General features: G+C 70.6%; 58 protein-coding genes (2 of these 58 running past the window's edge). 31 read left to right on the forward strand and 27 right to left on the reverse strand.

Annotated elements, in window-relative coordinates:
* The 4 genes from H504_RS0103325 to H504_RS38345 form a co-directional block, all read right to left on the reverse strand.
* On the reverse strand, window positions 1–376 hold the beginning of the coding sequence (locus H504_RS0103325) for a M20/M25/M40 family metallo-hydrolase (RefSeq protein WP_026421612.1). Its footprint begins 3,125 nt before the window's first position; only the first 376 of its 3,501 coding nucleotides appear in the window; the start codon lies at window positions 374–376; its stop codon lies beyond the left edge, outside the window.
* Between the two features lie 328 nt (window positions 377–704).
* Entirely contained in the window at window positions 705–2,054 is a 1,350-nt protein-coding gene (locus tag H504_RS33080; protein WP_051385439.1) for a helix-turn-helix domain-containing protein, read from the reverse strand.
* A 267-nt stretch (window positions 2,055–2,321) separates the two neighbouring features.
* The gene (locus tag H504_RS0103335) at window positions 2,322–3,011 is read right to left on the reverse strand and encodes a response regulator transcription factor (protein ID WP_026421613.1); all 690 of its coding nucleotides are present in this window, start codon (window positions 3,009–3,011) and stop codon (window positions 2,322–2,324) included.
* A complete protein-coding gene (locus H504_RS38345) occupies window positions 3,008–4,828 on the reverse strand; it encodes a sensor histidine kinase (RefSeq protein WP_051385440.1) in 1,821 nt (606 codons plus the stop codon). Before H504_RS38345 ends, H504_RS0103335 begins: the two co-directional genes overlap by 4 nt.
* 199 nt (window positions 4,829–5,027) lie before the next feature.
* Between H504_RS38345 and H504_RS0103345 the strand changes: the two genes are divergently transcribed.
* Window positions 5,028–6,776 carry a sensor histidine kinase gene (locus tag H504_RS0103345; RefSeq protein ID WP_026421614.1) on the forward strand — a complete coding sequence of 583 codons (1,749 nt, stop codon included), beginning with the start codon at window positions 5,028–5,030 and terminating at the stop codon, window positions 6,774–6,776.
* Window positions 6,777–6,851: 75 nt separating this feature from the next.
* A complete protein-coding gene (locus H504_RS0103350) occupies window positions 6,852–7,493 on the forward strand; it encodes a PP2C family protein-serine/threonine phosphatase (RefSeq protein WP_026421615.1) in 642 nt (213 codons plus the stop codon).
* On the opposite strand, the gene H504_RS0103355 is transcribed toward H504_RS0103350, so the two are convergent.
* From H504_RS0103355 to flgN, 8 genes are all read right to left on the reverse strand, one after another.
* On the reverse strand, window positions 7,490–8,065 hold the full coding sequence (locus H504_RS0103355; protein ID WP_026421616.1) for an NADPH-dependent FMN reductase: 576 nt from the start codon (window positions 8,063–8,065) through the stop codon (window positions 7,490–7,492). The genes H504_RS0103350 and H504_RS0103355 overlap by 4 nt on opposite strands.
* 1,470 nt (window positions 8,066–9,535) lie before the next feature.
* Entirely contained in the window at window positions 9,536–11,467 is a 1,932-nt protein-coding gene (locus H504_RS33090) for a methyl-accepting chemotaxis protein (RefSeq protein ID WP_051385441.1), read from the reverse strand.
* Between the two features lie 102 nt (window positions 11,468–11,569).
* Window positions 11,570–13,534, reverse strand: a complete 1,965-nt coding sequence (locus H504_RS0103365) for an APC family permease (protein WP_026421617.1) — start codon at window positions 13,532–13,534, stop codon at window positions 11,570–11,572.
* 936 nt (window positions 13,535–14,470) lie between these two features.
* Window positions 14,471–14,758 (reverse strand): carbon storage regulator CsrA, encoded by a 288-nt coding sequence (gene csrA, locus H504_RS43960; RefSeq protein ID WP_051385442.1) that lies wholly within the window; start codon window positions 14,756–14,758, stop codon window positions 14,471–14,473.
* Between the two features lie 27 nt (window positions 14,759–14,785).
* Window positions 14,786–15,238 (reverse strand): flagellar assembly protein FliW, encoded by a 453-nt coding sequence (gene fliW, locus H504_RS0103375; RefSeq protein WP_026421618.1) that lies wholly within the window; start codon window positions 15,236–15,238, stop codon window positions 14,786–14,788.
* Window positions 15,235–16,128, reverse strand: coding sequence for a flagellin N-terminal helical domain-containing protein (locus H504_RS0103380; protein ID WP_026421619.1), 894 nt, complete (start codon window positions 16,126–16,128; stop codon window positions 15,235–15,237). Before H504_RS0103380 ends, fliW begins: the two co-directional genes overlap by 4 nt.
* Before the next feature lie 3 nt (window positions 16,129–16,131).
* Window positions 16,132–17,517 (reverse strand): flagellar hook-associated protein FlgK, encoded by a 1,386-nt coding sequence (flgK, locus tag H504_RS0103385; protein WP_026421620.1) that lies wholly within the window; start codon window positions 17,515–17,517, stop codon window positions 16,132–16,134.
* The gene (gene flgN / locus H504_RS0103390; RefSeq protein ID WP_026421621.1) at window positions 17,518–18,006 is read right to left on the reverse strand and encodes a flagellar export chaperone FlgN; all 489 of its coding nucleotides are present in this window, start codon (window positions 18,004–18,006) and stop codon (window positions 17,518–17,520) included. It lies immediately after the preceding gene.
* A gap of 221 nt (window positions 18,007–18,227) precedes the next feature.
* Between flgN and H504_RS0103395 the strand changes: the two genes are divergently transcribed.
* From H504_RS0103395 to H504_RS0103530, 28 genes are all read left to right on the forward strand, one after another.
* The gene (locus tag H504_RS0103395; protein ID WP_026421622.1) at window positions 18,228–19,094 is read left to right on the forward strand and encodes a sigma-70 family RNA polymerase sigma factor; all 867 of its coding nucleotides are present in this window, start codon (window positions 18,228–18,230) and stop codon (window positions 19,092–19,094) included.
* A gap of 113 nt (window positions 19,095–19,207) precedes the next feature.
* The gene (locus H504_RS0103400; protein WP_026421623.1) at window positions 19,208–20,380 is read left to right on the forward strand and encodes a flagellin N-terminal helical domain-containing protein; all 1,173 of its coding nucleotides are present in this window, start codon (window positions 19,208–19,210) and stop codon (window positions 20,378–20,380) included.
* 132 nt (window positions 20,381–20,512) lie between these two features.
* Window positions 20,513–21,814 carry a flagellar filament capping protein FliD gene (fliD, locus tag H504_RS0103405; protein ID WP_026421624.1) on the forward strand — a complete coding sequence of 434 codons (1,302 nt, stop codon included), beginning with the start codon at window positions 20,513–20,515 and terminating at the stop codon, window positions 21,812–21,814.
* Between the two features lie 11 nt (window positions 21,815–21,825).
* Window positions 21,826–22,218 carry a flagellar export chaperone FliS gene (fliS, locus tag H504_RS0103410; protein WP_026421625.1) on the forward strand — a complete coding sequence of 131 codons (393 nt, stop codon included), beginning with the start codon at window positions 21,826–21,828 and terminating at the stop codon, window positions 22,216–22,218.
* Complete coding sequence (locus H504_RS33100) at window positions 22,215–22,586, forward strand: hypothetical protein (RefSeq protein WP_051385443.1); 372 nt, start codon at window positions 22,215–22,217, stop codon at window positions 22,584–22,586. Before fliS ends, H504_RS33100 begins: the two co-directional genes overlap by 4 nt.
* 767 nt (window positions 22,587–23,353) lie before the next feature.
* The gene (locus H504_RS0103420) at window positions 23,354–23,704 is read left to right on the forward strand and encodes a flagellar basal body rod protein FlgB (protein WP_026421626.1); all 351 of its coding nucleotides are present in this window, start codon (window positions 23,354–23,356) and stop codon (window positions 23,702–23,704) included.
* Between the two features lie 2 nt (window positions 23,705–23,706).
* Complete coding sequence (locus H504_RS0103425) at window positions 23,707–24,099, forward strand: flagellar basal body rod protein FlgC (RefSeq protein ID WP_035303185.1); 393 nt, start codon at window positions 23,707–23,709, stop codon at window positions 24,097–24,099.
* Window positions 24,096–24,416 carry a flagellar hook-basal body complex protein FliE gene (fliE, locus tag H504_RS0103430; protein WP_026421628.1) on the forward strand — a complete coding sequence of 107 codons (321 nt, stop codon included), beginning with the start codon at window positions 24,096–24,098 and terminating at the stop codon, window positions 24,414–24,416. Before H504_RS0103425 ends, fliE begins: the two co-directional genes overlap by 4 nt.
* Window positions 24,413–26,080: a flagellar basal-body MS-ring/collar protein FliF gene (gene fliF / locus H504_RS0103435; RefSeq protein WP_026421629.1), complete on the forward strand. Its 1,668-nt coding sequence runs from the start codon at window positions 24,413–24,415 to the stop codon at window positions 26,078–26,080. Before fliE ends, fliF begins: the two co-directional genes overlap by 4 nt.
* A gap of 6 nt (window positions 26,081–26,086) precedes the next feature.
* Window positions 26,087–27,103 carry a flagellar motor switch protein FliG gene (fliG, locus tag H504_RS0103440; RefSeq protein ID WP_026421630.1) on the forward strand — a complete coding sequence of 339 codons (1,017 nt, stop codon included), beginning with the start codon at window positions 26,087–26,089 and terminating at the stop codon, window positions 27,101–27,103.
* Window positions 27,087–27,737 carry a FliH/SctL family protein gene (locus H504_RS0103445; RefSeq protein WP_026421631.1) on the forward strand — a complete coding sequence of 217 codons (651 nt, stop codon included), beginning with the start codon at window positions 27,087–27,089 and terminating at the stop codon, window positions 27,735–27,737. Before fliG ends, H504_RS0103445 begins: the two co-directional genes overlap by 17 nt.
* Window positions 27,738–27,742: 5 nt before the next feature.
* Window positions 27,743–29,110: a FliI/YscN family ATPase gene (locus H504_RS0103450; protein ID WP_245614064.1), complete on the forward strand. Its 1,368-nt coding sequence runs from the start codon at window positions 27,743–27,745 to the stop codon at window positions 29,108–29,110.
* Window positions 29,107–29,535: a flagellar FliJ family protein gene (locus tag H504_RS0103455; RefSeq protein WP_026421633.1), complete on the forward strand. Its 429-nt coding sequence runs from the start codon at window positions 29,107–29,109 to the stop codon at window positions 29,533–29,535. The genes H504_RS0103450 and H504_RS0103455 overlap by 4 nt, the downstream gene beginning before the upstream one ends.
* The gene (locus H504_RS43530) at window positions 29,532–30,530 is read left to right on the forward strand and encodes a transglycosylase SLT domain-containing protein (RefSeq protein ID WP_026421634.1); all 999 of its coding nucleotides are present in this window, start codon (window positions 29,532–29,534) and stop codon (window positions 30,528–30,530) included. The genes H504_RS0103455 and H504_RS43530 overlap by 4 nt, the downstream gene beginning before the upstream one ends.
* Window positions 30,527–32,374 carry a flagellar hook-length control protein FliK gene (locus H504_RS0103465; protein WP_026421635.1) on the forward strand — a complete coding sequence of 616 codons (1,848 nt, stop codon included), beginning with the start codon at window positions 30,527–30,529 and terminating at the stop codon, window positions 32,372–32,374. The genes H504_RS43530 and H504_RS0103465 overlap by 4 nt, the downstream gene beginning before the upstream one ends.
* A gap of 20 nt (window positions 32,375–32,394) precedes the next feature.
* Window positions 32,395–32,817, forward strand: a complete 423-nt coding sequence (locus H504_RS0103470; RefSeq protein WP_026421636.1) for a flagellar hook assembly protein FlgD — start codon at window positions 32,395–32,397, stop codon at window positions 32,815–32,817.
* A gap of 89 nt (window positions 32,818–32,906) precedes the next feature.
* Window positions 32,907–33,737: a flagellar hook-basal body complex protein gene (locus tag H504_RS0103475; RefSeq protein ID WP_026421637.1), complete on the forward strand. Its 831-nt coding sequence runs from the start codon at window positions 32,907–32,909 to the stop codon at window positions 33,735–33,737.
* A gap of 110 nt (window positions 33,738–33,847) precedes the next feature.
* Entirely contained in the window at window positions 33,848–34,141 is a 294-nt protein-coding gene (locus tag H504_RS0103480) for a flagellar FlbD family protein (protein ID WP_026421638.1), read from the forward strand.
* The gene (locus H504_RS0103485) at window positions 34,141–34,908 is read left to right on the forward strand and encodes a flagellar motor protein (RefSeq protein WP_026421639.1); all 768 of its coding nucleotides are present in this window, start codon (window positions 34,141–34,143) and stop codon (window positions 34,906–34,908) included. The genes H504_RS0103480 and H504_RS0103485 overlap by 1 nt, the downstream gene beginning before the upstream one ends.
* Window positions 34,908–35,804 carry a flagellar motor protein MotB gene (locus H504_RS0103490; protein WP_026421640.1) on the forward strand — a complete coding sequence of 299 codons (897 nt, stop codon included), beginning with the start codon at window positions 34,908–34,910 and terminating at the stop codon, window positions 35,802–35,804. Before H504_RS0103485 ends, H504_RS0103490 begins: the two co-directional genes overlap by 1 nt.
* A 19-nt stretch (window positions 35,805–35,823) precedes the next feature.
* The gene (locus H504_RS0103495; RefSeq protein WP_026421641.1) at window positions 35,824–36,261 is read left to right on the forward strand and encodes a flagellar basal body-associated FliL family protein; all 438 of its coding nucleotides are present in this window, start codon (window positions 35,824–35,826) and stop codon (window positions 36,259–36,261) included.
* Window positions 36,262–36,326: 65 nt separating this feature from the next.
* Complete coding sequence (locus H504_RS0103500) at window positions 36,327–37,286, forward strand: flagellar motor switch protein FliM (RefSeq protein ID WP_026421642.1); 960 nt, start codon at window positions 36,327–36,329, stop codon at window positions 37,284–37,286.
* On the forward strand, window positions 37,283–38,014 hold the full coding sequence (gene fliN / locus H504_RS0103505) for a flagellar motor switch protein FliN (protein ID WP_026421643.1): 732 nt from the start codon (window positions 37,283–37,285) through the stop codon (window positions 38,012–38,014). Before H504_RS0103500 ends, fliN begins: the two co-directional genes overlap by 4 nt.
* Window positions 38,014–38,451, forward strand: coding sequence for a FliO/MopB family protein (locus tag H504_RS0103510; protein ID WP_035303189.1), 438 nt, complete (start codon window positions 38,014–38,016; stop codon window positions 38,449–38,451). The genes fliN and H504_RS0103510 overlap by 1 nt, the downstream gene beginning before the upstream one ends.
* A complete protein-coding gene (gene fliP / locus H504_RS0103515; RefSeq protein WP_084467342.1) occupies window positions 38,448–39,437 on the forward strand; it encodes a flagellar type III secretion system pore protein FliP in 990 nt (329 codons plus the stop codon). Before H504_RS0103510 ends, fliP begins: the two co-directional genes overlap by 4 nt.
* Window positions 39,438–39,447: 10 nt before the next feature.
* Window positions 39,448–39,717 (forward strand): flagellar biosynthesis protein FliQ, encoded by a 270-nt coding sequence (fliQ, locus tag H504_RS0103520; protein WP_026421645.1) that lies wholly within the window; start codon window positions 39,448–39,450, stop codon window positions 39,715–39,717.
* Between the two features lie 4 nt (window positions 39,718–39,721).
* The gene (locus tag H504_RS0103525; RefSeq protein ID WP_026421646.1) at window positions 39,722–40,489 is read left to right on the forward strand and encodes a flagellar biosynthetic protein FliR; all 768 of its coding nucleotides are present in this window, start codon (window positions 39,722–39,724) and stop codon (window positions 40,487–40,489) included.
* Window positions 40,486–41,586, forward strand: coding sequence for an EscU/YscU/HrcU family type III secretion system export apparatus switch protein (locus H504_RS0103530; protein ID WP_026421647.1), 1,101 nt, complete (start codon window positions 40,486–40,488; stop codon window positions 41,584–41,586). Before H504_RS0103525 ends, H504_RS0103530 begins: the two co-directional genes overlap by 4 nt.
* A 438-nt stretch (window positions 41,587–42,024) precedes the next feature.
* Here H504_RS0103530 and H504_RS33105 read toward each other — a convergent pair whose 3' ends face one another.
* Window positions 42,025–42,606, reverse strand: coding sequence for a transposase family protein (locus H504_RS33105; RefSeq protein ID WP_035303190.1), 582 nt, complete (start codon window positions 42,604–42,606; stop codon window positions 42,025–42,027).
* Between the two features lie 358 nt (window positions 42,607–42,964).
* Here H504_RS33105 and H504_RS43815 point away from each other — a divergent pair, with 358 nt between their 5' ends.
* A complete protein-coding gene (locus H504_RS43815; protein ID WP_342668751.1) occupies window positions 42,965–43,114 on the forward strand; it encodes a hypothetical protein in 150 nt (49 codons plus the stop codon).
* 509 nt (window positions 43,115–43,623) lie between these two features.
* Here H504_RS43815 and rdmE read toward each other — a convergent pair.
* The 14 genes from rdmE to H504_RS0103610 all read right to left on the reverse strand — a co-directional run.
* Window positions 43,624–45,159 carry an aklavinone 12-hydroxylase RdmE gene (rdmE, locus tag H504_RS43535; protein WP_026421648.1) on the reverse strand — a complete coding sequence of 512 codons (1,536 nt, stop codon included), beginning with the start codon at window positions 45,157–45,159 and terminating at the stop codon, window positions 43,624–43,626.
* Window positions 45,160–45,243: 84 nt separating this feature from the next.
* Window positions 45,244–45,498 (reverse strand): hypothetical protein, encoded by a 255-nt coding sequence (locus H504_RS33110; RefSeq protein WP_035303191.1) that lies wholly within the window; start codon window positions 45,496–45,498, stop codon window positions 45,244–45,246.
* Between the two features lie 12 nt (window positions 45,499–45,510).
* A complete protein-coding gene (locus H504_RS0103555) occupies window positions 45,511–47,166 on the reverse strand; it encodes a hypothetical protein (protein WP_157440176.1) in 1,656 nt (551 codons plus the stop codon).
* Window positions 47,144–49,297 carry a flagellar biosynthesis protein FlhA gene (locus tag H504_RS0103560; protein ID WP_245614058.1) on the reverse strand — a complete coding sequence of 718 codons (2,154 nt, stop codon included), beginning with the start codon at window positions 49,295–49,297 and terminating at the stop codon, window positions 47,144–47,146. Before H504_RS0103560 ends, H504_RS0103555 begins: the two co-directional genes overlap by 23 nt.
* A 224-nt stretch (window positions 49,298–49,521) precedes the next feature.
* A complete protein-coding gene (locus H504_RS0103565; RefSeq protein ID WP_026421651.1) occupies window positions 49,522–49,998 on the reverse strand; it encodes a hypothetical protein in 477 nt (158 codons plus the stop codon).
* A 4-nt stretch (window positions 49,999–50,002) separates the two neighbouring features.
* Window positions 50,003–50,365, reverse strand: coding sequence for a response regulator (locus H504_RS0103570; RefSeq protein WP_026421652.1), 363 nt, complete (start codon window positions 50,363–50,365; stop codon window positions 50,003–50,005).
* A gap of 2 nt (window positions 50,366–50,367) precedes the next feature.
* Window positions 50,368–50,850, reverse strand: coding sequence for a chemotaxis protein CheX (locus tag H504_RS0103575; protein WP_245614059.1), 483 nt, complete (start codon window positions 50,848–50,850; stop codon window positions 50,368–50,370).
* Window positions 50,851–51,234 (reverse strand): response regulator, encoded by a 384-nt coding sequence (locus H504_RS0103580; RefSeq protein WP_035303198.1) that lies wholly within the window; start codon window positions 51,232–51,234, stop codon window positions 50,851–50,853.
* Window positions 51,228–52,064 (reverse strand): CheR family methyltransferase, encoded by an 837-nt coding sequence (locus tag H504_RS0103585; protein ID WP_026421655.1) that lies wholly within the window; start codon window positions 52,062–52,064, stop codon window positions 51,228–51,230. The genes H504_RS0103580 and H504_RS0103585 overlap by 7 nt, the downstream gene beginning before the upstream one ends.
* Entirely contained in the window at window positions 52,061–53,143 is a 1,083-nt protein-coding gene (locus H504_RS0103590) for a protein-glutamate methylesterase/protein-glutamine glutaminase (RefSeq protein WP_026421656.1), read from the reverse strand. Before H504_RS0103590 ends, H504_RS0103585 begins: the two co-directional genes overlap by 4 nt.
* A gap of 289 nt (window positions 53,144–53,432) precedes the next feature.
* Window positions 53,433–54,302, reverse strand: a complete 870-nt coding sequence (locus tag H504_RS43540; protein ID WP_026421657.1) for a hypothetical protein — start codon at window positions 54,300–54,302, stop codon at window positions 53,433–53,435.
* Window positions 54,303–54,499: 197 nt separating this feature from the next.
* Entirely contained in the window at window positions 54,500–56,152 is a 1,653-nt protein-coding gene (locus H504_RS0103600; protein ID WP_035303236.1) for a methyl-accepting chemotaxis protein, read from the reverse strand.
* A gap of 164 nt (window positions 56,153–56,316) precedes the next feature.
* On the reverse strand, window positions 56,317–56,751 hold the full coding sequence (locus H504_RS0103605) for a chemotaxis protein CheW (RefSeq protein WP_026421659.1): 435 nt from the start codon (window positions 56,749–56,751) through the stop codon (window positions 56,317–56,319).
* A protein-coding gene (locus H504_RS0103610) for a chemotaxis protein CheW (protein ID WP_245614060.1) crosses the window boundary here: on the reverse strand, window positions 56,748–56,946 show its 3' end. It continues 2,243 nt past the right edge of the window; 199 of the gene's 2,442 nt are visible here — the last part of the coding sequence; the start codon falls outside the window, past its right edge; the stop codon is at window positions 56,748–56,750. Before H504_RS0103610 ends, H504_RS0103605 begins: the two co-directional genes overlap by 4 nt.

Here is a 56,946-nt window from a genome sequence, read left to right on the forward strand (position 1 = left end):
CGGTGGTGGACGGGACGGCCACCTTCGCCCTGGTGCCCGCGACCGTGCCGCGCACGGTGCCCTGGCCGTCGGCCAGCACGGTGGCGTCGCCGCCGACGACCGGCAGGCCGCGCCAACTGCGCTGGTAGCTCACCGAGTAGAGGTCGTTGACGAACGGGGTGACCTGGTCCCGGGTGTAGGTCTCGTCCGGACCCTTGACCAGCGCGTCGAGACCGCTGGTGGCGGCCCGGTCGGCGGCGGAGACGGCGAGCGCCTGCCGGTCCTGGACCTGGTTCGGTTGGCTCTGACCGGCGAACACCGGTGGCGCGGCCACCGCGACCGCCGCACCGGCCAGCACGGCAAGGGCGACCCCGGCCGTCAGCGTTCTGCGTTTCATGTGGATGCTCCTCGTGGGCAGGGTTTTCGCCCGGTGCCCGCGGGAGTGGGCGGATGTCACCGAGCGCAACGAAGCATTCACATATGGCCATGTGACAGTCAATGGTGTCCATGCCGGCAACGCCCGTTTGTCAACATCAGGCAAACCCCTCCCCATGAATTCGCCCACCCATTCACGCGGAGCCCGAGGCGAATATCTCGACGGCGCGCTGGAATTCCACCCGCCGGAATTGTGTTATGCCACGGTGCTATGTCGACGCGTTATGCCGAAGTGCTATGCGGACAACGCCACACGGCGACGCCGAACGGACGAGGACGGCCGACCGGCGCTATTCGGCGAAGGCGCGGACCTCGGGCACGGCGGCCCAGCGGCGGCCCAGCCGCGAGCGCAGCCCGGCCAACTCCGCCGCGATGGTCACCCGGCCCGCCGCCTCGGCCTCGGCCCGCACCGGCTCCGCAACGGCGACCGCAGCGTCCGGCTCCCCGGCGCAGGCGTGCGCGTCGGCCAGCCGCAGCGTCAGCAGCAGCCCGGCCGGGCGCATCCAGTCCGGCACCAGCGCGCACGCCCCGGCGGTCACCACGACGGCCTGACGGGCGGCGGCGGCGTCACCGGTCAACGCGGCCAGGTCGCGCAGGGCGGCGCCTGCGGCGGCGTCCACCCGGAGCCTGCCCGGGTCGCCGACCAGCCACGGGACCTCCAGCAGGTCGCGCTCGCCGAGGCGGCTCAGGCCGGTCTCGGCGGCGGCCAGGGCGCGCAGGCACTCGGCGTCGTCCCCGGCGAGGGCGTGCCCCCTGGCCAGGGCGACCTGGGCGAGCACCCTGGTCCACGCCCGGTCCCCGTCGGCGACGGCCATGGCCCGACCGCAGGCCAGGGCCGTGTCGGCGTCGCCGTCGAGCCGGGCCAGCGTGCTGACCTCGGCGAGCAGCAGCACCCGGGCGGGCACGTCGCCGACCACGTCGGCGCGGGCCAGGCCGTGGCCGAACCAGGCCATGCTCAGCGCCGTCTGGCCGCGCAGCATCCGCAGCCTGCCCGCGATCGCGGCGTAGTGCGCGACCAGCCGCTGGTGCGCCGCGTTGGGTTCGGCGTCGCCGTCACCGAGCCGGATCAGGGCGTGCAGCAGCCACTCGACGGCGGGCAACACGTCGTCCGGGCGGCTCGCCAGGCTGGTGTGCGCGTACTCGACCAGCAGGGCGGTCAGCACGTGCGTCAGGTCCGGCTCCACCCCGTGCGGCGCGGACCGCCGCGGGCCGATCAGCGCCAGCAGGTCACGCGCGGTCGCCAGGTCCGGCACCGGGCACCCCAGCGGGCCGTGCAGCGGGCAGCCGATCCCGTCGACCGGCAGCGCGGCAGGCCAGGACCGCACGGTGACCGGGGCGGTCGCCGGGCGGGCGCCGGGCAACAGGGACAGCAGCGTCCGCTGCGGCGGCTCGGGCTCGCGCACCGGTTCCCGGCACAGCGCGGCCAGTTCGCCGTCGGTGCCCAGCAGCCGGTCCAGGGCGTCGACCAGGTCGGCGGGCGGCACCCGGACGCCGCTCTCCAGCTTCGAGATGAGGCTGTGGTGGTAGCCGACCCGACCACCGAGCTGGGCCTGGGTGAGCCCGGCCCGGCGCCGCCACTCGCGCAGGCGGCGGCCGAACTCCGACCACTGGCGGGACTCCCCGGTCGCGTGGACAGCCATGCCGCCTCCCGCCTCGCGCGTCGTCGCGCGGCCCGGCACGCGCCGGTCGCGAAAGCGCGGACTGTAGCACCGCTCCCGGCGATTCGGTGTGGCCTGCCGCACAACCGGCGACTGGGAAATAAACAGTGCGACGGAACCGAACCGGTTCAGTACATCCGCCGCCCCCACTCGACGCGGCGGACCAATGACGGGCGCGCTATTCCAGAAAGGCGGCCCGTCGATTGGCCGTAATTGTTCGAAATGTCGGTCTTCACCGACGGTGACAATTCACGCCTTGGGCGCGTCGTACCGGTACCCCATGCCGCGGGCCGCCTTGATCGGCGAGTCGTCGGCGGACCAGCCGAGTTTGCGGCGCAACCGCAGCACGGCGAACTTGACCCGGTCCGCGCCGATCCCGGTCGGGTCGTTCCACACGAGGTTCAACAACTGCCGCGGCGAGAGGACCGCGCCCTTGTGCTGCACGAAAGTCGAGAGCAACCGGTACTCGGTCGCGTTGACCTCGGCCTCCACCCCGTTGACGTACACCCGCCGGGACCGGTGGTCCATCCGCACCATGCCGTCGTCGTACACTTCGGACTGGGCCGCGCCGCCCGCCTGCTCGGTGCGGCGCAGGATGGCCTCGATCCTGGCCAGCAACTCGCTGGTGGAGAACGGTTTCGTCAGGTAGTCGTCGGCGCCGCCGCGCAACCCGCGCACCTTGTCGGCCTCCATGCCGTGCGCGGTCAGCAGCAGCACCGGCACGTCGCTGACGTCGCGGATCCGTTCGAGCACCATCCAGCCGTCGATCACCGGCAGCCCGATGTCCAGCAGCACCAGCGTCGGGTGCGACTCGTGCAGCGCGCGCAGGCCCTGCCGCCCGTCCGGCGCGACCGTCACCTCGTGCCCGGCCCGCTCCAGGATCACCCGCAGCGCCAGCGCGATGTCCGGCTCGTCCTCGACCACCAGCACCGTGCTCATCGCTGCCCCATCCCGTCCGCGGTCATCCCCCCGCTGGTGACTCCCCCGGCCCCCACGACCTCGCGCGCGCCGGCCGGCCCGGCCGGATCCGCCGGATCGATGCCGATCGCGCCGGAGAGGTCGGCGTCGAGTTCCGGACCGAGCCCGGTGGGCAGGGTGACCCGCACCGTGGTGCCCACCCCCTCCGTGCTCTCGATGGTCATCGCGCCCTGGTGCACGGCCACGATCTGCTTGCAGATGGACAACCCCAGCCCGCTGCCCGGGATACCGGCCGCGCCCGCGTTGGACGCCCGGGTGAACGCGTCGAACAGGCCGGGCAGCTCCGCCGCGGGCACGCCGATGCCGGTGTCGGCCACCGAGATCGTCCAACTCGCCCGGTCGGATCTGGCGTCCACCCGCACTGCGCCGCCCGCCCTGGTGAACTTCAGGGCGTTGGTGAGCACGTTGTCCAGCACCTGGGTCAACCGGGCCGGGTCGCCGTGGATCTGCGGACCGGGGCCGACGGTGGCGGTGACCGAGATGCCGGAGCGGGCCCCGATCGGCACGTGGTTCTCGGTCGCGCCGGTCACCAGGTCGGCCACGTCGATGTCGGTGAACCGCATCGACAACTGGTTGGTCTCCAACCGGGACAGCAGCAGCAGGTCGTCGACGAGGCGCAGCAACCGGTTGGCGTTGCGGCTGATCACCGCGAGGTGCGCCGCCTGCTGCGCGGTCAGCGGCTCGGTGCTGTCCTCCAGCATCTCGGCGAAGGCGAGCACCGCGGTCAACGGGGTGCGCAGCTCGTGCGACACGGTGGCCACGAACCGGCTCTTGAGGTTCGCCGCCTCCTCCAGCGCCCGGTTGGTCTCCTCCAGCTCCGAGCGGGCCACCGACTCGCGGGTGATGTCCCGGAAGTACCAGAGCGTGCCCATGGTTGAGCTGGCCCGCAGCGGCACCAGGTCGCAGGCGACCACCCGGCCGCCCGCCAGCGACAGCCGCACCGCCCGGTGGGTCTGCCCGGAGCGGATCATCCGGTCCAGCATCTCCCAGGCCACCGCCGGATCGGCGCACTCGCTGGCCACCAGGTCGAGCAGCTCGGCAACGGTGGCGCCGGTGACCTCCTTGCCCGGCCGGAAGATCCGGTCGAACGCGGTGTTGTCCATCAGCACCCGGTAGCCGTCGTCGACGACGACGCCGCCCGCCAGGTGCAGCACCAGTTCGCGCAGCCGGGACCGCTCGATGGCCAGCGCCCGGTCGGCGGCCCGCTTCTCGGTGACGTTGTGGCCGTGCGCGACGACCGCGTTGATCCCGGTCGTCTCCAACAGGTTGATCATGCTGACCGCCAGCACCAGCCACCGGCCGTCGGCGTGCCGGACCCTGGCGTCCACCTCGACCTGGGTGCCGGGCGCGGCGGCCAGCGAGCCGAACGCGCGCTGCAGGCCCGCGAGGTCGTGCGGGTGCACCAGGTCGCGCATCTGCCGCGGGGTGATCGAGCCGACCGGGTAGCCGAGCACGTCGTGCAGGGCGTCGGCGGCCGCGCTCATGGTGCCGTCCTCGGCCACCGTGACCACCAGCGCCCGGTCGGCGACCGGCTGCGGGCCGCTTCGCGGGCGGGGCACGTCGGCCGGGTCCGTGTCGCGCACGTCGAGGGCGCGCACCAAGCCGATGACCGAGCGCAGCACCGTCGTGTCGTGCGGGTCGAGCCCGCCGAGGACGGCCTCGCCGAGCAGATCGGCCACCTGGCTGGGATCGTCCTCGGCGCCGAGCAGCCGGGTGGCCTCGTCGAGCAGGCCCGCGAGCGCGGGCCGAGCGCGGTGACCTGGCTGGTCCGACGACATTGATTCACTCCACTGGCGGTACGGGGCGTCCCCCGCGCCACATTACGAGCGCGGCCGGTCCGGGAGCGCTCATCTGGTCCACCTGGGACGTTTTTCACCACATCGGGTGGTGGCCGGTAGCGAAACCGGTGCGGAACGGTTGTCCCGACCGAGACCGGGGGGTCCACGTTCGACACACTGATCACGACAAGGAGGTCAGATGGCGGACACCACCGCGGGTTCCCCGTGGGACTGCGCGGCCGCGGTGCGCGCCGTGACGTGGGCCGACCGCTCGGGCCGGGCCGTCCACGCCGCGCTCGCCCTGCTGCGCGCCCTGCCCGGGGTGGTCGACGCGGGGGTCGGGTCCCCGGTGGACGGTGCGACCACCACCGTCGCGCTGACCTCCGGCGGGGTGGTGTCGGTGCGCTGCGACGGCGAGCCGGACCCGCGGCTGGCCCCGCTGGTGGACACCGTGGCGGCCACCCTGGACGCGGCGCGGGCGGACGAGGTGATCGACTTCCGGGACGCGGTGATCGCCCAGATGCCCAGCATCGCCGCCCTGTTCGGCCCGGACGACCTGCTCCGCTGGAGCAACATGGTGCACTGGCCGGACGGCACCCCGGTCCGCTACGGCGAGACCACGCTGTCCGCGATCACCGCGCTGGTGCACCCGGACGACCAGGCCGCGCTCGGCGCACTGCTGGCGGCGCTGCGCACCGACCACCCCGGCGGCCAGGTCCGGCACACGGCCAGGGTGCGCACCCCGGTGGGCTGGCGGGTGCTCGACATCGACCTGCTGGACCGGTTCGACGACCCGGTGATCGGTGGCCTGGTCGCCTTCGCGCACGACGTGACCGAGCTGCAGGAAGCCCAGCGGCGCAACAAGGTCACCGCGACCCGGCTCAAGGTGCTCGTCGACTCGCTGCAGGTCGGGGTGCTGCTGCAGGACGACGACCGGGTGCTGATGATCGCCAACACGACCGCGACCACGATCCTGGAGCTGCGCAAGCCCCCGGCGGAACTGGGTGGGCTGCCCGCCGAGGTGGTGCGCGGCCTGCGCGGCATGCCGCCCGAGTACTACGCGGAGCTCGACGAGCTCGCCCGCCGGTGCATGGCCGAGGGGGTGCCGGTGCGCGGGGCGGTGGTGAACCTCGGGCCGAACCGGGTGGTGGAGGTGGACTTCGTCCCGGTCGAGGTGAGCGAGGAACACCTGGGGCACCTGTGGGTGCTGCGGGATGTCACCGAGCAGGTGGAGTCGCAACGCTCGCTGCGCCGCCGCAACGCGGAGCTGTCCCGGTTGGCGTCGTTGAAGACCGAGTTCATCGCGACCGTGTCGCACGAGCTGCGCACCCCGCTGACGACGTTGACCTCGTTGGCACCGCTGCTGATCGACGGCCACGGCGACCCGACGCTGGCGCAGGCGGTCGACCGGAACGTGCACCGGATGGCGACCCTGGTCGAGACGCTGCTGTTCCTGGCCGGGCTCGAGTCGCACAGCCGGACGTTGACGTTGACGCCGATCACGATGGAATCGTTGGTGAGCGAGCAGATCGCCACCCTGTCGTCGGCCGCGGCGGCCCGCACGGTCGCCGTGCGCGACACCACGGCCGAGCGGACGACGGTGCTCTCCGGCGACCGGGACCTGTTGGCGCGCATGATCCACCACATCGTCGCCGCCGCGATCGGCAGCTCACCACCGTCGGCCGCGGTGCACGTGCACTCGGTCGGCGCGATCACCGGGTGGGTGCTGGAGGTCACCGACGAGAACCCGCTGCCCGGCGACTCCGGCAGGCTGTTCACCAGCATGCCCAGCGGCGAGAGCGACCCGCTGATGGGCTCCGGCCTCGGCCTGGTGCTGGCGCGCGCCATCGCCGAGCGGCACGGCGGCGAGATGCTGCTGGAACCCGCGCACAGCGGCCGCGGCACGACGATCCGGGTGGAACTCCCGCTCGCGGGCCCCGGTTCATAGGGTCCGGTCAGCGGCGGCACAGGAAACGCACAGGGCGCGGGTCGATCCTCGGTGGTGGAGAAGAGGAGGCCCGGAATGAACCCCACCTGGCACCTGGCCGGAGCCCAGGGCACCCGGCACGTCAACGCGGACGCGGTCGCCTCCCGCGGTGGCCGGGTCTTCGCGCTGGCCGACGGCATCGGCGACAACGCGGTCGCGGCGGGAGCGGCCAAACTCGCCGCCACCACCGCTGTGATGGCGGCCTCGCCGCGCGAGGGTGTCCTTGCCGCCCAACAAGCCCTGCGCGCCCTGCCATCCGGCGACTGCGTGTTGGTCGTCGCGCACGTCACCGACCTCGGCTACCGGGTGGCCTGGGTGGGCGACGCCCGCGCGTACACGTGGGACGGCACGGTGGTCCGGCAACTCACCCACGACCACACGATCGCCCAGTACTTCGCCGACCGGGGCGTCGAAGTGGCCGCACACCTGGCGAACGTCGTGACTTCGAGCGTCCGCACCGCAACCGACATCGGCGAGGTGGACACCTACCACCGGGGCGGCCTGCTGCTCACCAGCGACGGTGTCCACAAGGGACTGTCCGACACCTCGATCGCCTCCCTGGTCCGGCGCTCACCCGACCCGGCCGCGGCACTCGTGTCATCGGCCCCCGGCAACGACAACGCGACCGCGCTCATGGTGGAACGCGGCGCGGAACTGCCGATCTTCGTCGCCGCCTAGACGGACGCGGAGGTCTCCTGCCGCAGCGGTGCGAGCGCGGTGCTCCAGGCGACAACCTGGTCGAGCATCGTCGTGACGGCAGGCCGGTTGTAGTCATTCGGCTTGAACACGGAGAAATTCTCGAACTCGGTGAGCAACGACAGCACGACCTGCTGCCGCACATCAGCCATCTGCAACTCCCCCGCGACAAGCCGCAGGTGCTCCACGGCCCGCGCACCCCCGGCCGACCCGTAGGAGACGAACCCGACGGCCTTGTTGTTCCACTCCGCGTACAAGAAGTCGATGGCGTTCTTGAGGACCCCGGACGTACTGTGGTTGTACTCCGGGGTGACCATGACGAACCCGTCATAGGCCGCGATCTTCGCCGCCCACTCGCGGGTGTGCTCGTTCTGGTACTGCCCAAGCGACGCCGGAATCGGCTCGTCCAAGTGCGGCAACGGGTAGTCGCGCAGATCGATCAGGTCGAAATCCGCGTCCCCCCGCCCGTCGGCCAGCCCGTACACCCACCTGGCCACCTGCTCCCCCACCCGATTCGGCCGCGTACTCCCGATGATGATGCCGATCCGCGTCATATGCCCAGCCCTCCTGGTCGATTCGTGCCTTTCGGAGCGTACGACGACTTTTGTGCCACCTCGGCTTCCGCGGTGGTGGTTGAACCTCTTTTCGTTGCCCCACCAGGTAAGTGTCGGTCTGTGTCCTGTCCGGACTTCACCCGTCCAGGCGACAAAACTTATCCACAGGCTGGCTCTGTCGGCCCGTTGCCAAGATCCACTGTCGGTGAGGGCCAGTAGACTGGCCTCGGGGACGCCCCCCGGGAAGGGTGGGGGCCGGGCTGCGCCCGGTGGGGCGGCGGTAAGAGGTGGTGGTTGGGGGGTGTGGCTGGGGTAGGGCTGGTAGTTGAGTGGGTTGTGCGATCATGGGCGGGGTGTGGGGGCGGCGGCAGAAAGTGAATGAGAATTGGCGTTGGCCGCTCTGAACCCGCAGGTCAAGAAGTGTCCTCCCCGCGCACGCGGGGCTGTTCCCCACCACCGAGATGTTGGCTTGGGGCTTACGGAGTCCTCCCCGCGCACGCGGGGCTGTTCCCCCGCTCGCCTAGGAGAAGACCGGCATGACGCAGTCCTCCCCGCGCACGCGGGGCTGTTCCGTGCACATGTGCACTTGTACAGTGGTCGTGGGTGTCCTCCCCGCGCACGCGGGGCTGTTCCGATCGGTCGCGGGCTGCCCCATTGTGATCCCTTGTCCTCCCCGCGCACGCGGGGCTGTTCCCACCGCAGTCGGGGCTGATCGCCGGGTGGCGCGGTCCTCCCCGCGCACGCGGGGCTGTTCCCAGCAGGCTGGCGTAGGTGTGCCGCAGGGTGTGGTCCTCCCCGCGCACGCGGGGCTGTTCCCAACCCGAGTGGTCCGCGACCTCCACCGTCAACGTCCTCCCCGCGCACGCGGGGCTGTTCCCTTGAGGACGTGCGCGGCCACCACAGCCGGACCGTCCTCCCCGCGCACGCGGGGCTGTTCCAGCTCGGGCAGGCGCTTGGGGTTCCAGCGGTCGTCCTTCCCGCGTACGCGGGGCTGTTCCCCCGGCGACACCCAGCAGCCAGGCCGTGGCCTGGTCCTCCCCGCGCACGCGGGGCTGTTCCGCGAAGTACTTCGCCTGGTCGACCTTGAGCATGTCCTCCCCACGCACGCGGGGCTGTTCCCAGCTTGGCGTCGTAAGTGGGGACGAGGGGGATGTCATCCCCGCGCACGCGGGGCTGTTCCGTTGACGCGCTCTTTCTCCCGCACCCCGGCGACGTCATCCCCGTGCACGCGGGGCTGCTTCCTTGGTCCACAGCGCGAGCGGGCTCGCCCACACGTCGTCCCCGTGTGCGCGGGGCTGTTCCCGAGTTCGTCCGGGGCGGATATTTGTGGCTTCCGCGGTCCCCGTGCACGCAGGGCTGGTCCGGACGGCTCGCGGGCTAGTTCGGGTGTTGGTGGGGCCATTGCGGGTGGGGCTCGGCAGCCCCAGCCGGTGAAGGGCGGGGCGGGTGGGGCTGCCGAGGGTTGAGGGGTTAGATGGTGAAGCGGCCGACGATGCCGCGCATGCGTTCGGCGGTGCCTGCGAGTTCGTCGGCGGCGAGGGCGGTCGACACGGCGCCTGCGGTGGTTTGGCGGTTGTCGTCGACGACGGTGGTGATGCCGGTGGCGATGTCGCGGGCGTCGGCGGCGACCTGGCTGATGGCGCGGCTCATGTCGCCGGTGGTGGCGGACTGCTCCTCCACGGCGGCGGCGATGGTGGTTTGGAACTCGTTGATCCGGCCGATGACGGTGGCGATGCCCGCGATGGCGGCGACGGCGGCCCGTGCGTCCGACTGGATCGTCTCGACGCGGGCGGAGATGTCGCCGGTGGCCCGGCTCGTCTCCTGGGCCAGGTCCTTGACCTCGCTGGCGACGACCGCGAAGCCCTTGCCGGACTCGCCCGCCCTGGCCGCCTCGATGGTCGCGTTCAGCGCCAACAGGTTCGTCTGGTCGGCGATGGCGGTGATGACCTTGACGACCTCGCCGATCTGCTTGGAGCTGTCCTCCAGCCGGGCGATGGTGGCCTGCGTCGCCACCGCGGCGTCCGCGGCCTCGTCGGCGACGGCGGCGGCGCGGCTGGCGCCGCTGGAGATCTCGTCGATGGCGGCGGTCATGCCCTCGGCGCCGGTGGACACCTCGGACACGTGCTCGGACACCTGGTTGGCGATGTCGCCGACCTCGCCCGCCCGGCTCACGCTGGACTCGGCGTTGCGGCGCAGCTCGCCGGACACGGCGGACAGCTCGGTCGAGGCGCTGGCGACGCCCTCGGCGTTGCCCTGCAGCTCCTCGATGGCGGACTTGACCCGGCCGAGGGCGTCGTTGAGCGCGGTGCCCATCTGGCCGACCTCGTCGCCGGTGTCGACGACGACGCGCTGGGTGAGGTCACCGGCGGCCAGGGCGCGCAGGGTGCCGACGGTGCGGCGCAGCGGCACGGTGGCCGACAGGTAGAAACCGACCAGCAGGTAGCCGACCAGCAGCACGGCGAACAGGGTGGCGAGCTCGACCACCAGGGCCTTCTGCTCGAACCCGGAGATCCGGGTGTCCAGCAGCCCGTCCAGCTCGGGGCCGAGCTTGTCCACCAGGTCGGCGGCGGCGGCGCGGGCCGCGTCCCCCGCGGCGGCGGTGATCGCGGTCAGCGAACCCGACGACACGGCGGTGTTGACCTGGGTCAGCACGGCGCCGACCGCGGTCCGCTCGGCGTCCACAGTGGACTGCAGGGCGACCAGCGACGACCGCTCGGTCTGGGCCAGCGAGGTCTTCAGGCCGGTGTCGACGGCGTCCTGGGTGCTGGCCAGCGCGCCCGCGGCCTTGGCCAGGGCGAGCCGGGTGGTCTCGGCCCGCTTGTCGGAGCCGTCCCGCACGGCGAGGGTGGCGTCGTCGACGACCTGACCGGTGAGGTCGAGCAGGGCCGGGAGCCGGAACACGAGCGCGTCCATGACGTAGTAAGAGTCGAGGTCCGGGTCCAGGGTCAGGTTCGAGGCGTCGGAGATGTGCACGGCCAGCGTCAGCAGGGCGTTGGTCGCGGTGGTGTAGGCGTCGTAGGCGGTCTGGCCCGCGCCAGCGGCGGTCGCGGTGGACAGGGCGGACTTGGCCTCCTGCCACGACGACGACACGCCCAACTCGGCGCCGTACTGCTTGTCGACGGCGTCCACGGCGGTCACCTTGTCGGCGAACGACGACGCGGCCGAGCCGGACGACGCGGTCTTGCGGGCGTCGACGGCGGCGCTGGTCAGGGTCAGGACCGGGCGCAGGTAGGCGACGCCGTCGCGCTCCTGCGCGCTGAAGTCGACCTGCGAGGTCTGGATGCCGATGTAGCCCCAGGCGACGAAGCCGAGCGGCAGCAGCAGCACGACGGTCAGCAACAGGATCTTGTAGGCGTACTTCAGTCTGCCGAGTAGAGCACTCGCGGGCGCGAACAGGGACACGGCCTACTCCTCACCGAGGGCACGTTCGTTTCCCGGACACTCGGCTCGGCCGCCGTGCAGTTAAGGACATCACCCCCGAAAGGGGCAGGTCGCTACCGGAACTCACCCGACGTGCACCCCGGGCCTGCGCCGGGGGTCCGGTTCGGCGGTGCGCAGGATCTCCCGGGTGACCGGGGCCGTGTCGCCCTGGCCGAGCAGCAGGTACCGGAACAGGTGGGTGATGGGGTTGCCCTCGGACCACTCGAAGTAGCAGCGCGGCCGCACCCCGGTGGCGTCGCGCAGCGCCAGCAGGATCGCGGCGATCGCGTTCGGCGCGGCGGGGCTGTCCGCGCGCAGCACCCGGTGGCCGTTGACGTCGACTCCGCGCACCCGCAGCACGTCGCTGAAGTCGGACGGGTCGATCACGTCGATCTCCAGGAACAGCACGTCGGCCGAGCCGGGCACCGGGTTGAGGCCGCGCTGCTCGGCCTCCTTCGCGGCGTACTCGGCCGCGTCGCCCGCCTGCCGCTTGTTGGCGATGATGCTCAACCGGCCGTCGTGCTCGATGGAGTCGGTGACGAACCGGCGGGCCTCCTCGTCGAACTCGATCCGCTCGGCGCGCAGCTCGGTGGTCCGGGTGACCCGGGAGATCAGCGACACGACGATGATCGCGGCGACGAAGATGGCCGAGATGGCGATCCCGTCCGGCTTCTCGATCACGTTGGCCACCAGCGCGTAGAGCAGCACCAGGGTCAGCACCGAGAACCCGACCCCGGAGGCGGCGTGCTTGCGGCGGATCGCGGAGACGGTGACGGCGAACGCGCCGGACACCATCATCGCCAGGATGCCGGTGGCGTAGGCCCCGGCCTGGGCGTCGACGTTCGCGTCGAACGCGATGGTGATGCCGATGTTGGTGGCGGTGTAGACCAGCACGACCGGGCGGACCGCGCGGCCCCACTCCGGCGCCATCCCGTAGGACGGCAGGTAGCGCGGCACGATGTTGATCAGGCCCGCCATCGCCGACGCGCCCGCGAACCACAGGATGAGCACGCTGCTGACGTCGTAGGCGGTGCCGAACACCTCACCCAACCGGCTGTGCGCGAGGTACGCCAGCGCGCGGCCGACCGCCTGGCCGCCCGGCTGGAACTCCTTCGCCGGGATCAGCACGGTGGTGATCAGGCTGGTGGACACGAGGTACACCGACATGATCACGGCAGCGGTGGTGAGCAGCTTGCGGGTGTTGTGGATCCGGTTCGCCAGCCGCTGCTCGCCCTTCCCCTTCGCGGCGATCAGCGGCATCATGCTGACCCCGGTCTCGAACCCGGACAGGCCGAGCACCAGCAGCGGGAAGGCCAGGACGGCGGTACCGGCGAGGTTGCCGCCCGAGGTCAACGCGGTCCACCAGTCCGACAACTGCGCGCCGTGGCCGAACAACTCCCCCAACCCGACCACGACGATGACCGCGTTGAGCGCGAGGAACACCGCGACCAGCGGGATCGCCACCGACACGGCCTCGCTGAAGCCGAGCAGGAACACCCCGCCCAGCACCAGCAACAGGACCACGGTCACCCACACCTCGCGGCCGTGCAGGAACGACGGGAAGAACGGGTTCTCCACCATGTGCACCGTCGCGTCCGCCGCCGACAACGTGATGGTGATGATCCACGAGGTGGCGACGAACCCGAGCAGCACCAGCACGAACACCTTGCCCCGCCAGAACGGCAGCAGCTTCTCCAGCATCGCCACCGAACCCTGCCCGTTCGGGCTCTCCTTGGCGACGCGCCGGTACATCGGCAACATGCCGAACAACGTCAACGCCACGATCAGCAACGTCGCGATCGGCGAGATGGCCCCCGCCGCCACCACGGCGATGGCGGGCAGGTACGAGAGCGTGGAGAAGTAGTCGACCCCGGTGAGGCACATGACCTTCCACCAGGCCTGCGGCTCCCCGTGCTCCTCCTCACTGGCCCGCCCCACCGGCTGCACCCGGTGCTCCATCAGCCACCTGGTCACCGCCCGCCGCGGCGGACCCCCCTCCGTCGGCGAGTCCACCTCCGCCGGGAGCAGGTACTCCGGTTCGGTGCTCATCTCGTCCCTGCCGGGGGTGGCGTGCTGCACGGGGTGAAGCATGCCGCATCCGAGTCCATCCCGTGGACCACGCCACTCCACCCACCCGTGTCCGTGATCACCACCCGCGACGTCGATGCCGACTGAGCAGCCCCCGAATCCAGCCTAGTGGGGGGCACCGACAGAAACCGGCTCCCGCGTGGCGGCCTGTGGACAACCTCGACGGCCGGCCGTTCGACACCACCGGCGCGGCCACGTTCGAGGCACAGCGTCAAGATCAAGCCGGTGCGAGCAGCCCCCGAATCCAGCCTAATGGGGCGACCCGGGCCGAGACCGGAGTGAGCGGGAGGCTGTGGACGAACAGCCGCGATGGGGATGGTCGAGGTTCGAGCCGACCTGGGGGTCCACACACAGCCGAGCTGTCCACACCCTCAGCGCAGGACCGGGCTCCCGTCGGTGCCGCCCACTAGGCTCGATTCGGGGGCTGCTCGCACCGGTTCGATCTTGAACCCGGCGACGTGGGCCGCTGACAACCCGGCACCGCGGCATCCATCGAGTTGTCCACAGGTCACCACGCGGGACCGCGTTCCTGTCGGTGCCCCTGGCTAGGCTCGATTCGGGGCTGCTGAGGCCGATTCGATCTTGAACCAGACGGAGTGGGCCGGTGGCAGCCGGGCACCGCGGCATCCATCGAGCTGCCCACAGGCCGCCACGCGGGACCCGATTTCTGTCGGCATCCCCGGCATAGGCCCGAACCGGGGGCTGCTCAGGCCGACTCGACGCGCCCGCGCCCCACAGGGGTCCGGTGAGGGGCGCGTGCGGCAGCCCCTCAGCGACTGTCCACAGGCCGCCGGGCTGTCCACAGCCCCAGCGCAGGACCGGATTCCCGTCGGTGCTGCCCACTAGGCTGGAATCGGGGGCTGTTCAGCGCAGTCGATCTTCGTGCGGGGAGCTGACCTACTCGGCTGGGGGCTTGGGTGGGCGCGGTGGGGGGACCGGGCCTGGGTGGCCCGGTCCCCGGTTGCGCAGGGCGTCCGACAGGAGGGCCGCGGCTTGTTCGCCCGTGCGGGCGGCGGCCTCGTTGGCGCGGCGGAGTTCGCGGTAGACCTCGTCGCGGTGGACCGCGACGGAGCGGGGGGCCTGGATGCCGACGCGGACCACGTCGCCGCGGATGTCGAGGACGGTGACGGTGACCTCGTCTCCGATGCGGACGCTCTCGCCGGTTCGACGGGTCAGCACCAGCACGTGATCACTCCTGTCGAAGCGCGGTGTTCAGGCGGGCAGCAGTCGGGCGCGGATGGGGAGATCTTCCTCCAGGATGACCTGCGCCGCTCGTCGGGTGCTCTGGTCGACGATGACCGGGGCGAGCAGGTTGGCGGTGGCCTCGGCGACCGAACCGGCGGCGGTGACCACGAGCAGGACCAGCAGGTCGGCCGGGTCGGTGGTGCCGAGCTGCTCGAGGACCTGGGTGCTGACCTCGGGCGCGTAGTCGGGGAAGAACGGCGCGGGTGGGACCACCAGGAACCGCAGTTCCGGCTCCTCCACCGAGCGCAGGGTGAACAGCGGCCCGTCCTCGTCCACGGCGACCAGCGCGAACTCGCGGTGGTCGGGGAACCCCGGGATGGGGGTGCGGAACTCGATGGTGGGCAGGCCGTGCTCGGCGCCTGCGGTGGACTCGGTGCTCACGGCGGACGCCGCACCTCCTCGGGCCAGGGTGGCGGTCATCGCAGGAAGTCCAGCAGGGAGGGCTGGACGACCCGCGCGGTGGCGGCGAGGGCGGCCTGGTAGCCCGCGGTCTGCGTCTGCAGGCTGATGATCGCCTTGGCCATGTCGATGTCCTCGATGTCGGTCAACCGCGAGTTCAGCGCCACGGTCTGCGTGCCCGCCGTGTCCTGGGCCGCGGTGAGCTGACTGTACCGACTGCCGATGGAGGTCAACTCCGTGTCGACCCGCGTCTTCGCCGAATCCAACCGATCGAGGTCACCGGTGAGCCCGGACGTGCTGCCGTTGGTCAGGTTGGTCGCGATGGACCCCAGCACGTCGAACACGCTGCTGCCCGCGGTGGTGCCGAACACGTCACCCGACACGTCGACGCGCACCTGGGTGTTGTCGCCGACGCGGCGCATGACCGTGCCGGTGTCACCCAGGTAGGCGCCGGTGTCGTCGAACGCGCGGGTGGACGCGCTGGTGCCGCCGAACACCGGGCGACCGAGGTAGCTCGTGTTGGCCAGGCCGATCATGCTGTCCCGGATGGTGCCGATCTCGGTGGCGATGCCCGCGCGGGCGGCCGGGTCGCTGGCCGCGGGCTCGGACTTGCCCTGCAGCACCAGGTCGCGGGCGCGGTTGAGCAGGTCGGTGGCGCTGGTCAACGCGTTCTCCGCGGTGCTGATGCGGGCGACGCCGTCGGTGGCGCTGCGGGTGTAGCGGTCGCGGGTCGCGATGTCCTGGCGGACCTGCATGGCCGAGACGACGCCGGTCGGCGAGTCGGACGGCTTCGAGACCTGCTTGCCGGTGGTGATCTGCTCGCGCAGCGTGTCCAGGTTGTTGGAGCTGGTGCGCAGGCCGGAGAGCACGCGCAGTTGGGTCGACTGTTCCGTGACGCGGAAGCCGGACATCGGTTAAGCCCCCATCCGGTTGATCAGGGTGTCCAACATGGAGTCAACGGCGCTCATCACCTTGGCAGCGGCCTCGTAGGAGCGCTGGTAGGACAGCATCGAGGTGAGCTCCTCGTCGAGGTTGACCCCGGACGCGGCTGACCGCGCGGCGTCGACCTGGTCGGTGATGGTGCCCTGGGTGGCGGCGGCCTGGGCGGCGGCCTTGACCTTCATGCCGATGTCGGCGACGTTGGTCTGGTAAACCTGGTCGGCGCCGCCGGTGGCGGAGCCGAGCCGGGCCATCACGTCGGCGTTGCCGCCGTCGAGCGCCTTGGTGGCGCTGGACGACGCGGCGATCGCCTTGGGGTCGGTGGTGGTGACGGCGATGCCCGCGGCGGTGGTGCCGCTCATCAGCGCGCCGCCCGCGACACCGGCGGCGGTGAAGCCTGCCGCGTTGGCGGTGTTGACCTGGTTGACCAGGGTCTTGGCGACGTTGTCGAACCGGGTCAACTGGTCGGTCAGCGTCGTGTTGAGCCCGGTGAGCAGTGCGCCCGCCTTGCCGCCCGTCCCGGTGACCGCCGTGGCGTTGTCCGTCCACTGCAGGGTGACGGCGTTGCCGCCCTGCGCGTCGGTGATGGTCGTGCCGCCCGCGACGGCGAGCTGGCGGGCGGTGGCGCCGGTCACCAGCGACGACCCGCCGATGGTCAGGTTGACCGCGTCGTCCGGGGTGCGGGTCACCTGCGCGCCGGTCATCTCCACCAGCGACAGCGCGACGGTGTCGCGCTGGTCGGCGAGCTCGTTGTAGCTGACCCCGGCCGCCTTGGCGCGCACGACCGAGTTGTTCAGGTCGGCCAGGCGCTGCGCGGCGGCGTTGATGTCGCTGGCGGTGCCGCCCAACTGGGTGCGGCGCCCGTCGAACTGGCCGGACAGCTCGCTGGCGGCGTTGCCCAGCGAGTTGGCGACGGACTGGGCGCGGGTCAGCAACTGGGTGCGGGCACCCTGGTCGCCGGGGTTGTCACCGACGTCGGTGAAACCCGCCCACAGGTTGGTCAACTGCGCCTGCAGGCCGTTGTCGCTGGGTTCGTTGTAGACGGTCTGGGCGTCGGTGAGCACCTCGCTGGTGGTGGTGAGCGAGGCGTTGCGCTCGTGCTCGGTGCGGACCCTGGCCTCGACGTAGGCGTCCTGCAGCCGGTTCACCGAGGTGACCTGCACGCCCTGGCCGGTGGAGTTCTTGTCCGGAGTGGACCAGAGGGCCGGGACCTGGGAGCCACCCACCGGGGTGGTTTCCAGGCGCTGCCGGGTGTACCCCTCGGTGCCCGCGTTCGCGATGTTCTGACCGGCCAGCTCCAGGCCCTGGCGCTGGGTGCGCAGGGCGGTGAGGGCGGTGTTGATCCCGCTGAAGGTGCTCATCTACAGGGCCTCGTCCACCAGTCGGGCGCCCACGGCGGCGGGCGCGGTGCTGCCGTCGGCCCGGTACAGGGCGGTCTCGCCGTCGCCGCGCACCACGCGCAGCGCCTCGGCGACCGCCCGGCGGCCGGACGTCAGCAGGTCTCGGTTGGCCTCCACAGCGGACTCGATTTCCGCCGAAAGAGTGGCAAGCGCGGTGCGGTGCTCGGCGAAGACGGCCTTCCACGGCTCGTCGAGTGCCTCGGTGAGCTGGGCCAGGCTCGGGCCGGGCGGCAGGCCCAGCGTGTCGGCGAGCTCGTCGACGGCGGCGGCGCGCAGCAGTTCGGTGCTCTGGATCCGCTCCAGCATCAGCTCGACCTCGTAGGTCGCCGACCCCAGCCACCTGGTGCGGCCCGCGGCCAGCAGCAGGCTCTCCACCTCCAGCTTGAACAGCAGGAGGGACAGCAGCTCGCGCTGCCGCCAGAGGATCGCCGAGGTCTCCACGGGGTTCATCTGCACTGCCTCCGGTAGGCGGGTCCGATGGTTCTCAACAAGCCCTATCGGCCCAGTGGGGGCACGCTTGAGGAAACCGCAGAAAACCGTTCCGAGAGTCGCACCCGAGACGCACCCGGGAGGCACTGGGGACGCACCCTCCGACCCCCACCTTTGACGTCATCAGGGCGGACACACCAACCGCCCGTGACGTCCCAGATGGATGAGCGGCGGAGGAAGCAATGTCCGAGAGCACCACCACCCGCACCACCGACACCGACGCCCTGATCGCGGCGAACCTGCCGCTGGTCGGCCACGTGGTGCGCGAGATGCTGGCTCGGGTCCCCGCGCACGTTCGGCGCGACGAGCTGTTCTCCGCGGGCTCGGAGGCGCTCGTCGCCGCCGCCAACGCCTACGACGCCGCCCGCGGCGTCCCGTTCCCGGCCTACGCCGCGGTGCGGGTGCGCGGCGCGCTGCTCGACGAGCTGCGCGGCCAGGACTGGGCGAGCCGCTCGGTGCGCGGCAAGGTCCGCAAGCTGGAGTCCGCCCGGGACGCCTTCGTCGCCGAGCACGGTCGGGTCCCCTCGGACGCCGAGCTGGCCGAGGCCATGGAGACCGACGTGCGCACCGTGGTGTCCATCCGGGACGACGTGCAGCGCTCGTTCGTGGTGAGCCTGCAGTCCGTGGTGTCCGACAGCCCCGAGGCCACCGAGATGGTCGTCCCGGACGAGCGCGGCACCCCCGAGGACCTCATCGTCGAGCGGGAGCGCATCGGCTACCTGCGCGACGCCGTCGAGGTGCTGCCGGAGCGGCTGCGCGTCGTCGTCGAGGAGTACTACTTCAACAGCCGCCCGATGGCCGAGATCGCCGAGAAGCTCGGGGTCACCGAGTCCCGCGTCTCGCAGTTGCGCGCCGAGGCCACCGCCCTGCTGCGCGAGGGCATCAACTCGCAGCTCGACCCGGAGCGGGTCGGCGCCACCGAGAAGCCGGACGGCTGCGCCGCGCGCCGCCGCGCGTCCTACTACGCCGCCGTCGCCGCCCAGGGCACCCTGCGTACCCGCTTGGCGAAGACGACCGTGCACGGCGTGCCGGTCGACCTGTCCGCCTGATTACCCCAAAAAAATCTTCCCGCCGTTCCTCAGATACCGGCGGGGATAACCGAAAGTTCCGTTGACGGCCCACGGAAGGGCCGACAAGGACTCTCTTCAAGGAGGAAAATCAAATGAGTCTGCGCATCAACTCCAACATCGCGGCCATGAACGCTTACCGCAACCTGTCGGTCAACGACAAGCAGATGTCGAGCTCCCTCGAGAAGCTCTCGTCTGGTCTGCGGATCAACCGTGCGGCGGACGACGCCGCTGGCATGTCGATCGCCCAGGGCCTCACCGCCCAGATCGGCGGCCTCAAGGTCGCGGGCCGCAACGCCCAGGACGGCGTCAACGTCGTTCAGACCGCCGACGGCGCGCTGAACGAGTCGGCTGCCATCCTGCAGCGCATGCGGGACCTGGCTGTCCAGTCGGCCAACGGCGGCTCGCAGGACACCAACGCCCAGGCGGCGGCTCAGACCGAGTTCGGCCAGCTCCAGTCGGAGCTGGACCGGATCGCGAAGACCACCTCCTTCGGCGGCCAGAAGCTGCTGGCCGTTGGCACCGCGGGCGGGGCCGCCTACGCCGGGTCCTTCCAGGTCGGCGCCAACAACACCACGGACGACCGCATCGACGTCACCCTCGACGCGACCGTCTTCGGTACCGCGGGCACCAAGGCCAGCAACACCCTGACCGGCACCTTCAGCAACGCCCTCGACGGTGAGTCCATCACCGCCACGCTGAACGGCACCGGCGCGACCGTCAAGCTGAACAACCCGACCAACCTTGACGACGTCGTGAACCAGCTCAACGCGAACAACAACTTCAGCTCCTCGTTCGTCGCCACCAAGTCGGGCGCGGACCTGAAGATCTCGTCCAAGGTCGCCGCCAACGAGACCATCGCCGTCACCTCGACCGCGTCCGGCCTCACCGCAGGCACCGCGACCGCGGGCACCTCCGGCTCCACCGCCACCGGCTTCGACAGCGCTGGCCTCGGTGTCGGTTCGTCGGTCAACCTGTCGAACACCGCGAACGCCCGCAACGCGATCGACTCCGTTGACTCGGCCATCAAGAGCCTGTCCACTGCTCGCGCCCAGCTCGGCGCGTACCAGAACCGGTTCGAGCACACCATCAACAACCTGAACGTCCAGGTGGAGAACCTCTCGGCGTCCAAGTCGGCGATCACCGACACCGACATGGCCGACGAGATGGTCAAGTTCACCCGCTCGCAGATCCTGTCCCAGGCCGGCACCGCGATGCTGGCCCAGGCGAACCAGGCTCCGCAGTCCGTTCTGAAGTTGCTGGGCTGAGTCAGCCGATTGGCCCGGGTACTGATCAGCCAGATCAGTACCCGGGCTTTTCTCATTATCCGGGCCACCCGGCCGAAGTAACGGGTGACGACCCGTGAGGTTCACGGAATCGACGGAGAAGAAGGCCAGGACATGACTAGTAGCGTCGACGGTCTCGTCAGTGGGCTGAACACCACCACCATCATCTCGCAGTTGATGACCATCGAGGCGGCCCCACAGGACCGCCTGAAGACCAAGGTCAGCGACCAGCAGACCCTCACCAGCGCCTACCAGGCGGTCAACGCCAAGATGCTGGCGGTGCAGAACGCGACGAAGGACCTGGCGACGGCCACCACCTGGACCGCGGTCAAGGGCGCCTCCTCGTCGAGCAACGTCACCGTGAGCACCTCGTCCACCGCGCTGACCGGCACCGCCACGTTCGACGTGAAGTACCTGGCCTCCGCGCACGTGATGACCTCCGCCGTGCCCTCTTCCGGCAACGTCGTCAACGGCAACAAGCTCACCTTCACCAAGCCGGACGGCACCTCGACCGACGTCAACATCACCACCAACACCGCGCAGGGCGTCGCCGACGCGATCAACTCGTCCAGCGCGGGCGTGCGGGCCAGCGTGATCACCACGACCAGCGGCCAGGTGCTGCAGTTCTCCGCCACCGGCACCGGCGCGGCCAAGTCGTTCACCGTCTCGGGCCTGACCAACTCCGCGAACGTGATGACCCAGGGCATCGACGGCCAGGTCAACGTTGGCGACCCGAACAACGGCGGCTACACGCTGTCCAGCTCGGACAACAGCTACACCGGCCTGATCCCCGGGGTCACCGTGACCGCCACCAAGGTCGAGTCCGGCGTCACCGTCACCACCACCGCCGACCCGTCCAAGGCGGCCCAGGCGATGGTGAACCTGGTCAACGCGGTCAACTCGGCACTGTCCACGATCGACTCGGCCAGCGCGTACAACCCGACCACCAAGACCGGCGGCCCGCTGACCGGCAACGCACTGGTGCGCAGCCTGCGCGAGTCGCTGCTCAGCGCGGTCAGCCAGGGCACCGGGTCCGGCAGCTTCGCGGCCAACGGGGTGTCGCTGAGCAAGGACGGGCAGCTCACCCTCGACCAGAGCGCCTTCCTCAACTCGATCACCAGCGACCCGGCGGGCACCAAGGCCAACCTGGGCACCACGCTGGGCGGCCGGTACAGCACCCTGGCCGACGACAACATCAACAGCACCACCGGCAAGATCACCCTGGTGATCCAGGCCGGGGACAGCTACGTGCGCTCGCTCAACGACCAGATCAGCGACTGGGACACCCGGCTGGCGGCCAAGAAGACCGCGCTGCAGACCCAGTACGCCAACCTGGAGACCGCGCTCGGCAAGCTCAAGGACCAGGCCAGTTGGCTCTCCGGTCAGCTCGCCAGCCTGCCCACCAGCAGCTCCTGAGGAGGCTCCTGATGACTTCCCCCGCGCTGCGCCAGCGCTACCTGGCTGACTCGATCACCACCGCGACCCCCGGTCGCCTGCTGGTGATGCTCTACGACCGGCTGTGCCTCGACCTCTCCCGCGGCGTCGACGCGCTCGCCGCGCAGGACCGGGAGAACGCGTCGGAACTGCTGCTGCACGCCCAGGACATCCTGCTGGAGCTGCAGGGCTCGCTGCGCCCCGACGCGTGGGCGGGCGGCCCGGAGCTGGCCAGCCTGTACTCGTACCTGCTCGCCGAGCTGATGCGGGCCAACATCAAGCAGGACGCCGACTCGGTCCGCCGCTGCCTGGCCATGGTCGAGCCGCTGCGCGACGCGTGGCGCGAGGCCGTGGAGACGCTGCCCGCGACGAACGGGGCGTCATGACCCGATCCGCCCCGACGACAACGGCGCCGGGCGCCGCGCCGGACACCACCGGCGCGTGGAACAGGGCCTGGGCCGAGGCGCTCGACCGCCTCGAGGCCGACGTCGCCTCAGCCGAGGCGCTGCTCGTCGACGAGCACATGCTGCGCGAGCTGCCCAAGTTCGACCCGTGGAAACCGCCTGCCGGACTGGGTCCGCTGCCGCTGGACATGCGCCCGCGCGCCGACGCCGTGCTGGCCCGGCAACTGCAACTGGCCACCAAGCTCGCCGCCGCCATGGCGGGCGCCGCCATGCACTCCCTGGTGGTGGGCAAGATGGTCGACGACTCCCACGACCGGGCACGTCCGAGCTTCGTGGACGTGGCGCTCTAGGCCCCTGGGACTTCCCAGGCCCGACAAAGCACTGGCAGACAACAGAAAACGCCAAGAGCGGCGGCACGGACACATCGTCCGTGCCGCCGCTCTCGTTGTCGCGCACCACCATCCCGAGCGTGAATCGGATGATCGCGGGCTCGTGGTCGTCCCGGGTGGGGTTTGGTCTCAGGACCGCGGTGGTCTCGCGGACCATCGGGTGAAACCGCGCTTGTCGCGAAGCGAGTCGCCTGGCCTGCTGCGACTCGGACAGAGCTCCGTCCTGGTCGCGCCGCACAGGAGCCGGGCGTGGGCGAGGTCGACGCGGCGTCCCCGGCGGTCGGCCGGGTGGGGCCCTCCAGGGCGATGGCGAAGGCGACAGTTGAGGTAGCGGCCGCAGGGGTAGCGGTCGGGCTGGTCGAACACGCCGAGCTCGACCAGCTCGTCCGACAGGTGGCCTCGTCGTGGCCCTCCTCCAAGCCGGTCTGGATGGGCGAACCGGAACGCACCCCGGCCGCGCCGGGAACATCAACCCCGGCGGCAGATGATTGTCCTGTGTGGATCTCCCGGTGATCGTCCGCTGATCGTCGGGAGATCCGCGTTTTTCTGGCCTGAGCTGCACGAAGAACACCCGAGTGGTACCCGAAGCGCACCCGATTTCGAGAGCGCGACCACAGACTTTTTCGTCAGCTCAAGCCAGACTCAGACGAACCAACGCGTGAGCACGGACCGCTCACCCCCACCCGCCACGGATCGGCGAACCGGCACCGCGAACAGGAGCACCGGTCGTGTTCGACGATCTGACCACCAAGGCCGTGCGGGCCTCGCTCGACGGTCTGGCGATGCGCCAGCGGGTCCAGGCGAACAACATCGCCAACATCGAGACCCCGGGCTTCAAGGCCAAGCGCGTCGACTTCGAGACCGCGCTGAGCCAGGCCATCTCCAGCGGTGACGGCGCCTCCGACGTGCGGGCCACCATCTCCACCTCCCCGCTGGCCGCCCGACAGGACGGCAACAACGTCAACATCGACGAAGAGACGTTGGGATCAACCGAGACCGGTCTGCGCTACCAGCTCATGCTGCGCGCGATGGACGACCGGTACGGCTTGGTCAGCACCGTCCTGAAGGGTGTGCGCTGACCATGTTCAACCTCATCGACACCGCCGCCAGTGGCGCCTCGGTGCACCGCAAGTGGATGGACGCGGTGTCCGACAACATCGCCAACATCAACAACGTCGCGCCGACCAGCGGCTCCGCCTTCCAGGAGCGCTTCGTGGTCGCGAAGGAACTCCCCTCGCACAACGGAACCGTGGTCAGCGAGATCCAGTCCGGCGACAAGACGGGTCGGGTCGTGTTCGAGCCGACCAACCCGCTCGCCGACGCCAAGGGGTACGTCCGCTACCCGGACATCGACCTCAGCTCGCAGATGGGCTACCTGATCATGGCCCAGCGTGGATACCAGGCCAACCTCGCCGTCGTCGAACGGGCCACCACGGCCTACCAGGCGGCCCTACAGCTGGGGAAGAACGCGTGACCACCCCCATCAGCGCGGTGACCGCCGCGATCTCGACGCCCGCCGTCGCCGCCCCCATCTCGTTGAGCGACACGTCCGCCGCAGGCTCCGCCTCCGGCACCAGCTTCGCCGGTCTGATCGGCAAGGCGCTGGAGAGCAACCAGGCCGCGCAGGACTCGGCTAGCCAGCTCGCCATCAAGGCGGCCACCGGTGACGACATCGACGTGCACAACTACCTCGCCGCCGCCACCGAGGCCAACCTGTCCACGCAGTTGACGGTCCAGGTCCGCAACAAGGCCGTCGAGGCCTTCCAGGAGATCATGAGGTTGCAGGCGTGAACCAGGACCGGATCATGGTGCTGCTGCGTCGTGTGGTGGACGGCTTCAAGGCGTTCACGCTGGGCCAGAAGATCGTGGTCGTCGGCGGCGTGCTCGTCGCCACCATCGGCGTCTGGGTCTACCTGCACTTCTTCTCGGCCACCACGAACTACTCGCCGCTGTTCACCAACCTGGCCGCGAAGGACGCCTCGGCGATCGTCGACCAGCTCAACACCGAGGGCGTCGCCTACCAGCTCGCCGACGGCGGGACCACGGTGATGGTGCCGACCGACTCGCTCTACGCGGAGCGGCTGAAGATGGCCTCCGCTGGCCTGCCCGCCTCGTCCGACACCGGCTACTCGCTGCTCGACCAGCAGGGCGTGACCACCTCGGAGTTCATGCAGCAGGTCACCTACCAGCGGGCGCTGGAGGGTGAGCTCACCAAGACCATCAAGGCGATCGACGGCGTGACCGGCGCGACCGTGCACCTGGCGATCCCCACCAAGGACGTGTTCTCCGACAGCACCTCCAAGCCGACCGCGTCGGTCATGGTGAGCAGCGGGGCGGGCAAGAAGCTCTCCGCCGACCAGGTGCAGACCATCGTGCACCTCGTCGCGTCCGCCGTGGAGGGCATGGACGCCAACGACGTCACCGTCGCCAGCTCCGACGGCACCGTGCTCGCCACCGCGGGCCAGTCCACCTCCGGCTCGACCAGCACCCGCGACCAGGAGACCGCCGCCTACGAGCAGCGCCTGTCCACCTCGCTGCAGTCGCTGCTCTCGCAGGTGGTCGGCGCCAACCACGCGGTGGTCAAGGTGACCGCGGACCTGGACTTCGACACCTCGGAGACCAAGAGCCAGACCTACACCAAGTCGACCGCCCCGGCGATCTCGGAGTCCACTTCGGACGAGACCTACACCGGCAACGGGGCGAGCGCGGCGGGCAGCGCCAACGGCGGCGTGCTCGGCCAGACCAACGGCACCACCGGCTCCACCACCACCGGTTCGAGCACCAGCACGGACGGCAGCGGCACCTACTCGCAGCAGAAGGCCGTGCGGGACAACGCGGTCAACTCGGTCATCGAGACCAGGCAGAACGCGCCGGGCACCGTCCGCAAGCTCGGTGTGGCCGTGCTGCTGGACTCCTCGACCGCGTCCAACGCCGACCTGGCGCAGATCCGCGAACTGGCCTCCTCCGCGGTCGGCCTGGACACCACCCGCGGCGACACCCTCGCCGTCAGCTCGATGAAGTTCGACACGAGCGCGCAGCAGTCCGCGCAGCAGGCGCTGGCGGGCCAGCAGGCCGATGACGCCAAGGCCAGCCAGATGTCGCTCATCAAGCAGGGCGCGGTCGGGCTCGCGGTGCTGGTGCTGCTGCTGGTGACCTGGTTCGCCACCCGCAGCCGCCGCAAGCGCTCCCGGGTGCTGCAGGCCGCCGAGATGCAGCGGCTGGACGAGATCAAGGCGGAGCTGGAGCGCACCAGGCAGGTCGCGCTCGAGGCCGCCGAGGACAAGGCCCGCCTCGAGGCCGCAGGCGAGCTGACCGCGCTGGGCGCGGGCAGCGGCGACGGCGTCGACGGCGGCGCGCAGGAGCGCAAGCTCAAGGAGATCGAGGCACTGGTCGACGAGCAGCCCGACGAGGTCGCGCGGTTGCTGCGCGGCTGGCTGGCCACGAAGGGAGCCTGACCCGACATGTCCGAACTGCCGAACACCCCGGAAGGCCTGCGCAAGGCCGCGGTCCTGCTGCTGCAGATGGGCAAGGACGGCTCGGCGAAGGTGCTCTCCAAGCTGCGCGAGGCCGAGGTGGAGATGCTCTCCGCCGAGGTCGCCCGGCTCGGCGCGGTCGACGCCACCTACACCACATCGGTGCTCGACGAGTTCCACGCGATGGCCAAGGCGCGCAAGCACGTCGCGCACGGCGGCATGGACTACGCCCGCGAGCTGCTCATCGAGACCCTGGGCCACGACCGGGCCGACGAGATCGTGGACCGGATCGGCGCGACCATGGTGGACGTCCCGTTCCGCTTCCTGCAGCGCGCCGAGCCGCGCCAGGTGCTCTCGTTCGTGCAGGACGAGCACCCGCAGACGGTGGCCCTGGTGCTGGCGCACATGCCCGCCAACCTGGCCTCGGCCGTGCTGGCCGGGCTGGTCCCGGAGCGGCAGAGCGAGGTCGCGCTGCGGGTGGCGACCATGGGCCGCACCTCCCCGGAGATCGTGCGCAAGCTGGAGAACCAGTTGGAGCGCAAGCTGTCCTCGCTGCTGCAGCCATCGGACGTGTCGACCATCGGCGGCGTCGGTCCGCTGGTGGACATCATCAACCGGTCCGACCGGGCCACCGAGCGGTCCATCCTGGACGGTCTGGCCAAGCGCTCCCCCGAGCTGGCCGACGAGATCCGCAGCCAGATGTTCATGTTCGAGGACCTGGTCGGCATCGACGACAAGTCGCTGCAACTGGTGCTGCGCAACATCGCGCCGTCCGACCTGGCCACCGCGCTCAAGGGCGTGCGCGACGACGTGCGGGACAAGATCCTGCGCAACCTGTCCGAGCGCGCCGCGGAGAACCTGGTCGAGGAGATCGAGGTGCTCGGCGCGGTTCGGCTGCGGCTGGTCGAAGAGTCCCAGGCCAAGATCATCGGCGAGATCCGCACGCTGGAGGAGTCCGGTCAGATCGTGCTGCGGCGAGGGGATGAAGATGAGTTCGTCGCCTGACCGCCTCGGTCACGAGCGGGTCGGCACCGTGCTGCGCGGAGACGACGACGCGGCCGTGCCGTTCCAGATCGGCGTCACCGCCTCCGGCCAGGGCCGGGCGGGCGCGCACGCCGAGGGCTACGCCACCGGCTGGGCCCAGGGCATGCGCGAGGCGCGCGAGGCCACCTCGGCCGCCCGCGCCCGCGCCAAGGCCGAGCTGGACCGGCTGCTGGCCGAGCGCGCGCAGCGGGCCGCCGCCGCGCTCGGCGCCGTGCACGCCGCCGCCGACCAGGTGCTGGCCACCACGGTCAGCCGGGCCGAGGACCTGGCGACCGAGGTGCTCTCCGCCGCGGTCGAGCTGGCCGAGGCCATGCTGGGCGCGCAACTGTCGGTCGCGGTGACCGAGAGCGCCAAGGCGGGGTTGGACCGCGCGATCGGCGGGCTGCCCGCGACCGCGTCGGTCACCGTGCGGGTCAACCCGGCCGACCACGCCGAGCTGGTCGCCGACGGCGACCCGGCCCCCGGCCGCCCGGTCACCCTGGTCGCGGACCCGTCCGTCGCCCGCGGTGACGCCATCGCGCAGACCTCAGTGACCACAGTGGACGCCACCCTCGGCGCCGCGATCGCCCGCGTCCGAGCGGAGCTGGAGCCGTGAGCCTGATGTTCGGTGAGGACATGACCGACACCGCCGCCACCCCGAGCGGGTTGTTCGGCGACCGCGTCGCCGCGCTGCGTTCGGTGGCCCGGCCGCGCCGCACCGGTGTGGTCGTCGGCGTGGTCGGGCTCGCGGTGACCGTGTCCGGCATCGTGGCCCGCATCGGCGACCTGGTCCGGATCGGGTCCGCCGAGGCGCCGCTGCTGGCCGAGGTGGTCGCGCTGGACCACGAGCGGGTCGTCTGCCTGCCGCTCGGCCCGCTCGGCGGGGTCGGCGTCGGCAGCCCGGTGGTCAACACCGAGGGCCCGCTGCGGATCGCGGTCGGCGAGGAGTTGCGCGGCCGGGTGCTCGACGGCCTCGGTCGCCCGATGGACGGCGGTCCGGCGCTGACCGGGATGAGCCGGGTGTCGGTGGACATGGCGCCGCCGTCGGCGATGGAGCGCTCGCTGATCAGCGAGCCGCTGCAGTTGGGCGTGCGGGCGCTGGACACCATGGTCCCCTGCGGGCACGGGCAGCGCATCGGCATCTTCGCCGGGTCCGGCGTCGGCAAGTCCAGCCTGCTGTCGATGATCACCCGCGGCACCGAGGCGGAGATCACCGTGATCGCGCTGATCGGCGAGCGCGGCCGCGAGGTGCGCGAGTTCCTCGAGCACGACCTCGGCCCGGAGGGCCTGGCCCGCTCGGTGGTCGTCGTCGCGACCTCCGACCAGCCGCCGCTGGTCCGGCTGCGCGCCGGGTTCGTGGCCACCCGCATCGCCGAGTGGTACCGCGACCGGGGCAAGAACGTGCTGCTGATGATGGACAGCCTGACTCGCATCGCGATGGCGCAGCGCGAGGTCGGCCTGTCCGCGGGCGAGCCGCCCGCGACCCGCGGCTTCCCGCCGTCGGTGTTCGCGCTGCTGCCGACCCTGCTGGAGCGGGCCGGGCCCGCCCCGGTCGGCGGCATCACCGGCCTCTATACGGTGCTGGTGGAGGGCGACGACCACAACGAGCCGATCGCCGACGCCGCCCGGTCCATCCTGGACGGCCACGTGGTGCTGGACCGGCGGCTGGCCACCGCGGGCCACTTCCCCAGCATCGAGGTGCTGGAGTCGGTGTCCCGGGTGACCGGGGCGATCACCACCCCCCAGCAGCGGTCCGACTCGTCGGAGCTGCGCCGCCTGATGGCCGCCCAGCGCGACGTGCGCGAGCTGGTCGAGATCGGCGCCTACGTGCCGGGCACCAACCCGGACGCGGACCGGGCGCTGGCGCTGCGCGACCAGATCAACGACTTCCTCCGGCAGAGCATCGGCGACCAGGTCCCGGCCGAGCGGGCCTGGGCGCAGTTGGGCGCGCTGCTGCACGGCAACCCGAACGGCGAGGGACTGTCATGACGATCCGCACCAAGCTGGCCGCGGTGCTGCGGGCCCGCAAGGCCCAAGAGGACATCGCCAAGGGCGAGCTGACCAGGGCGAACGCCCGGTTGGCCGACGCGGGCGCGCACACCGACACCCGGGCCGAGTCGATGCGGGCCTGGGCGGGCCCGCGCGACGGCGACGCCGCCAGCTACCTGGCCGCGATCGCCGCGGGCCGGGCGCTGGCCGCCGCGCTGAGCGAGGCGCGCGCCGCCGAGCGGGCCGCGCACGGCGAGACCGAGGTGGAGGCCGCGAAGCTGCGCGAGGCGGCCAAGGCGCGGCGCGGGGTGGAGAAGCTGGTCGAGCGGGCCACCGAGGACGAGCGGCTGGCTGGCCTGGCCGCGGAGCAGAAGGCCGCCGACGAGGTCGCGGTGAGCAGGCACGGGCGCGGGGAGCAGCGGTGAACGGGATCGACGCGATCATGTCGCGGATGGCCGAGATCAGCGCCCTGGTGGCGCCGCAGGCCACGAGCACCACGAGCACCAACGCGACCTCGGACGCGGACTTCTCGGCCACGCTGGGCCAGGCGCTCGGCGACGCCGACACGGCGGGCGACGCGACCGGGTCGACCGGCTCGACCACCGGCACCGACGTGGTCAACGACGCGAAGAAGTACCTCGGCGTGCCGTACGTGTGGGGCGGCACCAACCCGTCGACCGGTCTGGACTGCTCCGGCCTGGTCCAGCGGGTGTACGCCGATCTGGGCATCACGCTGCCCCGGGTGAGCCGCGACCAGGCCACGGTGGGCACCGCGGTGTCCTCGCTGGACCAGGCCAAGCCGGGTGACCTGCTGGCGTTCGGCTCGCCGGTGCACCACATCGGCATCTACCTCGGCAACGGGCAGATGATCCACGCGCCGGAGCCGGGCCAGAACGTCAAGATCGGCAAGGTCTACGAGACGCCGACCGCGATCCGCCGGGTCGTCCCGGACTCGACCACCGGGTCGAATCAGTCCATTGTGGACTCGATGGGTTCGCTGTCCGCGCTGACCTCGAAGTACAGCACGTCCGGCGACTCCTCGGCGTACGCGAACCTGTTCGCCCAGGCGACCGCGAAGTACGGGCTCCCGTCGGGGCTGCTGTCCGCGGTGGCCAAGCAGGAGTCCAACTACAACCCCAACGCGGTCAGCGGCGCGGGCGCGCAGGGCCTGATGCAGTTGATGCCGTCCACCGCGTCGAGCCTGGGGGTCAACGCGTTCGACCCGGCGCAGGCCGTCGACGGCGCGGCCCGGCTGCTCAAGAGCAACCTGCAGAGCTTCGGCTCGGTGCCGCTGGCGCTGGCCGCGTACAACGCCGGTCCGGGCGCGGTCCGCAAGTACGACGGCGTGCCGCCGTACACCGAGACGCAGAACTACGTCAAGAAGATCATGGCGAACCTGACCGCGGAGGCGGCCGCATGACCATCCTCGGTCTCACCCCGATGACCCGCCCCGCCGCCGCTTCGAGCGACAGCGCGGTGGACAAGAACGGTGCGGAGAAGAACGGTTCCGAGAAGGCCCCCGCCTTCGCGAACCTGTTGCAGTCCCTGGCCAACGACCCGGCGGCGACCACGCCGGGCAAGGCCGGTTCTGCCGACGCCCACGCGGGCCCGGCCAAGTCCAAAAAGGACGAGAAGCACGACTCGACCGATCAAGCGGACCTCACGTCCGGCGCGGTGCTGCCGACTCTGGGGTTGCCGTTCGGAACGGTCGCGGTGACCCCCCAGGTCGCCACCGCCGTGCGCACCGGGACCACCGGAACCACCGGGACTTTCGAGACCGCTGGGACTTTCGAAACCCCCGGGTCGACCGGGGTGACCGTCGCGCAGCCGGTGGCCGAGTCCACCCCGGTCGCCGCGAGCAAGGTGGCGCTGACCGGGCCGATGGTCGTGCCGACCGCTCCGAGCCAGGCGGGCCGGACCGGTGAGACCGGTCAGGTCGCGCCGAACACCCAGGTTCCCGCCGCCGCGGCGTCCCACCCCGCCGCGGCGGCGGTGTCCACCGGGACACCCGCGCCCACCGCTGAGCCCGCCGCGGTCCAGGTCGGGGCCACTGCCGGGGTCACTGCGCCGGTGGACGTCCAGCAGGCCGCCCAGGGTGCGGATCGGGTGCTGGGTGGCGAGACGGGTGCGAAGCCCGAGGTCCCGACCGGCCCGGCCGACAAGACCGCCGTGGACATCGCGACCACCCAGTCGGCACCGACCGACCTCTCCGGCACCGCGCAGGCCAACGGCCTCGCCGCGGTCACCGGTGACGCGCGCCCCCAGGTCGGGGCCAACCCCGCGACCCCCTCGGTGGCCAACCCGGTGACCGACCCGGTGACCAACCCGGTGATGAACCCGGTGACCGCCCCGGTGATGAACCCGGTCGCCGTCGCCCAGATCGCCGTCGACCAGCCGGTCGCCCCGGTCGCGCCGACGACCCAGGGCAAGGCGACCGAGCCGAGCGTGCCGAGCCAGGCGGGCGCGCCCGCCGTCGAGGCCACCGCCACGCAGACCGCGGCAGGCGCCAAGACCGAGTCCGGCAAGGGCAAGCACGGCGACAAGGACGACAAGGACGACAAGGACGACAAGGACAAGCGGGACGAGCAGCGGCCCGGTCAGCCGGTCGGCGCCGCCGACCGGCAGGCCACCCAGTCCGGCCAGGTTTCCCCGGCAGCTCCGTCCACTGTGGACATCAAGGTCCAGCCGTCCACCCAGGACACCGCGCAGGTCGCCCCGGTCGCGGTGCCGACCGTGGAGCTGACCGCGACCCGCACCCCGTCGGTCCAGGCCACCAGCGCCCCGACCGCCCCCCAGACCCCGGTGCCGACGCAGAACGCGCACCGGCTGGCCGCGGAGATCACCCCGCTGCGCGGCCACAACGGCGACCACGCGCTGACCGTGCACCTGCACCCGGTCGACCTCGGCCCGGTCGTGGTCACCGCGCGGATCCACGGCGGCGACATCCACCTCGACCTCGGCGGCGCGACCGCCGCGGGCCGGGAGGCGTTGCGCGCCGCGCTGCCCGAACTGCGCCGCGAACTGGAGCAGGCCGGGTTCACCTCGACGGTGGTCGGCGACTCGCTGAACGCCGGGACGAACGCCAACTCCGGCGGCGACCAGCGGTCCCAGTGGGACCAGTGGACCGCCGACGCGCGCGACCGGTCGAACTCGAACGCCAACCAGTACCCCGGCGGCGAGACCCGGCGGGTCACCCCCGAATCCCCCGTGACCACCACCAGCACCCCCGCGCGCGGCGCGGGCGTGCTCGACCTGCACGCCTGAGCGACGAGCAAGGAGCGCCTGTGACCACCCCGATCTCCGGCCAGAGCCAGACCGGCTCGACCACCACCACGTCCAGCACGTCGGGCGGCGCGAACGCGCTGACCTCGCTGGACTCGCAGGCGTTCCTCAAGCTGCTGGTCGCCCAGTTGCGCTACCAGGACCCGGACAACCCGACCGACCCGACGCAGTTCATGAGCCAGACCGCGACGCTGACCCAGGTGCAGAAGCTCACCGACCTGACCAACGCCGAGACGAGCATGCTCACCTCGTCGCTCAGCGCGCAGGCGAGCAACCTGGTCGGCAAGACGGTCAGCTACAAGACCAAGGTCGACGGCGACACGATGACCGGCACGGTCACCGCCGCCACCTTCGGCGCCAGCCCCACTGTTCGCATCGGCAACACGGACGTGCCGCTCTCGATGGTCACGGGCCAGAAGTCCTGACCAACTCCCCCGTGACCCGGTTACACGGATGGACGCCGGTCACGCCCATCAGAGCCACAACGGCACCAACGAGAAAAGGCTGAACCCCCATGTTGCGTTCCCTCTTCGCGGGCATCAGCGGCCTGCGCGCCCACCAGACCATGATGGACATCACCGGCAACAACATCGCCAACGTCAACACCAGTGGCTTCAAGAGCTCCGCGCTCGTGTTCGAGGACGCGCTCAGCCAGAGCATCCGCACCGCCGCCGCCGCGGGCGCCAACACCGCCGCGCAGAACCCGGCCCAGGTCGGTCTGGGTGTGAAGGCCGCGGGCACCAGCGTCAACTTCACCCAGGGCAACAGCCAGTTGACCAACCGCACCGAGGACATGCTGATCCAGGGCGAGGGCTTCTTCGTGATCGACAACGCCGGCACCCAGGCCTACACGCGGGCGGGCTCGATGGCGTCGGACTCGGCGGGCCGGATCACCTCCGCCGACGGCGGCCTGGTGCAGGGCTGGATGGCCAACAACGGCGTCATCGACCAGACCCAGCCGACCACCGCGCTGACCATCGACTCGGCCAAGTACGCCTCCTACTCGCTGTCCCCGGACGGCACCCTGGTCGGCGTGCTGGCCTCCGACGGCACCCAGCAGAACATCGGCCGGATCGCGGTCGCCAAGTTCTCCAACGTGACCGGCCTGGAGAAGATCGGCGGCACGTTGTACCGGGCGACCGCCAACTCGGGCAACGCGCAGATCAACGCGCCCGGCTCGAACGGCATGGGCGTGCTGGTCTCCGGCGCGCTGGAGATGTCCAATGTGGACCTCGCCCAGGAGCTGACCAACCTGATCATCGCCCAGCGCGGTTTCCAGGCCAACTCCAAGGTCATCAGCACCTCCGACGAGCTGCTGCAGGACCTGATGAACCTCAAGCGCTAGTGACAACCCGGGCAGGCGGTTCACCTCAATCCGGTGGGCCGCCTGCCGATGTTCCACCTGTAGGGGTCCACGGACGGGCCCAACCGGACGGCACCCCAAGGACGGACGCTGTGATACTGCTGAATCGGCTGAACGGTCAGCCCTTCGCCTTGAACCCAGACCTGCTCGAACGCGCCGAGTCGACCCCCGACACCGTCATCACGCTGGTGAACGGGGCCAAGTACGTGGTCGCGCAGTCCCTCGACGAGCTCGCCGCGCTGGTGCGCGAGCACCGCGCGGTGATCCTCGGCCAGGCCCAGGAGGCCGCCGAGTACGCCGCCGCGCACGGGCCGCGCCCGGTCCCGACCCTGGTCGACGACGACACCGAGGCCACCCTGCTGCACCTGCCGGAAAGGGGACAGTGATGGATCCGGCAAGTCTGGCGGGCATGGGTCTGTCCCTGGTCGCCATCTTCGTCTCCATGATCATGGAGGGCGGCAACCCGGCCTCCATCCTGCTGCCCGCCCCGATCATCCTGGTCATCTTCGGCACCCTGGGTACCGCGATGGCCGGTGGCATGCTCAAGGACTCGCTCGGCCTGATCAACCTGATCAAGAAGGCCGTGCTGTCGAAGAAGGTGGACGGCACCGAGATCATCGACGTGGTGGTCAAGCTGGCCGACCGCGCCCGCCGCGAGGGCCTGCTGGCCCTGGAGGACGAGGCCAAGAAGGTCGACGACCCGTTCCTGCGCAAGGGCTTGGAGTTGGCCATCGACGGCACCGACTCCGAGGAGGTCCGGGAGATCCTCGAGGCGGAGATCGACACGAAGCGCAAGGCCGACAAGGCGGGCGCCAAGATCTTCAACGACATGGGCGGTTTCGCGCCGACCATCGGCATCATCGGCACCGTGCTCGGCCTGGTGCACGTGTTGGAGAACCTCTCCGACCCGAGCACGCTGGGTGAGCTGATCGCGGGCGCCTTCGTGGCGACCCTGTTCGGCGTGATGACGGCGAACGTGATCTGGCTGCCGATGGCCAACCGGCTCAAGCGGATCAGCGAGCTGGAGTGCGAGCAGATGCAACTGGCGCTCGAAGGCGTGCTGGCCATCCAGGCCGGGTCCAACCCGCGCCTGGTCGCCCGCAAGCTGCGCAGCCTGGTGCCCGCCTCCGCCGAGCAGGACAAGGCAGCCTGATGTCCGGGCCGAAGCGCGGTAGGCGCCACGGCGGCGGTCACGACGAGGAGCACGAGAACCACGAGCGCTGGCTGCTCACCTACTCGGACATGATCACGCTGCTGATGGTGCTGTTCATCGTCATGTTCGCCATGTCCACGGTGGACGCGAAGAAGTTCGACCAGCTCAAGGAGAGCCTGGCTGGCGCCTTCGGCGGCAGCCAGACGCTGGTGACCGGCGGCTCGTCGGGCAGCCCGGACACCTCCGGGGTCAGCCCGGACCAGATCGACCTGCAGTCCGCCGCGGGCGGTCAGGGCGCGGACGTGACCACGTTGTCCAAGCAGGAGCAGGACAAGGCGGTGCAGCAGAACGACCGCGCCAAGGCGGCCGCCGACCTGCAGAAGGCGCGGGACGAGGTCGCCAAGCTCAAGGCCATCGAGCAGAAGATGACCGAGCTGCTGGCCAAGCAGGGCCTGGCCGACAGCGTGCAGTTCAGCATCGACCAGCGCGGCCTGGTCGTCACGATCATCACCAGCTCGGTGGTGTTCGGCGGCGACAGCGCCGAACTGCTCAGCCAGGGCAAGGAGGTGTTGGACGCGGTCGCCCCGGCGCTCGTGGCCATCCCGAACCACCTGGAGGTCGGCGGGCACACCAACCAGTTGCCGGTGCCGACGAAGAACTACCCCAGCGCCTGGGAGCTGTCCACCGCTCGCGCGTCGAGCGTGGTCCGCTACCTGCTGGGCAAGGGCATGACCGCCGACCGGATGACGGCAGCGGGCTACGCCGACACGAAACCGCTCTACCCGCCAAGCGACCCGCTCTCGATCACCCGGAACCGCCGGGTCGAGGTGGTCGTGCTGTCCGACCAGTCCGCCGAGGTCAAGGCCCTGTTGCCGACCGCGGCGGCGGAGAAGTGAACCGGAGGGAGGAACAACGATGAGCAAGGACAAGGACAAAGACAAGAAGGACGAGGGCACCGAGCCCAAGAAGAAGTCCAAGAAGCTGTTGATCATCATCCTGGCCGTGGTGCTGCTGGGCGGTGGTGGCGGCGCGTACTTCGTGCTCGGCTCCTCCGGTACGTCGGCACCCACGCCGGGCAAGGTGCTGGCACTGGACGCGGTGACGATGAACCTCACCGACGGGCACTACCTGAAGCTGAAGCTGGCCCTGCAGACCACCTCGTCGGCCAGCGCCGACCTGGACGGCAGCAAGGCGCTCGACCTGGCGGTCGCGCAGTTCAGCAACAAGACGGTGGCCGAGCTGTCCAGCAACCAGGCGCGGGAGACCCAGAAGAGTGAATTGAAGGAGAAGATCGGCAAGGCGTATGACGAGGAAGTGATGGACATCTACCTCACCGAGTTCGTCATGCAGTAACCCGATCGGTCGGCATCGGCCGACAACTCGCTCAGGTACCCGGCGGTCCGGCCGATGAAGGCGTCGTGCAGACACCTTCGTCATCACCGGGCCGTCGGGCTGGCGGCGCCAAGACCGGCGGCCTGGTCACCGACGGTCGTCCGCTCTCCAGCTACGACTTCCTGAGTCCGGCGAAGCTGCCCCGCGAGCACCTGCGCACGCTCCAGGTCGCCTACGAGACGTTCGCGCACCGGCTGGCCATCCTGCTGACCTCGCAGTTGCGGGTGGTCTGCCGCGTCACCGTGCAGTCGGTCGACCAGATCTCCACCGACGAGTACCTCGCGCGCGAGGTCGAGCCGGTGGTGGTCGCCCCGCTGCGGTTCGACCCGCTGCCGGGCACCGCCATCCTGGAGCTGACCCAGGCCACCACGCTGACCCTGATCGACCACCTGCTCGGCGGGTCCGGCGGCAAGCAGCACGTGCGCCCGCTGACCGACCTGGAGACCCCGCTGGTGCGCGACCTGCTCGGCGACGTGCTGGCCGAGCTGAAGATCGGCCTGGCCGAGTTCGTCCGGGTCGACCCGATCCTGGGCGCCCTGGAGTACAACCCGCAGTTGGTCCAGGTCGGCGGCCCGGCCGACGTCATGGTCGCCGCCGGGTTCGACCTGCACGTCGGCGAGGCCGAGTCCACCCTCACGCTGACCGTCCCGCTGCAGTCCGTGCTGCCCTCGCTGCAGAAGCACAGCGAGAGCGCCGAGGTGACCGCCGGTGAGCGCGCCGCCCAACTGGCCGCGCGCGACCTGCTCACCCAGGGGCTGCGCGAGGTCCCGGTGGAGGTCTCGGTCCGGTTCGCCCCGGCCCGGCTGCGCTCGGACGACCTGTTCGACCTGCGCCCCGGCGACCTGCTCTCGATCGGCCACCCGGTGAGCCGCCCGCTCGACATCACCACGGCGGGCCGGGTGTTCGGCCACGCCGTCGCCACCAAGCAGGGTGCCCGCCTGGCCTGCCAGGTCGTGGCCGCGAACAAGGAGGACGCGCACGCATGACCAGCACGCACACCGACTCCGCCGCCGCCGTCCGCGCGGCCGCCGAGGCCGCGCTCGCCGTGCTGCCCGCCAGCGAGGCGCTCACCGCGGGCGCCCCGGTCACCGACCCGGCGACGCTGGCGCTGCCCGGCGCGGCCGTGTGCGCCGACCTGAGCGGGCAGACCCAGGGCACGATCGCGGTGCTGGTCAACCAGGAGCTGGTGGAGGCGCTCAAGTCGAGCCCGCTGGGCGAGCTGGACCTCGGCGCGGCGGTGGCCCCGGCGCTGGAGGCCGCGGCCAAGGTGCTCGGCTCGGTCGCGGGCCCCGGCAGGCAGACCACCACCGAGGCCGCGCTGGCCTCGCTGGCCGAGACCGGCAACCTGGTCGGCGTCCCGCTCACCGCGGGCGCGGCCATGCACGCCGTCATCGCGCTGGCCACCCCGCGGCCCAGCGCCCCGGCGCCCCGGCAGGCAGGCCAGCCCACCCGGACCACCTCCGCCGCGATGGACCTGCTCAGCGGGGTCGAGATGGAGGTCACCGTCGAGCTCGGCCGGACCAGGATGACCGTGCGGGAACTGCTCTCGCTGGGCTCCGGGTCGGTCATCGAGCTGGACCGGGCCGCGGGCGCCCCGGCGGACGTGCTGGTCAACGGCAGGCTCATCGCCCGCGGCGAGATCGTGGTCATCGACGAGAACTTCGGCATCCGGATCACCGAGATCCTCGCGGGCGCCACCGCGGACGCCATCTGATGGCCGAGATCCTGCGCGTCTTCTTCGCGCTGGTGCTGGTCATCGGCGCGCTGTGGGTCGCGGCCCGGCTGGCCAGGCGCCCGCTGCGCAACCGCCGCGCGGGCGGCCTCGACGTGCTCGCCCGCACCCAACTCTCCCGCGGCGCCGCCGTCACCGTGGTGCAGGTCGACAAGACCGCGCTGGTGCTCGGCGTCACCGACCAGCAGGTCAGCCTGCTGCACGTGGCGGACGCGGAGGCGTTCGCGGCGCCGGAACCGGTCGCCCGCACCGTCACCCCCAAGATCACCCAGCGGGCCGCCAAGACCGACGCCGGGGACACCGCGACCGCGGCCGCGGCCAAGACCGACAAGCAGGCCGCGCTGACCGGGTCGGCGCTGTCGCCGAGCACCTGGAAGCAGGCGCTGGACGCCCTGCGCGAGCGGTCGGTGCGCAAATGACCGACCGGCACCCGGCCGTCCTGGCCAACACGGTCCTGACCAACACCGTCCTCGCCAACACCGTTCTGGTCCGCACCGATCCGGTCAGCACCGGGCCGTTCCTGCCCGAGCCGCGGCCCCGGGTGTTCATCCCGACCCAGCGGACCAGCCCGGACCCGGTGCGCCCGCCCGCGCGCAGGGACCTCGGTCGGGTCAAGAAGACCAGCGTGCTGGCGATGCTGGTGGTCCTCATCGGACTGCTCGGCGCGGTCGGCTCCGCCTCGGCGCAGACCGAACCGACCAGCCCCACCAGCGCGGCGACCCAGCCGACCGGGCCGACCGGCCCGACCGGGGTCACCGTCACCGTCGGCACGCCGAGCAAGCCCAGCGAGTCGATCGTCATCCTGCTGCTGCTGACCACGCTGTCGGTCGCGCCGTCGCTGCTGCTGCTGACCACCTGCTTCACCAAGATCTTCGTTGTGCTCAGCATCACCCGAAACGCCCTCGGATTGCAGAACGTCCCGCCGAACCAGGTGATAGCGGGCCTGACGCTGTTCCTGAGCCTGTTCATCATGGGACCGGTCGTGTCCAAGGTGAACAGCGACGGCATCCAGCCCTACCTCAACGGCTCGAAGTCCCAGTCGGTGGCCTTCAACGACGGGATGAAGCCGCTGAAGGAGTTCATGCTCAAGCAGACCAGGCCCGAGGAGATCGCGCTGTTCACCAAGGTGTCGGGGCAGGCCAAGCCCGCCAACGCCGACGCGGTGCCCGCGACCACGCTCATCCCGGCCTTCGTGTTGTCCGAGCTGCGCGCCGCCATGCTGATCGGCTTCGTCCTGTACATCCCGTTCCTGGTCATCGACATGGTCGTCTCCGCGGCGCTGATGTCGCTGGGCATGATGATGCTGCCCCCGGTGACCGTCTCGCTGCCGTTCAAACTCCTCCTCTTCGTGCTCGCCAACGGCTGGGGCCTGATCATCACCGCCCTCGTCGGCACCTACTCGTAAAGGGATCGCCGTGAACGACACCACCATCATCGAGCTGGGCGTCCAGGCCATGCTGATCACGGCCAAGCTGGCCGCCCCGATCCTGCTGACCGCGCTGGTGATCGGCTTCGGGATCTCGCTGTTCCAGTCGGTCACCCAGATCCAGGAAGCCACCCTGTCGTTCGTGCCGAAGGCGATCGGCATCGGCGTCGCGCTGCTGCTCACCGGCAGTTGGATGGTGCACGAGATCATCAGCTTCACCAGCGACCTCTACCAGAAGATCCCGTCGCTGCTGGGCTGACGACGTGGAAGCCCAGCTCGCCCCCGGCACCCTCACCGCGTTCCTGCTCGCAGGCATCCGGGCCATCGCGTGGCTGCTGATCGCCCCGCCGTTCAACGGCCGGTCGATCCCCGGCACGGTGAAGGCCCTGCTGGGTGTGGCGATCGCGCTGCCCATGGTGCCGAAGCTGTCCGCCAACGTGCCCAGCGCGGAAACCTGGGCACTGGCGGTCAGCGCGGCCGAACAGGTGGTCGTCGGGGCCGGGCTGGGCTTCCTCACCGCGATCATCTTCGCGGGCGTGCAGGCCGCGGGTGACCTGCTCGACGTGTTCGGCGGGTTCTCCCTCGCCGCCGCCTACGACCCGCTGTCGCTGGCGGGCAACGCCGCCGTCCTCGGCCGGTTCTACGGCCTGACCGCGACCGCCCTGATGTTCGCCACTGACGCCCACCAACTGGTCATCCGGGGGTTCACCCTGTCCTACGACGCGATCCCGCTCAACGGGGCGTTCTCCCTGCAGCGCCTGTCCGACCTGCTGACCAGCGGGCTGGGCAGGCTTTTCATGTCGGCCGTGCTCATCGCCGGGCCGATGGTGGTGGTCCTGTTCTGCGCCGACATCGGCCTCGGCCTGCTCAACCGGATCGCACCCGCGCTGAACCCGTTCGCGATCGGTTTCCCTGCCAAAGTGGCGTTGACCCTGGTGATGGTCGGCATGGCCCTCACCCTGCTCCCGCAGGCGGTGCACAGCATCGCCGAGGAAGCCACCAACGCCGTACTGAAAGCGATCGGTAGATGAGCGGGAAGTCCGACGCAACCGAGAAGCCGACACCGAAGCGGCTCAAGCAGGCCAGGTCCGAGGGCCAGATCGCGCGCACCGCCGAACTGGGCACCTGGGCCGCCGTCCTCGCCTCGACCTGGGTCATCCCCGGCGTGCTCACCACCCTGTTCGACGACAGCGCGTCCTGGCTGCACCAGATCGCGGGTTTCATCGCCAACCCCGACCCCGCCGCCGCGTTCACCATCCTCGGCACCACGTTCAAAGAGGGCGCGATCGCCGTCGCCCCCCTGCTCGGCGCGACCCTGCTGGCCGTCCTGGCCAGCGCGGGCGCCCAAGGCGGCCTGCGCCCCGCGATGAAGCTGCTCAAGCCCAAGTTCACCCGCCTCAACCCGCTGAGCGGCCTGAAGCGGATGTTCGGCCCGCACGCCATCTGGGAACTGGTCAAGACCCTGCTCAAAACCGGCATCCTGGCCGTGGTCCTGTACACGGCGGTCAAGAACCTGATCCCCACCATCATGGGCTCGGGCTCCCTGCCCCTGTCCTCACTGGTCAACACCCTGGGCGACACGGTGCTGTCCCTGATCCGGATGGCCGCCATCGCGGGCCTCGTGATGGCAGCAGCCGACTACATCGTGGCCAGGCGACGCACCAACAAAGAGCTGCGGATGACGAAGCAGCAGGTGAAGGACGAACACAAGAGCACAGAGGGCAACCCCGAGATCAAGGGCCAAATCCGCGCCCGCCAACTCGCGATGAGCCGCAACCGCATGATGTCCGACATCGCCACCGCCGACGTCGTCATGGCCAACCCCACCCACGTCGCCGTCGCCCTCCGCTACGACCCCGACAAGGGCGCCCCCCGCGTCATCGCCAAGGGCGCAGGCGAAATCGCCGCCAAAATCCGCGAACTGGCCACCGAACACCGCGTCCCCATCGTCCGAGACATCCCCCTGGCCCGCGCACTGTACAGCGCTTGCGAGGTCGGCCAGGAGATTCCGGTCGACTTGTTCGGTCCAGTGGCACATGTTCTCGCGTTCCTGCACCGCCTGCGGAGCAGGGGATCGGCGGCGGGCATCCACAACATGCCGGCGGGGGCGGCGGCAGCAGCGGCCTAAACACCCCAAAACCGCCACACGAGAACGCACCACCCGCCACCCACCCCAAATCGACGAAGCACCACACCGGCACCGCGCCCTCGAAAATCGACCCGCATCGACGAAGCCCACACCTGCACCGCGCCCCTCGGAAGCCGCCGATACCAACCGCCCGTTGTGGTGAAGTTGCTTTGTTTGGGGGGACAGTAGCCTTAAGCTCCCTGGCGGGTAAGGCCACGTCTTTTCAGTGGCCCCGCCTTTTAGCCTTACCCAAGGCTGCTGTCAGGGGCCCCAAACAAAGCAACTTCACCACAACGGGCACTTCGCATTATCTGGCGCACATGGCCGGCGTCGCCGCCAGGCGACAAGGCCGAATCCCGAGGCGCAGCCGAGGCCCAGAGTCCCTGCGTAGGCCCTCACGCCCCACGACTGTCGGTGGGCTCGTCTAGGCTGTGAGGGTTATTCAGAGCGGGCGTAGAAGTAGAGGCTGATGACTGTTGTGATGGTGGTGGGGAAGGTGTGGGGTGGGCGTCTGTAGTCGGTGTGGAGTATGCGCCAGGTTGTGAGGTGGGCGATGGTGCGTTCGACGGCGACGCGGGTCTTGTTGTGGTGGAAGTTGAAGTCTTTCTGCCATTGTGGTTGTTCGCGTTTGCGGAATGGGGTGATCATGTCGCTGCCGATGTAGCCTTTGTCGGCGAGCCGGGTCGTGGTGTCCCGATCTTCCAGGATGCCTGACTGTCTGATGCGGTGCGTGTCGTGGTGGCGGCCGTCGATCGGGTCGGAGACCCAGGCGAGTCTGCCGTCGAGGGTGGATGCGACCTGGACGTTGACCCCGGTCCTGCGGTGTCGTGTGGAGTAGAGGCCGGGTCGTGACGCCCATGACCAGCACGGCGGCAGGGTTCCGTCCACGATGTGCCGGGCCTGCTCGTCCAGGTCGTCGGCGGTGGATATGTGGTCGTGGAGGATCTTGCCGAGCACGGGCGTCAGCGCGGTGATCGCGCGGCTGATCGTCGGCTGCGACACCCCGAACGTCTCCGCCAACCCCGTTCGCTGGCGTCTCGGTGAATCGCGGCGCACAGGTTCTCGATGGAACCCCGCGTCAAGCCGGTGCTATGACACATGTCAGGCGATCCGTTTGGTGAGAACTCTGGTGTGGTAACCGAATTATCTCAAACGGGCCGCCACCTACATCACGCACCCCCACCCTTGATGATCATCGGGCAAGGTTGAATCCGCCTGAATAACCCTCTGTGTGGTCGCTCGTGACGTGGCCCGTGATGGTGGTCGTGTCGCTTATCGGGCGTGGGTGGCGCGCAAACGCGCGAGGGCGATGCGGGTCAGGCCGAAACCGCGGAAGCCGGAACGGGCGGGTCGGTTGCGGGATTATGTGGTGGCCGGATTGAACGAGCGTTGGTCTCCGCAGCAGATCGCGACCAGAATGCGGCAGGAGTTTCCGACCGACCCGGCGATGCGCGTGTCCCACGAGACGATCTACCAGACCCTGCTCGTCCAGGGGAAAGGCGAGCTGCGGGCGGTGATGTACCGATGAACGAACTCCTGCTCACACACGGCGGCGCAATCACCGGCTGAGACCAAGCAGTTGCCGCCACCTGGTCCAAACCACAGTGACGACGCAACCCGCGGAACCCCCGAGTCCGCCGAAGAAGACCGGGTTCACCCAGGGGGGGAACATCTTCGTATGTCGTGCCGTCCACGAACAGGCAGGTGTACCTCAGCGGCAACAGACTGATGCGCATCTTGACGAAGTCCGCCCCCTCATTCACGAAACCTTGGGCACAAGCCTCATCGGTCTCGCCCAACAAGCCCCCCACCAAGCCCACCGTGTACGCCCCAGCGGCGGCCAGGGCCAACAGCACCGCGCAGACCTTCAGCGGAACTCGGAAGCTCACCGCACCAACCATCCTTCCCTGGCGCCTTCCGGGCATGGAGTCTGCCAGGAGGAACGATGCGGCGGGCAATCGGCTCCACTCAGCGGTTGGCCATGCTGCCAAGTGGTGTGGAACCGCTCGTAGCGGAGCGGGTGTGACGCGTTCTCCGCTAGCGCCTTGCCAAGGCGGTGGCGAAGGCTTGGAACAGGGCTTCGGCATCGGTGGGCCGTGTTGTACGCCAGGCGATGATGCCGTCGGGGCGGATGAGGGTGGCGCCGTGGGGGCCGATTCCGTAGCGGGTGTGGAAGGTGGGGGTGGGGATGGTGTGGGACTGGAGGGGGACGCCCAGGTGGGTGGCGGCGGTGGCGGCGAAGGGGGTCCAGGTGGGGGTGCTGGACAGCAGGACGAAGTCCTGGCCGAAGAGGTCCACAGTAGACACCTGCCGACCGTCTCGCTCGAACCACACGTGTGGGGCGCGGGAGCCGGGGCGGGCGGTGGGGTGGAAGGGGTTTTCGCTGGGGGCGTCGTCCTCGGTGGCGATGGTCGGGGAGTGGTAGCGGAAGCCGAGGACGAGTTCCGCGGCTCGGTGGAGGGGGGTGGGGCCTGCGTCGTCGGGGGTGGCGCCGGGGGTTCGGGTGGGGAGGAGGCGCAGGGCCTCGGCGACGACGCGGTCGGCGATGGGGCGGCGTTCGGGGTCGTAGGTGTCGAGGAGGGCGGGGGACGCGGTGGTGTCCAGGACCAGGGCGAGTTTCCAGGCCAGGTCAAAAGCGTCGCCGATGGCGGTGTTGCCGCCGAAACCGCCTGCGGGTGGGGTGACCTTGGCGGCGTCTCCCGCGAGGAAGACCCGGCCGGACTGGAAACGGTCGGCGACGGCGGCGGCCATCTCCCACGGGCGGACGGCGACGATGTCGGGGTGCGCGGTGGGACGGTCGAGGGCGTGGCGGATCAGCGCTGTGCAGTGGGCGGGGGTGAAGTCCCCGGGGGACTGGCCGCGCGCGGGGTCGTAGCCGACGCTGAGGAGGTGGCGGTTGATTTCCCGGTCGATGGTGATGAAGACGCCGCTGAAGTGGTCGTTGTTCAGGACGTGCAGGGCGGTCTCGGACTCGGTGAGCAGGTCGCGCAGGTCGGCGTCGAAGATGATGCTGACCTGGTGGGCGAGGGCGCCGGGGCCGTGCCGGTCGATGCCCAACGCGGACCGGATGCGGCTGCGGCCGCCATCAGCGGCGATGAGGTAGTCGGCGCGGACCCGGCCGGTGTCGAGCTCGGCGGTGACGCCGGTGTCGTCCTGGGTGAAGGACAGCAGCTCGGTGCTGAACCGGACGGTGGCGCCGAGCCGTTCGGCGTGCCGGAGCAGCAGCGGCTCCAGCTTGTCCTGGCCCGCCCGGCCGATCTTGACCGGGGACAGGGCGCCGATGTCGCCGGTGTCGGAGAGCTCCTCGTGCAGGGTCGGGCCCGGCACGGTCGCGGCCATCCGGACCCGGAACCTGGCCTGCCCGGCGGCGACGGCGGGAACGTCGTCGGCGATGCCCGCGTAGCCGAGCAGTTCCATGGTCCGCTGGTTCTGGCCCGCCGCCCTGGGGAACGGTGACGTTCCCGGGTGCCGCTCGACGACCAGCACGTCGACCCCGCGTCGGGCCAGGAACGCCGCGCTCGCCGAGCCCGCCAGGCCAGCGCCGACGACCAGCACCGAAAACCGCTCCCCCATCGACCACTCCCCCGGTTGCCGCGATCAACCCCCGTCCAGGTAAGTGATCACCGGACCGGCTGTCAAGGCAACTGCCGGGGGCGGTCAGGCGCGGTCGGTGCGTACGGCCCGGACGACGGTGGGGTTGGGGGTGAGCTCTGTGTCGTCCAGGGTGCGGACCGGGCGGCGGTAGCGGAGGTAGGCGGCGCGGGGGATGGACAGCAGGATTGCCGCGATGGGGACTGCGATGAGGAAGCGGATGAGGGCGTCGGTGGGTTCGACCTTGCCGGTGACGAAGGCCGAGTACAGCGACGGGGAGGCCATCAGCAGGGCGACGGCCAGTGTGGAGAAACGGAACATGGGTGGGCTCGCTTAGGCCGGACCGCGGCGGGTCGGGGTGGTTGGGGGGACGCCGTCGATGATCAGGATGGGCAGGCCGAGTTCGCGGACGGAGTCCGGGTCGGTGCTGGCGGCGGTGCCGTAGACGGCGACGGCGTCGACGCCGCCCAGGTCGGCGAGGTGGCGGCGCAGGTCGGCGGTTTTCCTGGTGGCGTCGATGGCGGCGACGATGTGCTGCGCGCCCAGTGCCTGCGCGACCGAACCGGCCCAGCGGCCGCCTTCCGGGTCTTCCACGGCGGAGGCGATGGCGACGATCGACGGGACCGGTTTGCGGCTCAGGTCGTAGGCCATGTCGGCGGCGTGCTCGGGGCCGAGGACACGGCCGCGGCCGATCTGGTCCGGCCCGGCCACCTGCACCGCGCCGGGGCCCAGCCGCATCTTCTGGCAGATCCACTCCGCGGCGATGGTGGCCTCGTGCAGGGCACCCGCGACCACGATCACCTTGCCGGGCAACGCGACCAGCAGGTCGCGCGGCACCGGGGTGTCCCAGCGGCGGCGCGGGCGCGGGGTCGGGTCGACCAGCAGCCGCGGCTCGTCGGCGGTGGGCCACTCGACCTCGGTGGCGGCGGAGATCGGCTCGGCGACGGCGTCGTCGAGGTAGTCGTCCTCGTCGGGCAGGGCGTGCCGGGCGTGTGACGACGGCATCCGCGGCGGCACCAGCAGTTCGCTCAGCGCGTGCGGGAAGTCGTTCTCCTCCAGCGGTTCCACCGGTTCGGTGTCCACAGTGGCCGAGTCATCGACCAGCACGTCGTCCACAATGGAGCTGGCAACGGCAGTGTCCTCGACAACCGGATCGACAACCGGCTCGGCGACGGGCTCCGGCGCGGCCGGTGCCTCCACGGTGGACTGGGCGGCAAACATCCGCCCGCCCGCGGTCGGCCGCTGCACCGAGGGGAACTCGGCGGGCCGGACGGTGTTGGCGCTCGGCGGGCGCCACGGCGCGGCCTGCTCCCCCAACAGCACCGCGCGCAGCTCCTCGTCGGTCATGTCGTCCATGGCGGACTCGTCGAAACCCTTGGTGGGCGCGGGCTTCGGGTCGGCCCAGGCGGGCCGCTGGTAGCCTGCGCCAGCGCTACCCCTGGCGACCTCGACCCCGTCGCGCAGCTCCAGCCCGGCGACCTCAAGGCCGCGCGGCGCGTCGCCGACCCGTGGCAGCACGGCGCCCTCCCACTCCCCTGTCGGTGTGCGGCCGCCCGGTCCGGCGGCCCTGGCCGCGGCCGCCGAGATGCCCCGCCCGGCTTCGGCGGCGAGCAACTGGTCGACCGGGGCGCCGTTGGCGGGCGGGCCGCCCGCGTCGGCGAAGAACTTGGCGAACGGGTCGCCGACCCGGCTCGCGGGCTCGTCCACCCGCTGCTCCGGCACGGCCTTCGCCGCGGACCCGCCGTCGTGCTTGTCGGCCAAGTCCATCAGGTCCTTGACCGAGAGCACCTGCTCCTTGGGCAGCGCGGGGTCGCCCGGGTCGGGCACCTCGACCCCGATCTCGAACCACTGCTTGGAGAAGAAGCCCGCGACCCCGCCCTTGCGCAGGCGGTCGGCCGACACGATGCGGGCGTCGGCGCCGTGTTCGGTGCGCACCCGGTCGAGCAGGGCTTCCAGGTCAGGTCCCTCAAGCAGCAAGCGTGTAGCCACTGTTCACCACCCCGACTGTCTCGATCCGGTGGGTACCACCGGACAGCTCGGAATACGACAGCACGGCCAGCCGCGGCACGGCGGCGTGCACCAGGCGGAAAAGCGGGGTGCGCAGGCGCGGGGCGCAGGCGAGCACGGCGGCCTGGCCCTGGCTCTCGGCGCGACCGGCGAGCCCGGCGATGTCGCCGACGATCGCCTCCAGCGTCCCCGTGTCCACCGCGAGCCGGTCGCCGAGCTCGGTGACCCGGATCGCCTCCAGCAGGGTCTGCTCGACCCGCGGGTCCAGCGTGATCACCGACAGCACGCCGTCGACGGCGAGCCGGGCGGCGATGGCCGGGCCGAGCGCGGCGCGCGCGGCCTCGACGAGCCGGTCGATGTCGGCACCGGCCTTGGCCGCCGGGGAGAGCGCCTCGTAGATGCCGACCAGGTCGCGGATGGGGACACCCTCGTCGAGCAGGCGGTGCAGCACCCGCTGGATCTCGCCCAGGCTCATCAGGGCCGGGGTGAGCTCCTCGACCACGACCGGGTGGGTGCGGCGGACGACGTCGGTGAGCGCGCGGACGTTCTCCCGGCCGAGCAGGCGACCGGCGTGCGTGCGGGTGACCTCGGCGAGGTGGGTGACCAGGACGGAGGCGCGGTCGACCACGGTGGCGCCGAGCGCCTCGGCCTGGTGGCGCAGCTCGGACGGGATCCACTTGCCCGCCAGGCCGAACACCGGCTCGGTGCCCGCGCGGCCGGGCAGCGCGTCCAACTCGTCGCCGATGGCCAGCACGGTGCCGGGCGGGGCGTAGCCGCGGGCGACGTCGGCGCCGTTGATCCGGATGACGTAGGAGGACAGCGGCAGGTCGAGGTCGTCGCGGGTGCGCACCGGCGGCATGACCACGCCGAGCTCCAGGGCGATCTTGCGGCGCAGCGCGCGGACCCGGTCGAGCAGGTCGCCGCCCGCGGCGTCCACCAGGTCGACCAGGTCGGTGGCCAGGGCCAGCTCCAGCGGGTCGACCCGCATCTCGGCGATGAGCGCCTCGGTGGCGTCCGGCACGATCTCGGCGACCTCGGTGGAGTCGCTGGTCTCGGCGGTGTCCTGGCCGGGCTTGGGGCCGCGGCTGGACACGAGCAGCAGGCCGCCGCCGACGATCAGGAACGGCAGCATCGGCATGCCGGGCATGAGCGAGAGCCCGATCAGCGCGACGCCGCCGATCTTCATCGCCTTGCGGTTGGCGGTGAACTGGCTGGTGACCAGGGACCCCATGTCCTGGTCACCGGCGGCGCGGGTGACGATGAGGCCGGTGGCGACCGAGAGCAGCAGCGCGGGGACCTGCGAGACGAGGCCGTCGCCGATGGCCAGCAGGCTGTAGGAGTTGATGGCGTCGGTGGGCGACATGCCCTTCTGCAGCATGCCGACCGCGAAGCCGCCGAGCAGGTTGATCAGGGTGATGACCACCGCGGCGATCGCGTCGCCCTTGACGAACTTGGACGCGCCGTCCATGGCGCCGTAGAAGTCGGCCTCGGCGGTGACCTCGGTGCGGCGCTTGCGGGCCTCGGGCTCGTCGATGAGCCCGGCGTTGAGGTCGGCGTCGATGGCCATCTGCTTGCCGGGCATGGCGTCCAGGGTGAACCGGGCGCCGACCTCGGCGACCCGGCCTGCGCCGTTGGTGATCACGGCGAACTGGATGACGATGAGGATGAAGAACACGACCAGGCCGACCACCAGCGAGCCGCCGACCACCGCGTGGCCGAAGGCGCCGATGACCGCGCCCGCGTGCCCGTCGAGCAGGACGAGCCGGGTGGCGCTGATGTTGAGCGCCAGCCGGAACAGGGTGGCCAGCAGCAGCACCGACGGGAATACCGAGAACTCCAGCGGTTTGCGGACCTGCATGCTGATCAGCACGATCAGCAGCGCCAACCCGATGTTCATCACGATGAACATGTCCAGCAGGAAGGTCGGCATCGGCACGACCATCAAGACGATGATCATGATGACACCGGCGGGTACCGCGAACTGGCTCAGTCGCCTGGAGTTCATGTCCATCCCGGATAGCGGGTGCGGCCGGTCCCTGGCCTCGTGCTGCCTTCCTGGCTCCACGTCGGACGGTTCTTCGGCCGGTGTGGAGCGGTACTGAGCATTACCCACGACACAACGAATCGCCAGTGGTTCGCCGCCCCGTACGCCAGGCGGCGAACCGGCCAGCGATCCGTCTCGCGGCCACTTCGGCTACCCAGCGGGTAGTCGACATGTCCGCACTGGGCCCGGCACTCGCGGCCCACCGCTATTGAGTTCCCAAACTGCACCGGCCGCACGCGATATCCGACCAACTATCACCCAACCGAGCGGCGACACGCCGCTGATCGGGTGAACTAGTTCAGCGGCACCACAATGGACAGCACGCCGCCCTTGTAACCCGCGATGTCCACCGTGAGGTCGAGCCTGCTGCCCAGCGACGCCAGGTGCGACCTGACATCGGTGGGCACCGAACCCGCCTCGGTGTGCACCGCGTGGAACTTCACGTGCGGCAGACCCGCGCGGTTGAACAGTCCGGTGAGGATGTTGCACACCTCACCGAGGATGTCGGTGAGCAACGGCGAGAGCTCACCGTCCTCGACGCACGCCTCGGCCCCGCCCGGCGGGACCAACCCCATCGCCGCGGCCGTGTTGGCCGCCAGCGGCAGGGAGAAACCGATCACCCCGGCCAGCTTCTGGTCGTTGCGCTGGTACACCGCGACGACCGGCGCGTCCGCGGACGGCGGGTCGGTCGGGTTGACCTTGATCTCCCGGCCGAGGAGGTTGGCCAGCGTTTCGCGGACCTGCTTGGGCACCGGCAGTGCCTCTGTCATCGCCTCACCCCAGAATGTCGGAGAGCTTGTCGCGGAAGGTCTCCGCGGTGAACGGCTTGCTGATCAGGAACAGCGCGCCACCCGCCTCGGCCTTGGCGATCATCTCGTCCGAGCACTCGGAGGTGACGAAGGCGAACGGTACCGTGTTGCCCGCCGCGCGCAACGCGTGCAGCAGCTCGATGCCCGACATGTTGGGCATGTTCCAGTCGGAGAGCACGAGGTCCGGCTTCTCCTCGTTGACGGAGGTCTGGGCGGCGGCACCGTCCGGGGCCTCGACGATGTCGTGGTCCTCGAAGCCTGCCTGCCGCAACGTCCGGATGACGATCTGCCGCATCACCCGACTGTCATCCGCGACCAGGATCTTCATACCTACACCCCCTGTGCGTTGTTGGAAGGACCACCACTGAGCAAGGTCACCACGTACGGCTCGTCACGCCAGCGCACAACGGTCCGGCAGACCTCGACGGTGCCGGGCCAGCGCTCGTGGCCGGTCGCCGAGACGCGCGGGAGGGAGAGCTGGGACGGGGACGGCAGCACGCTCTTGACGTTACCGCCCAGCACGTTCGCAAGCTCGCCGAGCGCGTCGCCGACGTCGTCGGTGGTCACCTCGTCCGGCTCCATCGCGAACAGCACCGACGCGACGTCGCGGGAAGCCTTGTGCGAACAGGACACGACCAGGTGACCCTCGTACGCGCCGACCATCGCGACGGACGCGGCGAGGTCGACCGGGGCACCGGTGTCCGGGGCGGCGAAGATGGTCTCTTCCTCGCCACCGTTGAGGAACGCCGACCACACCTGTTCGGCGATCATGTCGAGGTCAACCTCGACCGTCGTGGTCACGTCATTGGTCATTTAGGACACCCCCGCCGGGACGAGCCCGAGGAGGGCCAGCTTGTCGATGATGCCGTCTCGGGTGAACGGCTTGATCACGTACTCGTGCGCACCGGCGGCCAGCGCCCGGACGATCTGCCCGTGCTCGCTCTCGGTGGTAACCATCATCAGCGTCATCTGACGCATCTCGGAGATCTTGCGGACCTCGATGACGAACTCGAGGCCGGTCATCTCCGGCATGTTCCAGTCGACCAGCGCCAGGTCCGGAACCCGACCGGTGCTCTCAAGCACGTTGAGAGCCTCCCGACCGTTGCCCGCCTCCAGGACCTCGTAGTCGAGGTCGGCCAACAGGCCCCGGAGAATCTTGCGCATGGCCCGGGAATCGTCGATCACAATCCCTAGCACTGCGTCACCTCTTTCACCATTTGGCGGTCACGGGCAGGCGCCCGGTAGATGGCGGTCCGTCCGACGGCCACCCGCTCGAACACCGAGTCGATGCCCACAGTGGACTCTGCGGCACCCAGCAGCAACCAACCACCCGGGTTGAGCACCTGCCGGACGCGCTCGAGCACGGCGCGCTTGGTGTCGGGTTCGAAGTAGATGAGCACGTTGCGCAGGAACACCACGTCGAACTTGCTCATGGGCGGCAACGTCGTGCACAGGTTGATGCGCTGGAACGACAGGTTCTGCCGGATCCGCGGCACCGCCTCCCACTCGGCGCCCGCGCGCTGGAAGTAGGTCACCAGGTCGGTCGCGGGCAGGCCGCGGTTGATCTCGAGCTGGTTGAACCTCCCCGCGCGGGAACGGCGCAGCATCTCCTCGGACAGGTCGCTGCCCATGATCTGGTAGCCGCGCCCGGCGGGCAGCGCCTTCTCCATGGTGATCGCGATGCTGTAGGGCTCCTGGCCGCTCGAACACGCCGCCGACCAGATCCGCACCGGGCGGTTGTGGGCGGAGAGCACGTCGGGCAGGATGACGTCGGTCAACGCCGAGAACGGCTCGCGGTCGCGGAACCAGGACGTCTCGTTGATCGTGAGCGCCTCGACCACCTGCGTGCGCAGGGCCGCCGACCCGGTGCGCAGCGCGTTGGCCAGCGAACCCACCGTGTCGTGCCCGGTGGCCTTCGCCACGGGCTTGAGCCTGGACTCGACCAGGTATTCCTTACCGGGGCGCAGGACCATGCCGGCCTCTCGGAAGACGAGATCGGCCACGTAGCCGAACAGCGCCGGTGTCATTTCCACCGCGCCACCTCCTTTCCAGTTGCCGTCGCCGACGCGGGCAGGCGGGCGACGATGTTCTCCGCGATGAGGCCGAGCGGCAGCACCGCGTCGGCCAAGCCCGCGCTGACAACCGCACCAGGCATTCCCCAGACCACCGAGGTGGCCTGGTCCTGGGCCAGTACTCCGGCGCCGAGTCGCACGAGCTCCTCGGTGCCGCGTTTGCCGTCCTGGCCCATGCCGGTGAGCATGACCGCCAGCGACGCCGAACCGTAGACGCGCGCTCCGGAGCGGAACAGCACGTCGACAGCAGGTCTGCAGTGGTTTTCCATGGGGCCGTCGTGCAGCCGGACGCGGGGTCCGCCCGGACCCTTCGCGGCCTCCATGTGCCTGCCGCCCGGTGCGATGTAGACACTGCCGGGCAGCAGCGGTTCCCCGTCGCGCGCCTCGACCACCCGCAGGGCGGCCTCCTGGTCGATGCGACGGGCGAGCATGGTGGTGAACACCGGGGGCATGTGCTGGGCGACCAGCACCGGCACCGCGAGGGTGCCGGGCAGCTTGGTCAGCACCGTGCGCAGCGCTTCCGGTCCGCCGGTGGACGAGCCGATGAACACGGCCTGCACCGCCTTGCGCGGGCCCGACGGCGGCTTCTTCACCGAGTCCGGCGGGCGCGGCGGCGGCGCGGTGTACACCGGCTTGCCGCACAGGGCGTGGATGCGCGGCAGCAACTGCTCGCGCACCTCGGTGACGGCCTTGTTCACGCTGCCCGCGTTGGCGGGCTTGGTGACGTAGTCGGTGGCACCGGCGGCCAGCGCGGCCACCGTCGCCTCGGCGCCGTCGCTGGTCATCGTGGAGAACATGATGACCGGCAGCGTCGGGTTGGTCTTGCGGATCTCCCGCACCGTCTCGACCCCGTTGAGCACCGGCATCTCCACGTCCAGCGTGACGATGTCCGGCTTCAACTGGGCGATCTTGGCCAGCGCGATCCGCCCGTCCGGCGCGGTCCCGACGACGCGCACCTTCGGGTCCGCGGACAGCACATCAGTGACGAGACGGCGGATCACCACCGAGTCGTCCACCACCAGTACTGAGATCACGTGGGCCTCCAGGGTCGGCGGCGGGGGCACCTGCCTCCGCGACAACCCTGGGATCGGCCGCACCCGTCCGGTCCTGAGCCCTCGACTCGCCGATTTCTCATGACCCGCACAGCGTTCACAGCGTCCTCAGGGCAGTGGCGTCCGCTGTGGACTCCGCCCGATCGGGTCCCCTGTGGACCCGGCCAGTTCGAGCTTGCCCTGGAACAAACGACACGACCGGCTGAACCACGGGGGGTTCAGCCGGTCGGGGACCTCGGGAGTGCTACGACCAGTCGCTCACCGGTCGCCGCTAATCGGCGAGCACCAGCCAATCCGGGCCGAAAGCGGCCAGGCAGGGGACGAGGAGTTCCTGGGCGGACTCGGAGTCCACCAGGTCGCGCACCATCAGAGCCTGCACCGCGCCGGAGAGCACGTTCCACACCCCGCTGGCCCGGTCGTCGACCGACACTCCCGCCAGGTCGACCGCCCGGACCAGGAGTAACTGGGCGGTGGCGGCGGCCCGGACCCGACCGGAGACGTGCACCGCCCAGGCGGCCGAGTGCATCGCGGCCGACCAGTCGACCTGCTCGGCGCGCATCCGGTCGGCGGCCACGGCCAGCGCGCGGACCTCGGCGGGGTGCGCGGCGCGAACCCGGTCGAGCAGCCGGTGCACCAGGTCGTGGGTGGGGCCCAGGTCCAGGGCGGGCTCCGGCAGGTCGCGGCGGGCGGTGAGCCACGCCGAGGCGAGCACCCTGCGGTCGGTGTCGGTCAGCGACTCGCGCAGGTAGGTCGCGCAGATGGCGTCGGTGACCAGGGCGACCACGTCGTCCGGTGGTTCGGGCGCGGTGCCCGCCGGGAAGGTGTCGCGGTCGGGGACCAGGACGTCGGTGCGCACGCAGTGCAGCAGCCCGGCCAGCGAGCCGATCGGCGAGTGCTGCAGCAGGGTGACCGCGGACGGACCGGTGAGGTCGCGGACGCTGGTCTGTTCGGCGGCCGCCGCGAGCGCGTGCGAGCGGGCGAGGCCGAGGGCGGGGGTGTGGGAGGCGGCCCGGGAGGCGAGGACCTCGATGCCCGAGGTGGACTGGGCGAGCAGCGTCAGCAGAATCTCCGCCGTCGCAGGCCCGCCCGCCATCCGGGTGAGGTCGAAGCCCAACACGGGGGCGCTGACAAGGCTGTACACCCGAGTCAGTATGCACCCGCGATTACGCAAATAGCACTGGATCGGGTGAAATATTACACAGAGCGACGGCGCCGTCCCGGGGGGTGCGAGACGACGCCGCCTGGTCGAGTGGTGTTACACCGATCGGCGCAGCACAGAATGGTCGTTCCGGAGCAGCGGCCGTGATCACCGCGTGATCGTCGCCGATCGGTCGCGAATCAGGTCGCGAAGCGGTTGACCTGCTCCTGGAGCTGCGCGGAGAGCCGGGTGAGGGTCTGCATCGCCAGGTTCGACTCGCTGATGCTGGCGGTCGCGTTGTTCGCGCCGTCGGCGACCCCGGCGATGTTCGCTGCGATCTCGCTCACACCGGACGCGGCCTCGCCCACGTTCCGGTTCATCTCGGCGGTCGTGGCGGTCTGCTGCTCCACCGCGGAGGCGATGGTGAGCTGGAAGTCGTTGATCCGGGCGATGATCTCGGAGATCTCGTCGATGGCGTTCACCGCGTTGGCCGTGTCGGCCTGGATCATCTCGACCCGGCGCGAGATGTCCTCGGTCGCCTTCGCGGTCTCCTGCGCCAACTCCTTGACCTCGTTCGCGACCACGGCGAACCCCTTGCCCGCGTCGCCCGCCCGAGCGGCCTCGATGGTGGCGTTGAGGGCCAGCAGGTTGGTCTGCTCGGCGATCGAGGTGATGACCTTGACGACGTTGCCGATCTCCATCGACGACTCGCCCAGCTTCGCGACCGTGCCGTTGGTGGTCGCGGCGACCGACACGGCCTGCCCCGCCACGCCCGCGGCCTCGTTGGCCGACTGCGCGATCTCCTTGATCGACGCGGACATCTCGTCCGCGCCGGTCGCCACGGTCTGCACGTTGCGGGCGACCTGCTCGGCCGCGGCGGACACGACGCCTGCCTGCGCGGAGGTCTCACCGGTGCTGTCGCTGACCTTGCCCGCGATGGTGGCCATGTCGTGCGTCGCGCCCTCCAGCGAGCCGATGCCGGTCCGGATCGCGGCGACCGTGTCGTGCATGCTCTCGGTCGCGGTGTTCAGCGCCGCGGCCATCACGCCGATCTCGTCGGTGGAGCGGACCTCGACCTTGCGGGTCAGGTCCCCGTTGGCCACCGAGTCCAGCACGCTGGACACGCCGCGCACCGAGCGGACGATGCCGCGGATGATCAGCCAGCCGACCAGCAGCGCCAGCAGCAGGCCGACGCCGAGCACGATCAGCGAGGTCCACCGGGCGCTGTCGCTGGCGGAGGCGGCACCGGTCACCTCGACACCCACCGCGTTGAGCTCGGTGGTCTGCATCTCGACCAGGTCGACGCCCAGGTCGTCCAGGGCGGGACCGGCGATGTTGTTGTAGCGGGCGAGGGCCACCTCGGGCCTGCCCGCCTTGGCCGCCGGGAACACCTGGTTGGTGACCACGTCGGCGACCTTGTCCAGGTGGGTGATAGCGCGCTGCACGGTGGTGGGCGGGACGGCGCTGAAGTCGGGGTCCTTGGCGATGCCGTCCTGGAACTGGACCAGCGCGCCGCGCAGCACGCCGATGGCGGCCGTCGTGTCGCTGATCTCCTTGTCCACCCGCGCCAGGTCGGTGCTGATGAACGAGGACAGCAGGTGCTGGGTCGCGGTGATCGCCGCGCCGTTGAAGTTGCTGATCGCCCCGACGGCCGCGGCGTTCTTGCCCAGCCGGGCCGAGGTGTTGGCACCGTGGTCGGTCGCGATGATGCCCTGCATGCCGACGCCGACGGCGACGACGGCGGGCACCGCGATCGCGGCGAGGATCTTGGTGGCGAGCGAGCGGTTCGCCAAGAACCGGCCGAGGCCGCCGCGGCGGGTGCCGGGCGCGGCCTCGGGGGTGGTGTCGACCATCAGGTGGGTGCCCTTCGGTGGGGCCGTCGCTGGCGACGGCAGGCGCGGGTGGAGGGTGCTGCCCAATGGGGACCGATACCGGGACAACGGGCCGGGGCGAATCCACCGACCACCACCAAACGGGGCTCCGGGGGCCAGTGGCCCCGGAGCCCCGGGTGGGTGGGTCAGCCGGTCTCGCTGCCGCGGACGGCCGCGCGGGCGTCCAGCGCGAGCATCAGCCGCTTGGCCAGCGGGAACGCCGCGGTGATCAGCTCGCGGGCCGGACCGGACAGCGTGTCCGGGATCGGCTCGGCCGCGGTGTCCTCCAACTCGACCACGTCGCCGATGCGGTCGACCAGCAGGCTCACCGACTCGTCGTCGGTGCGGACGATGACGTTCATCGCCGGGCCGGTGCGCACCACGGCGGGCTCACCGAGGCGGACCCGCAGGTCCAGGGCCGCGATGACCTGGCCGCGCAGGTTGAACAGGCCGCCGACGTGGCCGGGGGCCAGCGGAACCGGCGTGTACTCGGAGAACGCGAGCACCTCCTGCACCTCGCCGACCTCCAGGCCGAACAACTGGTCGGCCACCTCGAAGGTGGCGTACCGGACGGTGCTCACGACGCCTCCACATAGCTGTAGTCACGGGTCTCGAAGTCCGGCAGTTGGAAGTCCGGGTCGGCGGCCATGATCGCCCGACGCATGTCGAGCAGCTCGGTGACCTTGTCGTCGATGACGGTGGAACCGGACAGGCCGTCACCGTCGGACGGGCCGTGCGGGGCGGTGTCGTCGACGATGTCGAGGATGCCGTCCACC

The organism is Actinokineospora inagensis DSM 44258 (assembly GCF_000482865.1).
Lineage (GTDB): Bacteria > Actinomycetota > Actinomycetes > Mycobacteriales > Pseudonocardiaceae > Actinokineospora > Actinokineospora inagensis.

Excerpts from the sequence above, each read along its gene's own strand:
- flgK (WP_026421620.1), bottom strand. The coding sequence starts at position 17,517 with ATGAGCACCTTCAGCGGGATCAACACCGCCCTCACCGCCCTGCGCACC.
- H504_RS0103400 (WP_026421623.1), top strand. The coding sequence starts at position 19,208 with ATGAGTCTGCGCATCAACTCCAACATCGCGGCCATGAACGCTTACCGC.
- H504_RS0103450 (WP_245614064.1), top strand. The coding sequence starts at position 27,743 with ATGTTCGGTGAGGACATGACCGACACCGCCGCCACCCCGAGCGGGTTG.
- H504_RS0103355 (WP_026421616.1), bottom strand. The coding sequence starts at position 8,065 with ATGACGCGGATCGGCATCATCATCGGGAGTACGCGGCCGAATCGGGTG.
- H504_RS0103335 (WP_026421613.1), bottom strand. The coding sequence starts at position 3,011 with ATGAGCACGGTGCTGGTGGTCGAGGACGAGCCGGACATCGCGCTGGCG.
- H504_RS0103345 (WP_026421614.1), top strand. The coding sequence starts at position 5,028 with ATGGCGGACACCACCGCGGGTTCCCCGTGGGACTGCGCGGCCGCGGTG.
- H504_RS0103585 (WP_026421655.1), bottom strand. The coding sequence starts at position 52,064 with ATGACACCGGCGCTGTTCGGCTACGTGGCCGATCTCGTCTTCCGAGAG.
- fliS (WP_026421625.1), top strand. The coding sequence starts at position 21,826 with ATGACTTCCCCCGCGCTGCGCCAGCGCTACCTGGCTGACTCGATCACC.
- flgN (WP_026421621.1), bottom strand. The coding sequence starts at position 18,006 with ATGAACCCCGTGGAGACCTCGGCGATCCTCTGGCGGCAGCGCGAGCTG.
- H504_RS0103530 (WP_026421647.1), top strand. The coding sequence starts at position 40,486 with ATGAGCGGGAAGTCCGACGCAACCGAGAAGCCGACACCGAAGCGGCTC.
- H504_RS0103465 (WP_026421635.1), top strand. The coding sequence starts at position 30,527 with ATGACCATCCTCGGTCTCACCCCGATGACCCGCCCCGCCGCCGCTTCG.
- fliP (WP_084467342.1), top strand. The coding sequence starts at position 38,448 with ATGACCGACCGGCACCCGGCCGTCCTGGCCAACACGGTCCTGACCAAC.
- fliW (WP_026421618.1), bottom strand. The coding sequence starts at position 15,238 with ATGACCGCCACCCTGGCCCGAGGAGGTGCGGCGTCCGCCGTGAGCACC.
- H504_RS38345 (WP_051385440.1), bottom strand. The coding sequence starts at position 4,828 with ATGTCGTCGGACCAGCCAGGTCACCGCGCTCGGCCCGCGCTCGCGGGC.
- H504_RS0103575 (WP_245614059.1), bottom strand. The coding sequence starts at position 50,850 with ATGACCAATGACGTGACCACGACGGTCGAGGTTGACCTCGACATGATC.
- H504_RS0103485 (WP_026421639.1), top strand. The coding sequence starts at position 34,141 with ATGGATCCGGCAAGTCTGGCGGGCATGGGTCTGTCCCTGGTCGCCATC.
- H504_RS0103490 (WP_026421640.1), top strand. The coding sequence starts at position 34,908 with ATGTCCGGGCCGAAGCGCGGTAGGCGCCACGGCGGCGGTCACGACGAG.
- fliN (WP_026421643.1), top strand. The coding sequence starts at position 37,283 with ATGACCAGCACGCACACCGACTCCGCCGCCGCCGTCCGCGCGGCCGCC.
- H504_RS0103600 (WP_035303236.1), bottom strand. The coding sequence starts at position 56,152 with ATGGTCGACACCACCCCCGAGGCCGCGCCCGGCACCCGCCGCGGCGGC.
- H504_RS0103380 (WP_026421619.1), bottom strand. The coding sequence starts at position 16,128 with ATGTCCGGCTTCCGCGTCACGGAACAGTCGACCCAACTGCGCGTGCTC.
- fliG (WP_026421630.1), top strand. The coding sequence starts at position 26,087 with ATGTCCGAACTGCCGAACACCCCGGAAGGCCTGCGCAAGGCCGCGGTC.
- H504_RS0103565 (WP_026421651.1), bottom strand. The coding sequence starts at position 49,998 with ATGACAGAGGCACTGCCGGTGCCCAAGCAGGTCCGCGAAACGCTGGCC.
- H504_RS0103395 (WP_026421622.1), top strand. The coding sequence starts at position 18,228 with ATGTCCGAGAGCACCACCACCCGCACCACCGACACCGACGCCCTGATC.
- H504_RS0103350 (WP_026421615.1), top strand. The coding sequence starts at position 6,852 with ATGAACCCCACCTGGCACCTGGCCGGAGCCCAGGGCACCCGGCACGTC.
- H504_RS0103445 (WP_026421631.1), top strand. The coding sequence starts at position 27,087 with ATGAGTTCGTCGCCTGACCGCCTCGGTCACGAGCGGGTCGGCACCGTG.
- H504_RS0103495 (WP_026421641.1), top strand. The coding sequence starts at position 35,824 with ATGAGCAAGGACAAGGACAAAGACAAGAAGGACGAGGGCACCGAGCCC.
- H504_RS0103455 (WP_026421633.1), top strand. The coding sequence starts at position 29,107 with ATGACGATCCGCACCAAGCTGGCCGCGGTGCTGCGGGCCCGCAAGGCC.
- H504_RS33080 (WP_051385439.1), bottom strand. The coding sequence starts at position 2,054 with ATGGCTGTCCACGCGACCGGGGAGTCCCGCCAGTGGTCGGAGTTCGGC.
- rdmE (WP_026421648.1), bottom strand. The coding sequence starts at position 45,159 with ATGGGGGAGCGGTTTTCGGTGCTGGTCGTCGGCGCTGGCCTGGCGGGC.
- H504_RS33100 (WP_051385443.1), top strand. The coding sequence starts at position 22,215 with ATGACCCGATCCGCCCCGACGACAACGGCGCCGGGCGCCGCGCCGGAC.
- H504_RS0103475 (WP_026421637.1), top strand. The coding sequence starts at position 32,907 with ATGTTGCGTTCCCTCTTCGCGGGCATCAGCGGCCTGCGCGCCCACCAG.
- fliD (WP_026421624.1), top strand. The coding sequence starts at position 20,513 with ATGACTAGTAGCGTCGACGGTCTCGTCAGTGGGCTGAACACCACCACC.
- H504_RS0103510 (WP_035303189.1), top strand. The coding sequence starts at position 38,014 with ATGGCCGAGATCCTGCGCGTCTTCTTCGCGCTGGTGCTGGTCATCGGC.
- H504_RS0103425 (WP_035303185.1), top strand. The coding sequence starts at position 23,707 with ATGTTCAACCTCATCGACACCGCCGCCAGTGGCGCCTCGGTGCACCGC.
- H504_RS0103365 (WP_026421617.1), bottom strand. The coding sequence starts at position 13,534 with ATGAGCACCGAACCGGAGTACCTGCTCCCGGCGGAGGTGGACTCGCCG.
- H504_RS33110 (WP_035303191.1), bottom strand. The coding sequence starts at position 45,498 with ATGTTCCGTTTCTCCACACTGGCCGTCGCCCTGCTGATGGCCTCCCCG.
- H504_RS0103570 (WP_026421652.1), bottom strand. The coding sequence starts at position 50,365 with ATGAAGATCCTGGTCGCGGATGACAGTCGGGTGATGCGGCAGATCGTC.